The sequence below is a fragment of the Microbacterium sp. gxy059 genome, from assembly GCF_050958665.1.
Classification (GTDB): Bacteria; Actinomycetota; Actinomycetes; order Actinomycetales; family Microbacteriaceae; genus Microbacterium.
Map to the genome: position 1 here is coordinate 1 of NZ_JAMXWT010000001.1, position 57,671 is coordinate 57,671.

The window sequence follows — 57,671 nt, forward strand, 5'->3', positions numbered from 1 at the left end:
GCTCCTCCGGGCCGTCGGCGGCCATGATCGTGATGTCCGTCACACCGGCGGCGCGCGCTTCTCCCGCTCGTGGGCGCGCAGCGCCGAGAGCACCGCGGTGCGGATCACGAACCAGGCCGCGGCGAAGAGCACGACCCAGGTCCCGACGGTGATGAGCGTTCCGAGGAGATGCGGCATGCCCCGACCCTACCGACGGGTCCGATCCGGCGTCAGCCCAGCACCCCCTCGAGGCGGGCGTAGCTCTGCTCCATGCCGTCGGCCATGCCGGTGGCGAGGATCGCCTCCCTGGTGTCGGCGTCGGGATAGGTGACGACGAGCGCCAGCAGCGTGCCGCCGTCGACGGGGGTGAGCGTCATCTCGTTGCGCACGGACGATCCCTCCGCTCCGATCATCGCCTCGGTCGCGACCTCGCGCCGCGGGGCGTCGATCTCGAGCACCGAGCCGGTGAAGCCGAACCGCTCGGTCCCGGCTTCCTTCTCCCACTCGTACCGATAGCTGTCGCCGACGGCCTCGGCGACCTCGCAGACGGGCATCGTCCAGCCGTCGGGCCCGAGCTGCCAGCGGCGCAGCAGGTCGGGGTCGTGGTGGGCGCGCCACACCTCGTCGACGCTCCCCCGGATCACGCGACTGATGCGCGCGCGGTCCTCGCCGAGGAGCTGCACCTCGGTGCCGCGCCCGGCCGCGAACGAGGCGAGGTCGGCGACGACGGCGTCGATCTGCGTCATGGCGGCGCGCGTCCCCTCCTCCATGCCCATGGAGATCAGCTGCTCGAGCTCGTCTGCGGATCCGAACCAGGTGGTCGTGGTGAGCCGGGATCCGTCGTCGGTCTCGGAGAACGAGAACACCATGCGCATCGTGGGCATGTCGGCCGCGGGCTCGCCGTCGGGCCCCGCGAATCCGTCGCGCACCTCGAAGCTCCTCCCCTCGTCGACCGCCAGAAACTCCCAGAAACCGCCGTGCGAGGATCCGTCGGGCCCGGTCATCGCGAACTGCGATCGGCCCCCGACGCTCATGTCGTGGCGGAAGAAGGTGGCGGGGAACTCGGGCGGGCCCCAGAACCGCTCGATCTGGCGGGGGTCGGCGTAGGCGTCCCACAGCCGGCGGACGGGGACGGGGAAGTCGGCGACGATGGTCATCGTCAGGGCGTCGAGGTCCTTCTCGACGGAGGTGACGGGCATGATGAGCCTTTCGGGGTGGGCGCCGGGAGGCGCGGATCAGTCGTCGGCGAGCAGCGCGTCGAGGCGCTCGATGCGGCCTCGCCAGACGTGCTCGTATCGGGCGAGCAGGCGCTGCACCCGATGGATCGCGTCGAGCTCGCCGCGCACGCGGCGCTCTCGACCGGCGGCGTGCTTGCTGACGAGGCCGGCCTGCTCGAGCACGGCGACGTGCTTCTGCACGGCCGCGAAGGACATGTCGTAGGTCGCCGCGAGCTGCGACACCGTCTCCTCGCCCTCGAGGGTGCGGCGGAGGATGTCGCGGCGCGTGGCGTCGGCGAGGGCGCGGAAGACCCGGTCGACCTCGTCGTCGCTCAGGTCGGATTCCAGATGTACAACCATTGGGTTGCGCGTTATGCCGGTCGACGCGTCCCGTCAACCCCTCGCGGCGATCCGCCTCACGCTGCCAGCGGATCCCCAGACACGCGGATTTGGGATCGCCGCGGCGGATCCGTAAACTTGACCCCGGTGACGTGTCCGAGCGGCCGAAGGTGCAACACTCGAAATGTTGTGTAGGTAACCCCTACCGTGGGTTCAAATCCCACCGTCACCGCCAGATGAGCGCATGATCTCAACGAGAAGTCAAATCCGTTGAGATCATGCGCTTCTTCCTTCGCGTGAGACGGTTCGCTGGGTTGACACGGTAGGTTGACTTCCGATCAACTCCGGTCATATGTTCGATCCGTGTATGAGTTTCAGCCGGAGGACATCGAGCGTCTCGAAGCCATCCTGCGCAAGAAGCACGCGCCCAAGCGTCCTCTGAAGCCCCGGAAGCGCGCAGACGGAGAGGGCACCGTCGTCTCCATCACGCGGAAGCTCAAGAACGGCACGGAGGCCACCTACTACTGGGCAAAGAAGACCGTGGTGCTGGGAGACAGCCGCAAGCAGTTTGTCGCTCAGGCTCGGACCGAGCTGGAGGCCATCGAGAAGCGGGATCGCAAGATCCTTAAGGCCAAGGTTGCCTACGGCATGGAGCCGCAATCGGCTCTGCCGCCCGACCCCAAGCTCCAAGATCTCACGGTGGGCGACTGCCTGGAAGACTGGCTCCGGGAGCGCAAGCGGGATGACTTGGCGCCCGCGACTCTCCATATGTATGACGCGAGGATCAGGAACCATCTGCTTCCTGCGTTTGGCTCCGAGTCGGTGCGGCTCATCACCTACCGTCAGCTCAAAGTGTTCTTCGAGGAGACGCTGCCTGCGAAGGACCTGGGGCCTGACTCGATCCGCCAGACCTTCATCTGTCTCAAGAGCGCCCTGGACTACTACGTTCGAGACGGCATCCTCGTGGCGCATCCCATGGTCGGCCTCAAGGCTCCCGCCCGGAAGAAGAAGACCCTCGAGGACACCCGAGCCATCCGGCGGGCCTCGAAGTTCCTGGGCGAATACCTCATGGTGGAAGCGCTCAAGGCCGGACAGGAAGCCCGTTGGTTCCTTGGGCTCCTGGGACTGCGACAGAGCGAAGTGCTGGGTATGACCGATGATTCTCTCGACGGTGCGCGTCCAGCGAAGCGAGGTCGACGGGTAGTGGTGAAGCAACAGCTCAAGAGGATCAGCGCAGAGCATGGCTGCGAACTCAGCAAGGCCACAGGCAAGTGGAGCTGCGGGAGGTCCAGCACCAACTGCCCTCAGCGGATCGGCGAGAACCGCTGGGAACTCACCAAGACGAAGACAGAGAACGGCTACCGGGAGATCGTCATCACCGAGGACGCCTGGCAGATGCTCGTCGCCCACCGGAAGAAGCAGCAGGCCAAGCGCAAACTTCCCGGCTTCCATCCCGAGCCCGGCGAGGGTCTGGACAAGCTGCTCTTCACCCGCGAGGACGGCAAGCCCATCTATGCCCAGCGAGACCGTCAGGCGCTGGGAGAGCTCGTCGGCTCCATCAAGAACATCCCCGAGGACATGACCGTCCACACCCTGCGCCACGTCGCGACCACAGCCCTCATCGAAGGTGGGGCAGAGCGGGATGACCTCATAGCCATGATGGGCTGGAGTCCCAAGAACGCCGACGCCCAGATCTCCACCTACTCGTCCGCTGACATGGCCGCGAAAGCCGCCGACACCACCAAGGGCTACGTGGACAGCTTCTTCGGAGGAGCCGCCGTCAAAAAGTAGAGGCCGGCGCCCGCGAAGGGGAACCGGCCTCTAATCAGCTGAACTGCTTTGGCTGGAGTCATATCAGGATCGGCAGGTCGGAGTCCGTGTCCTGGTCATACTCCTCGGTGAGCGGCACCTCATCGTGGTGTCGCACCACAGCTACGGAAACCAGGTCATCGAGCATCCGTTGGGAGGCGCGGAGTCCGAATCTACGATCAGCCCAGGCCAGCGCGTCGCTGGCCTCAGCGCAGAGGGAGCCTCCGATCTCTCCCAGCGTCAAGCGCTGCTGGAGTTCGTCCCGCACCGTGGCGTAGGGCAGAGCCCAATAGTCCGCCAACGCATCTACCGGGAACCAGTAGGGAACATCAGTTACTGCGGCCGTGGTCATGCTGCGGCCTTCACAGCGTCGGAGGTGGCTGCGCTGGCCTTCGCGGCCCGCTCCTCGGCTCGCTTCACATACTTGTGGTTGTCCTTGGGCACATAGGGCTTCGCGCCCTTGATCTGGCCGAGCACCCTCGCCACAGTGATCTTGCTGACTTCGACGTTCCGCTCGATGGGGAGCGCCTTGGCGATGCGCTGTGCTCCCCAGCCGTAGACCTCGTGCCGTTCCTTGATCCACTCCACGTCCCTGCTCGTGAGCTTCGGGGGTGGACCCAGGGGAACTCCACGCTTACGGAGCGCTTCCAGGGAATCGCGGGTGCGCTCTGCGATCCGCTCTCGCTCCATGGCAGCTACCGCCAGGAGGATTCGGATGAGGAGCATGCCCGCCGCGTTGTCCGGGGTTGCCCTCAGCACACTTTCGGCGAGGGAGGTGAGGCAGCCGTCGATCTTGTGGAGTTCCTTGATCTTCTCGATGGTGTCCTCGGGGTCGCGGCCCCAGCGATCGAGCTTCGAGACCACGACCTCGACTTGAGCGGGGTGCTCCGAGACGAAGGCCATGAGCTTCGCCATGACCTCCGAATGGCTGTTGACCGTGCCGCTGATTCCCCTGTCTACGAAGATGTCAGCCTCCGCCACTCCGTAGTCGATGAGCTGCTGCGTCTGTGCTTCGAGCCCCAGCTCTTGCTCCTTGGTGCTGACCCTGATGTAGCCAATCCTCTTCATGATTTATCTCCTCTGACCTGGGATTTTGACGTGGTTCTTCATTACCACGTTTAGTTATATCAATGGCGCTCCCGAATAGCACTTCCTGCCCGGTGGCACATAAACGCTCGATAAAGTGCCGCCTCCGCGGACGTGCCACGACTCGAAAGACCCCAGGCGCTCCAGACGCCTCCATGGCGAAGATGGTGGCTCCAGAGCAGATTCCAACGATTGGGAACCAACCAAGTGAAAAATCCCGCGTCTGGAGCAGTGCAGGCAGCGCCAGCGTAGATGGGGTTTCGGACGAATCTGGCGACTTGCGCATCATCATTCACGAAGCGCGCTATTGCGAGATTGTTGATCTGGGAGGCGTCCGGAGCGATCTACAGCAGCGCAGACAGCGCCCGTGTGGACACGGCGCTCAGAAGGTCGCAGATGGCTCTTCGAGCAGACACGGAAAAGGCCCCGGAAGTGGTAGGACTCCGGAGCCTTGAGGAAGAAGTAGCCAGCTGAGTGAGGCTCGGATTCAAGGCCACGAAAAAGGGGGTGCCGACCGAAGCCGACACCCCCAGGACCTTCGACTAGCGGAGGTTGAAAGACCGCCCACAGCGTGAGCAGGAGCGGGCTCCCAGCATCAGTCGCTTGAATGGACCATACTGTGCCCGGCAGTAAGGGCAGGACACATAGATAGGGCCGTTGACCCTCCGAGTAGCCATCAGCGCTTTCCGTGCTTGGTGGCGTCCACGAGCTTGTAGCTCATGTTCGGGCGAGGCGTCGGCGGCAAGGGTTCTCCCTTGACTACCGTCCGCTCGGAATCCGTGCGGCCTCCACGAGGGCCGACCAGGGCATACTGCCCCGACGTGTCGGCGATCTGACCGGGACGCAGCCCGCTGTTCTTGCTAGCCATGCTTCCTCCAAAGGAGCTGTTGACGACACGCCCACCATTTGGTGAACGCGACCGGTTGGCGTACCTTGGAGGAAGCATCCCCTCAACAAGGAGCTTCCGCCCCTTGAGTCAGTTGCAGCTGACTTGAGGGGCTTTTTCGTCGGTTGCCCGCCGGTATCTCCCATTCTACCGGCTGAGCGTGACATTCCACGGGGTCAGAGGCTCTGTAGTTACACCGGTGTAGTTCAAGGCCTTGGACCTCAGTGCCGTATCCACACGCTCTCCACTGATTCCTCCACAGCGAACGGGAGAGTCTGGATCGGCGCGATGCCATGAAACGACTGGGCACTCAAGCCCTTCAAGGCGAGTTATCCACAGGTTCCGGCGCCGACACTCTCACAAAGGTTAGCTGCCTCGAAGTTCCGAAACTGGGACATCTACCGGCGTGTCGCAGGAGGTCTCAGTGCACCGGGGCCCTCTCGGAGCGTTGCCAGGGGTGTGCGCATACCTCGGAGCGGCCGAGCTTAGAAACGGCACTCTGTAGATCACTCGCAGTTGAGACAGTTGTATCTATGACCTCCACCGAATGATTCAGTCGAGGCGAGTGAGCAACCGGGCCGACCACCACCTGTCGGACTCCTTGCCGAAGCAAGGCCCCATCTCCCTCGAATGAGTTCTCAGTGCCTCGGGCACCACTCGGTGTGGCATAGCCGCGAGCCTCGCAAGGCCGGGCATTATTCGCCACTATCTCCCTGGTTGCGTCTGTGGGGAGCGTGAAGAACTCAAAGTCCAGGCAGGAGGGCCCTCCTAGAACCTCACCGAGTGAGGCTAGCTTGCCCGTTTCGGACTTCCCCGCCGCATCTTCTTTCAGTCGCCCTGACCTACTTGAGCGGACACCGCGCGGGATTCTGGGGAAGAAGGATCACTAACTAGCGCCTTCCGTGAAGCGGCCCTCGAAGAACTCCCCGACAACGGTGAAGCAGCGACCGGGCCCGCAGTCGCCTGGAAGATCAGCGCATAAAAATCGCCCCCTGGGAGAAGAGAGGACCACCGCCAAGCGATCCGTGGATAGATGCGAACTCATATCGAAGCGAGAAAACGTAACTTCGCCCCCGCGATCAGCGAGGGCGAAGTTGGGGGCAGTGGGGCAAGTTTGGCGGTCAACCCACTGTCGAAGCTCTTCTCCGGGAGCAACGCCGTTATATCAACGGGGTGGCTGGAAGGCGCTGCGTGGTTGTCGGAGGTAGCTGGCATCCTCGAAGGCACCACGGACAGTTTGACGTCGGACGCGCCCGAGCCGGCACAATATGACGTCCAGACGTCAAAGGAGTAGAATCGTGCCCATGACACTGGAGATGCCCAAGGCGAGGCCTGGAGAGATCAGGGACGCTGTCATGCGGGCTCTCGTGGATGCCGAGGAGAACACGCTTTCCTTGCGTGAGATCATCAGTTCAGTTGATGACGCGCTGGGGAGGCGAGTCTCGGAGTCATCAATCCGTTCCTGCCTCAATCTTCACACGCCAGAGGTCTTCGAGCGCGTGGAGCGCGGCCGCTACCAACTTGTCCTGACCCCGCCGATAGACCCCGCAGGTTCGCAGCCCTCGACTGAGAAGCCCCTGGCTACGGTGGGCAAAGCGCGGCTCTTCTACGCAGATAGCCTCGAATGGCTCGATCAGCGTGCCGAGTCAAGCATTCATGGAATCATCACGGATCCACCATACGGTCTGGTTGAATACACCTCCCGCGAGCAGACCAAGCTCCGGAGCGGCAAGGGTGGGGTCTGGAGAATCCCTCCGTCCTTCGATGGGCATCAGCGCTCCCCGCTCCCGAGGTTCACTACGCTCACGACCGCGGAGATCGACAACCTGGAGCGCTTCTTCCGTTCGTTCGGAGAAAAGGCACTTCGTGTCCTGACACCAGGGGGGCATATTATGCTCGCCTGCAATCCGCTGCTCTCCCATTATGTTTCTCGAGCGCTCGACTTAGCGGGCTTCGAACGCCGCGGCGAGGTTATTCGACTTGTCCAGACCATGCGAGGAGGAGACCGCCCCAAGAACGCCCATGAGGAGTTCGCGGACGTCTCAGTTATGCCGCGAAGCATGTGGGAGCCCTGGCTGCTCTTCCGGAAGCCCCTCGAGGGCACTGTGGCGCAGAATCTGCGCACTTGGAAGACTGGAGGTCTCCGGAGAATCTCTGAGGATCAGCCCTTTGGTGATGTAATCCGGTCAGGCCCCACACGCTCCACGGAACGCAAGATCGCCCCCCACCCCTCGCTGAAGCCCCAGGCGTTCCTGCGGCAAGTTGTTCGAGCTATCCTTCCGCTCGGTGAGGGGATTGTTCTTGACCCATTCGCAGGGTCCGGCTCAACTCTTGCAGCCGCTCAGGCGGTCGGCTACGAGAGCATTGGAGTGGAGCGAGACGCGGAATACGCGGCGCTTGCTGCGGACTCGATCAAGCCCCTGAGCGAGATTCAACTGAGCGGAGAGTCATCCAAGTAGATCCAGTTGCTGCGGATCTTCTGGATCCCGTCCTTGTCCAGGGTTGAAGTCCGGGTCCCCAGCTCACTGCGTTCGTTGCGGCGGAAATCGTCGGGCTCCACTTGTCCCAGATAGACCTCTCGGAAACGGAGCGGCGCTCGGTCGATGGCGGGCTCGCCCTCGGAGTCGACCTCGTAGACGAAGACGCACATCCACTGCTTGCGACCGCCGTGCGTATCGACTGCACCGCCCTTCTTTCGAGTGGACTTGATCTCGACGCCCTTCTCGCCAGCTTTCACCGAGTCGCCGGGGTAAGCGCCCTTGACGATGAGGTCGGGGTGTCCGTTGAAGTAAGCGTTCACGGTCAAGGAGCGGCTGTGCTTTGCCAACGACTCTGTGAGCATGTCTGAGATGACTCCGGAACAGATGGCAGGCCGGAGGAGCTCGTCGAGCCGTGAGAGATCTCGATCAGCCAGGTGGGAGTTGACATCGTAGAAGAAGTCATAGACGTCCTGCATGGCGCCCTCGAAGTCGAGCAAGCGGAGGTTGTAGGGCAGCACCGCTCCCTGGTTGAAGTTTGCCTTGTCGATCTCGCGCCGCTGCTGTGCCATCTTGTCTCTCCAGCCTCCTTGATGCCCTCGGACCGCCAGTTTATCCGGGGAGCACGGCCTGACCGAGCGCCACGCTAGTGCCCCCGGCCCCAGGTGCCCGCCAAAAAAGAAGAACCACCGCCGACATTGCCGCCTCCTGGAGACGCTCGCCGTCTCCCACTGACCATCTGAGTAGATCGGGTTGAGAGCCAGCATCCATCTCTGGTGCTGAGTAGAGCCGTTGAGTAAAGGTGCCGGTTCTTGATGGCAGCTTTCAGCACTCATCGTGCTGTGGCAGATGTGGCCGACTCGATGGACACGGTCGAGAACTGCCCTCGTCAGTTGGGAATGCGACGAGCGCTCAGTGGAGTGTGCGCACACTCCTGTCTGCTTCTAGGCGCGATGGTAGAAGCAGCCCAGGGGCCAGGAGCGCTGCCGCGCCCCTGGCAGCACCAGCGCCTGACAGCGCTGCTGCGGAGCGTGCCGGAAGGGCGCAGACGGTCCTTCCTCCAGGGAGGCTGAGCCTCCTGGCGGCAGCTGTTGGAACTCCCTCCCGGCAGCGGAAGCTGCTGGGAGCCCCGAGACCCCGGGAGGGGTCTGCGGGACGGATTCAGGTGTTCGCACGTCCGTGAGATCGCAGCTATCGACAGACGAGGGTCGCTTTTCGCAATGGATTGTGAAATCCGTCAACTCTAAGTCGAAAAATAAGTCGAAATCGACGCTCTGGGAAGCGAGGGGACATTAGGCGGCGATCTAACGACCTCGAATCCTTCAGATGAACAATGACGCATCCGAGACGAGGGAGCGTCTTAGATCGTCTCCTGCGACGAGCTGGGACATGCTCTGCGCTTCGCGACACGCCGATGAGCGCAAATCCATATTTTTTTATTTTTCCGAATCTGGGAATCATCCCTCGGATTCTCGGGCCGAAACAGGCCATTTTCCCGAGCGCCTTGGACCCCGCGGCGAAGTGGTCTCGAAGCCTCCATAACCGTCCGTAAGTTAGTTCTTGCCAGGCCGGGAACGGAGAGGCGCTCGGGGAGGAAACACGGATCCGAGCAGATACGAACCTTGAAAACCGAAAAAAATCAGCACCACAAGAACGGCGAATCTGGACAGCTCTCGCGTCCGGACAAGCCACTCCAAAGACCTCGGAAGGGAACAGCCGCGAGTTCCCGACCGACCCACAGAAATCGAGGAGAGCAGATCTCCCCAACAAAAAACAGCCGAGAAATCTCGGCACAACAAACCCGGAGCGACCGCTCCAGAAAGAAGATCACCATGATCAAGCCCACTACTATCCCCAACGACATTCGGGAACTCAAGCCGAAGAAGGGGAAGACCTACATTACGGATGAGGCCGTCAAGTCGGCCAAGAAATACCCCAACCAGCCCATCCCGATCGGTGCTCCCGGAGAAGATGGATACATCGACAAGAGCTACGCTGCTACCGTCGCATGGCAAGCGGTGAACGCGGACCCGGAGCTGCGGGTCTACTGGAGCTTCCTGGAGGAAGGCAACAGCGACAGCGGCAGCTACGTCTACAAGGGTCCTGCGTTCCTCAGCTACGGCGAAGTCCCCGATGCTCCGAAGCCTCCCGTGGCACCAGTGGCGCCGCGGCCTTCCAGCAGCCAGCTCGTGTCGGTGCTCACCGCAGATGAGCGTGCGAACCTCCTCGCAAAGGTGGAAAAAGCCAGTGGCGAGCGGGAGGACGGCAAGGCTCCAAGTGCCAAGGAACTCATGGAATATCTCTCCCCGAGGGGCAAGGACAAACTGGCGGAGCGCTACTGGGAGCGCCGGGGCATGTCCGTTGGAGTTGCGAAGCGGAAGACCGCTGGTCGCTCGGAGAAGGCCAAGCGGAAGTCGGCCAAAGCTGACGGAGGCTTCGAGGCCGCAGTCAGCAAGACCAAGTGGGCGTCGCGGCCAGCAGAGAACGCCGACACGTTCACGGCCACTGTCAAGAGTGCTCCGAAGCAGGACTGGAAGACGGTCTGCCTGACTCTCAAGGCCTCGCCGGAGGCGGAATTGGCGCGCATGGAAGCCGAGAGCTACTACCAGCGGCTCATGGACGCCCGCGACGGATACCCAGTTGAGCAGGGAGACAACGACGCCCTCGACCGCAAGGTTGAGTCCTACTTCATTCCTTTCTACGACACCGCTCCGAATGAGCAAGATCCCAGCTATCGGGATTGGGCGGCATGGATGAAGAAGGAACGCGCAGGTTTCTACGCGGCTCGGCAAGCTCACGCCGAACCAGCCGTCGCAGCCCACACTTGAAGAGCCGCTTGCCAGCGGGCCAAGGGGACGCCCGAGGCCCGCTGGGAGCGGGACGGCATCGAGGAATACGTCCAGGAACTCGTGGACGCCTGGAAAGGCGACGCCCCTCGCCAGGGCGATGACGCTGAACTCGACCGGAGAGTTGACGTCTACCTCAGTAGATTCTTCGACTTCGCGCCCGAATACTACGACGAAGCGGAGGACTACTCAGATTGGCTGGAGTGGGTAGATCGCCAGCGCGAGAAGTTCTACACCGATCGCGGCCACAGACGACTCACCAGCTCGGAGCGCCGGGAGCGCGGCTACGACCGGGTGCGACGAGCCAGCTAACCAACGAGAGCAGGAAGCCCTCGGACTGAAAAGTCCGAGGGCTTTTTGCGTTTTCAAGACACCTCGGAGAGCGGCGAGGTTTCGGGAAGGAAGCGCCGCCGTCGCATCATGTATTGAAACTGCCTGTTCAGCAGATTGTTCGTCTGGAAGACGCTGGAGTCGGTCCACAGCGGCGAAGACTGCGTCTGTGTAGACGTGGCGTTCAGAACGCTCCATCCAACAGCCGCAAGAACGCGAGTTGACAGAGGTCTAGGAGTTCGTATTGTTGCCACACCCAAACTAAATCCCCGGTCAACAGGAGAAAAACTATGGCAAGCAATGCCCCCACTGCGGAGACCCCGTCCGACGACTTCAGCCGCAAGGACCTCGTGCGCGTATTCGCTCGGCTCAAGCATGAAGTCGGCGGCCTCGTGGACGACAGCCACCGCAAGAGCCCGTTCTACGCCAGGAGCCGCGACGAAGCCATTGCCAAGCGCAAGGCGGCCGTGAAAGTTCTGGAGGAGTTCGCCGACAGGATCGACATGCTCAAGAAGGAAAACGCCTGAACGCTTCGAGCGTCCTGAGCCCGGCAATCCACCATGGGGTTGCCGGGCTTTCTTTGTGCCCTCAGCGCACGCAGGAGACCTTCTGCGATGCCTGGGGGACTGGGACGATGCGCAACGTGCCCTGAAATCGTTTGGTCGTCTGATCGCGATCCGCGGCGACTGAGTTGACATGGCAGGTTGACTTTTGGATAACGCCATCTCAGTAAAGTGCGCTATTTCAACGTTCTGACGTGGCTCCATCAATGACCCACCGTCACCGCTCAGGGCGAAGGCCCCGAGATCCGCGAGAAATCAAGGATCTCGGGGCCTTCGTCGTTCCCGAGGCAGGCGCCGGCGATCACACCGTGCGGCTCATCCCGATCGATGCCGGGGCGGTGGGGGCGAAGCCGAACCTCTCGTAGAGGAAGCGCGCGTCGCCGTCTGCAATGAGCGACACGTGCGCGCTCTTCGGGGCACGGCTCTCGACCTCCGCCATCAGCGCCGCCATGATCCGCCTGCCGAGCCCCGCCCCCTGATGCTCCGGGAGCACGCAGAATGTCGACGATCTGGAAGAAGCACCCGCCGTCGCCGATCACGCGCCCCATCCCGACCGCCCCCTCGCCGCGGCGCACGACGACGGCGTGCCAGGTGTCCCGCAGACCGGCCTCCGCCGCCTCCGCCGACCTGGCGCCCAGCCCCGCCCTCCGGCGCAGATCGAGGTAGACCTCGACCGTCGGCGTCTCGGCGCGGACGCGGTACGGCGACGACTCGCTGCTCATCGACACAGGGTATCGATCGCCCTCCCGCGCGTCTGATCCAGGACGACGCCATTCCTCGCCCCTCCGACCCCGACACGCCGCCTTCCGGCGTCCCGCACACAGAAATGGCGTCGTCGTGCATCGCTCCGCCCCGCCTGTCGCCGCCCCACCTGGCGGAGCGATCCGCACGCACGCCATAATGCGAGTCACCCACATAACGGATCCGCAACACTCGTGGACGGGTGCCGCGACGGGTGCCACGATGGGCCCATGTCCGAGCCCCGCGAACTCACCGCCCGCGAGCGCGACGTGCTCGTCGCGCTCATCGAGAACGGCGCGCGGGACGACTCGGTCTCACCCGCCCAGGACGCCGCGGAGCGCCGCTTCTGGCGCAGCCAGGTCGACGAGGTGCGCGTCTGGGAGCGCTGCGGATGCGACGAGTGCCCGTCCATCGAGCTCGGCGACGCCGACGGTCCCACGCACGCCGACGGGCCGCGGGTCGTGCTCGACGCCGCGACCGACGGCGCGCTCCTCCTGCTGTTCGTCGACGACAACCAGCTGAGCTACCTCGAGCTCGCCGCGATCGACGACGACGCGCGCTCGGCCGAGTTCCCGCCCGTCGACAGCGTGCTGTTCTCCGGACGGCGCTGACCGGCCCGGATCCGCCCCACCCGGGCGAGGACACCTCGCTCAGACGAGGACATGCCCCGCGCGACGGCGCCCCACCCAGGCCCCGGATGGCGCCCCACCCGAGCGCAGACACCCCACTCGGACGCGGACGGACATGCCCCGGACGAGCGCAACCGCACAACGGCACCTCCCCGGCCGAGGCGCCCGCACCCCAGCCGTCCGCGTCCCCCGCGCCTCAGCGCGCCGAGCCGTGCGGCGGAGGCCCGCACCCGAACCGTCCACGTCTCTCGCCCGCTCCCCGTCTCGGCGCGCGACCTGCGCGGAGGAGCGCCCGCCGATCAGAGCGCGACGAGATGCCCGTCGCCCACGTCGCGCAGCGCGGGGCGCTCGGCCGTCTCGGCCCACTCGCGCGAGGCTCGCACGTGACGGCGCCGGCGACGCGGATCCGGGATCGGCACCGCGTCCAGCAGCTCCCGCGTGTACGGGTGCAGCGGCGCGTCGAAGATCTGCTCGCGCGTGCCCTGCTCGACCACGCGCCCCCGGTACATGATCGCGACGCGCGAGCACAGGTGCTCGACGATGCCGAGATCGTGCGAGATGAACAGGAACGCCGTGCGGCGCTCGTCGCGCAGGTCGCTGAACAGGTTGATGATCTGCGCCTGGATCGACACGTCGAGCGCCGAGACCGGCTCATCGGCCACGACGAAGTCGGGCTCGAGTGCCATCGCGCGCGCGATGACGATGCGCTGCCGCTGTCCGCCCGAGAACTCGTGCGGGAACCGGTCGAGCGCGTCGGCGCCGAGCCCGCACGCCTCCAGCACGGCGGTCACCCGCTCGCGCTCGTCCTCCTTCGTCGCGAGGCCGTGCGTGCGCATCGGCTCGCCCACCGCGTCGACGATCGTGAGGCGCGGGTTCAGGGCCCCGAACGGATCCTGGAACACGTACTGCCCGCGCGGACGCAGACCCCGCAGATCCTTCCGCGGCACGTCGAGGATCTCCTCGCCGCGGAACCGCACGGATCCGCTCGTCGCGTCGTGCATGCGCAGCACCGTCTGCCCGAAGGTCGTCTTGCCGGAGCCCGATTCGCCGACGAGCCCGAACAGCTCCCCCTCGCGGATCGACAGGCTCACGCCGTCGACCGCGCGCACGACGTCGCGCGACCGACGGCCGCCCCGCACGGGGAAGTGCTTGACGAGATCCGTCACCTCGACGAGAGGCGCGCTCACGCGGCCGCCCCCACGGGTCCGGCGAGCGCGAGGCGCCGCACCTCCTCCGAGATCACGGGCAGACGCTCGGCGCGCTGGCCGAGCACGGGCTTGGTGCGCAGGAGGGCCTCCGTGTAGGGGTGCTGGGGGCGGTCGAAGATGTCGAGCACGTCGCCGCGCTCGATGATGCGCCCGCCGTACATCACGAGAACCGCGTCGGCGATCTGCGCGACGACCCCGAGGTCGTGGGTGATGAACAGGATCGCCATGCCGGTCTCGTCGCACAGGTCGAGGAGCAGGTCGAGGATCTGCGCCTGGATCGTCACGTCGAGCGCCGTCGTGGGCTCGTCGGCGATGAGGAGGCGGGGCTCGCAGCACAGCGCCATCGCGATCATCGCGCGCTGCATCATGCCGCCCGACAGCTCGTGCGGATAGGCGCGCATGACGCGCTCCGGGTTCGGCAGGCCCACGCGCTCCAGCCACGAGATCGCGCGGTCGTAGGCGGCGCGCTTCGACAGCGAGGTGTGCGCCCGCAGCGTCTCGATGATCTGCCGCCCGATCGTGAACACGGGGTTCATCGACCGAATCGGCTCCTGGAAGATCATCCCGACCTCGTCGCCGCGCAGCCGCTGCAGCGCCGTGCGGCGCATCGCGAGCACGTCGTCGCCGTCGAACAGCACCCGCCCGCCCGTGATCCGCCCCGGATCGTCCACGAGGCGCAGCAGCGACAGCGCCGTGACGCTCTTGCCGGATCCCGATTCGCCGACGATGCTCACGACCTCGCCCTCGGCGACGTCGAACGTGACGCCTGCGACAGCGACCCGCGGCCCGCTCTCGGTCGGGAACTCGGTCGCGAGATCCTCGACCGACAGCAGCGTCCTCCGCTCCGTCTCGCCGGTCATGCGCCCCTCCTCGGGTCGAAGACGTCGCGCAGGCGGTCGCCGAGCACGTTGATCGCGGCGACCGTGATGAGCAGGGCGACGCCAGGCGGCACCCACAGCCACCAGTGGTGCTGGAAGTCGATGAGGTTGTTCGCAGCGCTGATCATGTTGCCCCACGACGCGTTCGGCGGCACGACGCCGAGGCCGAGGAAGCTGAGCGCCGACTCGCTGAGGATGCCCGAGGCGGTGCTGAGCGTCGCCACGACGATGAGCAGCGGCATCACGTTGGGCAGCAGGTGGTGGAACTGCCGCGACCAGGTGCTGAGGCCCAGCACGTCCGTCGCGCGCATGAACAGCTCCTCGCGCAGCGACAGCACCTGCCCGCGGATGAGGCGCGCGAGCGACGGCCAGCCGATGGCGCTCAGCATGATCATCACGATGTAGATGCGCGACTCCGGCGCGACCCGCAGCTCGGAGAGGATCGCGGCGAGCACGATGAGCAGCGGCAGGCCAGGGATCGACATGAGCAGGTCGGCGACGCGCATGATGACCGTGTCGACCCAGCCGCGGAAGTAGCCGGCCGCGATGCCGAGCGCGGCGCCCAGCACGAGCGACAGCAGCATCGAGGCGATGCCGATCGTCAGCGAGATCCGCCCCGCCATCATGAGGCGGGTCATGACGTCGCGCCCGTACTCGTCGGTGCCGAGCGGATGATCCATCGTCGGCACGTGCGTCGCGATGCGCAGGTTGATCTCGTCGCCCGTGTAGGGCGAGAGCACCGGGCCGAGGAAGCTGAACAGCAGCATCAGCACGAGCACGCCGATGCTGATCGACGCCGCCGGGATGCGGACGAGCCGCGCGAACGACTGCGCCCAGAGGCCGCCCCGACGCCCGCGCGCGCTGCGCGGCACGCGCGGCGCCCGCCCCGTGTCGGGCGTCGCCGCGATGAGGTTCCCGTCGCCCGTCATGCGCCGCGCACCTGGTCGACTAGCCGCACCCGCGGATCCGCGACGGCGTAGAGGATGTCGGCGAGGAAGCTGCCCACGATCGTGAGCGCCGCCAGCAGCAGCGTGATGGTCATCAGCACCTCGTAGTCGCGGGTCTGCACCGACTCGAGCTGGATGCGGCCGACGCCCGGCCAGTTGAAGATCTGCTCGGTGATGATCGCGCCGGAGAACAGGCCGGGCAACTCGAACGCGAGCAGCGTGATCGCCGGCAGCAGCGCGTTGCGGAGGGCGTGCGAGAACACGACGGCCCGCTCGCTGAGGCCCTTCGCGCGGGCGGTGCGGACGAAGTCGGATCGCAGCTGCTCGAGCATGCCCGACCGGAAGTAGCGGGTGAGGGATCCGGCCCCGAGGAAGGTGAGGATCGCGACGGGCATCACCATGTGCCTCGCGATCTCCCCCATCCGCTCGATGCCCGTCGACGAGCTCGCCGTGTCGAGCATGCCGCCCGTAGGCAGCCACTGCAGATCGACGGCGAACACCTTGATCATGAGCAGGCCGAGGAAGAACGACGGGATCGACAGCGACGCGAACAGGAGGATCGTGACGATCCGGTCGAACAGCGAGTACTGCCGGGTCGCGGCGAGCACGCCCGTGACGACCGCGATGACCCACGTGAGCGCGAAGGCCGCGAACGCGACGAGGAACGAGTTCTTGATGAGGGGCGCGATCACTTCGGTGACCGGGCGGTTGTAGACCAGCGAGTAGCCGAAGTCGCCCTGCAGCGCGTGGCCGAGCCAGATGACGTAGCGCACGATCACGGGCTGGTCGAGTCCGTAGAGGGCGCGCAGCTCGGCGAGGCGCTGCGGCGTGAGCTGCCGGTTCGACGAGAAGTAGTCGCCCGGCATGAGCGCGAACAGGAAGAACACGAGCACGGAGACGCCGAACAGCAGCAGGAGCATGAGCCCGAGGCGTCGGAGGAGGAAGCGTGTCATAGGAAGGAGGTGCGAGGCGGCGAACGGCTCTGCGCCCCGGCGGCGGCCGGGGCGCAGAGCGCGGTCGTCAGTCCTGCGGGATCGTGAGCTTCGCGAGGGCGAGGGACGAGTCGGCGGACCCCGTGGAGAAGTCCTCCGCCCCCTCGATCCGCGCGTTCCAGGCGGAGAGCGACTTGCGGTAGTCGAGCAGGATCGACGGCGGATCCTCGCTGAGCACCTGGTACAGCTCGGCGTAGATCTCCTGGCGCTCGGCCTCGTCGAACGTCGACGTGCCCTTCTCGACGAGCTCCGTCACCTTCTCGTTCTCGTACCCGCTGATGTTGATCGAGGGGTCGTCGGTGCCGAACTCGGCGACGGCGTCGTTCGGGTCGCTCAGGCCGTCCGTACGGAAGCCGGCGAGGTCGTAGCCTCCGCTGTAGAGGCGGTCGAAGGCTGTGTTCGCGTCGAGCACCTCGGGCACGAAGTCGATGCCGATGTCCTTGTACGTCTGCGACGCGATCGGGATGACGGGGTCGTCGTCCGAGGTCGTGATGTACGAGATGGTGAGCTTCTCGCCGTCCTTCTCGCGGATCCCGTCGGATCCCTCCTCCCAGCCGAGGTCGTCGAGGATCTCCTCGGCCTTCTCGGGGTCGTACGGGTACTGCGTGACGCCCTCGTTCGTGTACGACCACTGGGTGGGCGCGGCGTACACGTCGGCGACCTGGCCGAGGCCCTTGTACTTCGCGTCGACGATCTGCTGGCGGTCGAGGCCGTAGTAGAGCGCCTGCCGCACGCCGGTCTCGGCGAGGATCGGGTTGTCGTTGTTCACCCAGATCTGCCCGATGTCGGGGATCACGCGGGCCTTCACGTTGGCGAAGCCGAGATCCTGCAGCGCCTGGAGCGTCTGCGGGTCGCTGCCGAAGCCGCCGTGGTCGATGTCGCCGTTCTGGAAGTTCTGCAGCGTCGAGTCGGACGAGATGACCTTGAAGATCAGCCGCTCGATCTCGGGCTTCCCGCCGTAGTAGTTCTCGTTGGCGACGTAGCGCACCTCCTGGCCCTCGACGTACTCGTCGAGCGCGTAGGGGCCGGCGCCGAGCGGATCGCCGTACAGGTCGCGCAGGTAGTCGAGCTCGCCCTTCTCGTAGCCCTCGCCGTAGTGGGCCTTCGAGATGACCTGGCCGCCGAGCACGCCGAGCGCGAGCGGGTTGGCGCGCTCCGTCTCGATGCGGATCGTCGTGTCGTCGACCACCTCGATGCCCGACAGCTCGTCGGCGTCGCCCTCGCGGTACTCGTCCGTGCCGGCGATGACGATGTCGGAGAAGTCCACGCCGCCCGCGTACGCCGGGTCGTTGAGCAGCGTCAGCGTGAACGCGACGTCCTCGGCTGTGAGCGGCGATCCGTCGCTGAACGTCAGCCCGTCGCCCAGGTGGAACGTGTGCGTGAGGTTGTCGTCCGAGATCTCCCAGCTCTCCGCGAGATCGGGCAGCGGCTCGCCCGAGTCGTCGAACACGACGAGCGACGCGAAGATCGGCGCGACGGCGTTGCCGTCTCACCCGTTGTCGAAGAAGCCGGGGAGGAAGACCCCGCCGGGCTTGTTGATCGTGGAGACGAACGAGTCGGTGCGGCTGTTGGCGCCCGCGGGGCTCGCGCTCGGGTCGGACGCGGGGTAGAAGTCGTCCTCCATCGTCGCGAGATCGACGTCGGCCGCTTCGTCGACGCTCTCCTCGGCCGTGGCGGCGCAGCCGCCCAGCGTGAGCGCGCCGACGAGCGCGAGGGCGGTGAGGGCGGATCCTCGTCTGACTGCCTTCATGGGCGGGGTCTCCTCGATCTCGTGGATCTTCGACAAGAGTGGAATACCTCTCGGCGGTACCCACGGCCGGACACCCGGGGCCCGCGTATGTCGAGGTGTTACATGACGCGAACAGGGGCGGAGCGGTCACGATGCGTCGGGGCGGGGCGGGTGCGGCGAGCGCGGGCGGCATGGGCCGGCGCGGCGTCGCTCGGCGCGGGCCGGCGCGGGCAGCGGGGCGGCGAGCGCGGGTCCGAGTCGTCGCGGGTGCGGCGTCACTCGGGGCGGGCAGCGCGGGCCGCGGCCCGCTCGGTACGGCGAGCGGGGTCGACGCGGGTGCGGCGGACGAGGTTCCGCGGGTTGCGGAGCTCCAGATGACGCGAATACACCATCAGGGGCGCCCGGAAGGCGCATTCGCGTCATCTGAACGGATCCGGAGCACCGGATGCGCCGGAGATCTCGCGAACGCCGGAGATCTCGCGGATCCTCGCCCGGCGTCCGAGGGATCCCCGGGCGAAGCGTCACCCGATTTCCAGGAACATGCGCGGGGTGGCTGGCCTGGGCGCGGGGTGGCGTTTCGCGGGCGGGATTCCAGGCGTCGAGGATCCCTGGAGCGCCCGGTGCCCGGTGCCCGGTGCCCGCCTGCGGCCGCTCCGAGCACGCCCCGAGGAACGCGGATCCGCCGGCCCCGAGGAGGGAGCCGGCGGATCGGGCGCTGCGGAGGGCGGGCTACTCGCAGCCGACGCCGTCTCCGTCGCGGTCGAGGTGCGGCCCGTATCCCGGGTCGCCGGCGTAGACCGGCGCCGCACCCGCGTTCCGCACCTCGGTGCAGTTCTGGAAGGAGACCGGGGGAGCGGGATCCGCCGCCTGCGGCGCCTCGTAGGTCTGGGGAGCGGGCGCGGCGGCGAGCTGCGCCTCGAGCTCCTGGATCCGGGTGTCGCGCTCGGCGACGAGCGCGACGGCCTCCTCGGCCTTCGCCTGCTGCGCGGACGCCTTCTCCTTCTCGTCCTCGACCTTCAACTTCTCCGCGCTGAGCTTCTTCTCGAGGTCGGAGACGCGCGTGCGCAGCTCGTCGGCATCCTCGACCGCCGACGCCGCCTCCTCCTGCGCCTCCGCAGCCGCGGTCTCGGCCTTCTTCTCGGCGCTCTCCGCGGACGCGGCCCGCTCCGCCGCCTGCGTGCTGGCCGCTTCGAGCTGGCGCACCTCCGCGGCCTGCCCGGCCGAGCCGCCGGCGACGCCGAACGCGAGCCCCGCGATGAGCGCCCCGCCGCCGATCACGGCGCCCACGATGCGCGACATGGGCCGCTGAAAGAATCCCGGCTGCTCCGACACTCTGTCCTCCTATATATCGGTATCTCCCCGAAGAGGATCGTACGGGCTGCGCCCCTCGGAGAACGCCGAACACCCCTGATCAGAGGGTATATATGCCTGCGCTGCGCTCGCGGCGCTCGAGGAGGCCGTCTCCACTCAGGTCCGACGCGGCGGAAGGCTCGCCCCGGCGTCCCTTCCCCGCATCGCTCCGCACTGTCAGGATGAGGGACATGGCCGTCATCGAGAACGCGAAAGTGACCGTCGTCGGGGCGGGGTCGGTCGGATCCGCGACCGCCTACGCCATGCTCATCCGGGGCACCGCTCGCGAGGTGGTGCTGTACGACATCAACGCCGCGCGCGTCGAGGCGGAGGCGCTGGATCTCGCGCACGGGGCGATGTTCACGGGGTCGAGCGCGGTGACGGGCACGAGCGACATCGCGCGCACGGCGGGATCCCACGTGATCGTCGTGACCGCGGGGGCGGCTCAGAAGCCGGGGCAGACGCGACTCGAGCTCATCGAGACGAACGCGCGGATCTTCCGTTCGATGATCCCTCAGCTCGTCGAGGCGTCGCCGCGCGCGATCGTCGTCATCGTCACGAACCCCTGCGACGTGCTGACGATGCTCGCCGTCGAGCAGACGGGGGCGGATCCGGCCCGCATGTTCGCGTCGGGCTGCGTGCTCGACACCTCGCGGCTGCGCTGGGCGCTCGCCCAGCGCGCCGGGGTCGACGCGCGATCGGTGCACGCGCATATCGCGGGCGAGCACGGCGACTCGGAGTTCCCGCTCTGGTCGACCGCGACGATCGGCCCGGTGCCGCTGCGGGAGTGGCAGAGCGACGGCGCGATGCTCTTCCCCGAGGCGGAGCTCGATCGCATCGCCGAGCAGGTGCGCACGGCCGCCTACGCGATCATCGAGGGCAAGGGGTCCACGAACTACGCGATCGGCCTGTCGGCCACGCGCATCGCGGAGGCGGTGCTGCGCGACGAGCGGGCGATCCTGCCCGTGTCGACCGTGCTCGACGGCGTGCACGGCATCGACGGGATCGCCCTGTCCGTGCCGTCGGTGGTCGGCTCGGCCGGGGCGACGCCGCTGCGGCAGACGCGGTTCTCCGATCGGGAGCGAGAGCAGCTGGAGGCCTCCGCGCGCACGCTCGCCGACACGGCCGACGCCGTGCGCGGCGCGCTGTAGCCCGGCGGCGGGGGAGGCGTTTTGCAGGCTCGGGGCGGACGTCCACCGGCCGAGTCGCGGAAACGCACGCTTGACCGGGCCGAATCGGTGCATTTCGCAGACTCGGGGCGGCAGGCCCCGCACCGAGTATCGGAAACGTACGCTTGGCCGGGCCTGATCGGTGCGTTTCCCAGACGCGAAACGGCAAACCTCGCACCGAGTCGCAGAAGCACACGCCCGGCCGGACCGAATCGGTGCATTTCGCAGACCCGGGACGGCAAGCCCCGCGCCGAGTCTCGGAAGCGCAGGCTTGGCCGGGCCTGATTGGTGCGTTTCCCAGGCGCGAAACGGCAAACCTCGCACCGAGTCGCAGAAACGCACCCTCACCGGGCCCAGGTCGGTGCATCTCGCAGACCCGGGCCGCGCCGCCGATCACCGATGCTCTGGTGCGGCCCCAACCCGGATCGTCGAACACGCCCTTGCCCCGGCCCGGATCCATGCGTTCCACCGACGCGAACCACGGGCCACGGATCCGGGTCGGGGAAACGCACCCGCCACAGCACCTGAGCGATGCGTTTCGCATACTCGGGGCGGCAGACCACCGGCCGAGTCGAAGAAGCGCACCCTCACCGGGCCTGGATCGATGCGTTCCGCAGACTCGGGACGGCAGACCCCGATACGACGCGGACGTCCCCTGCGCGAGCGCCGAACATCCCCGAGTCCGGGCGGCGGGAGGCCGCCGTCAACGCTGCTTCCGCTGCCTCCGGGCCTTGATCCGCTGGACGGCGAACGCCCAGAGCATGAGCGCGGCGGTGCCCCAGGTGAGGATCGCGAGGAACCACATCGGCGCCTTCCGGCCGCCGCCTCCGACTGCCGCGCTCCAGCCCGCGTCGCTCGCCTGGCCGACGATCGGGGCGGCGCACCAGAGCGCGATGCCGGCGAGGAAGAAGAACCAGGACAGCCCGTTGGGCCCACGCACGGACGACGGCCGCCTGCGCACCGCCGGCAGCAGTCCGAGCCCCGCGATCGCGAACCCTCCCGCGAGGAGCATGAACACGCCCGTCTCCGACACGAGGGGAATCGCTCCGAGGAGAATCGGCGCCAGCAGCGCGAGGAACACGACGCCGAAGGCGCAGAAGGCGACCACCTCCTGCCAACCGCCGGTTCTCCGCATCACCCTCCCCCTTCGCGCGTCGTCCTCACCCTATGCGGGGACCGCCACGCAGTCAGAACTCAGGGATGTCCGGCAGATCGGCAATCCGGTGCGCGCGGATGTCCTCGAGAGCGGCGCGGAGCTTGCCGGATCGATCGTCAATGACGCGGCTGTAGCCGAGGCGCGCGGCCTCGGATCGGCGCTGCGTCGCCTGCGTGACGGGGCGCACCTCGCCCGCCAGCGACAGCTCGCCCGTGGCGGCGATCTCGCGCGGCACGGCCCAGTGGCGCAGGGATCCGGCGACCGCGACGGCGATCGCGAGGTCGGCGGCGGGCTCGGTGAACCGCACGCCGCCGACGGTCGAGACGTAGACGTCCTGGTCGCTCGTCTTGATGCCCGCGCGGCGCTCGAGCACGGCGAGCACCATCGCGACGCGCGACTGATCCACGCCGCTCACGATGCGCCGCGGGTTCGGAGCGCCCGTGGGGATCGTGAGCGCCTGCACCTCGACGGGGAGCGCGCGGCGCCCCTCGAGCGCGATGCCGACGCAGGTGCCGGGTTCGGGGGATCCGTGCGACAGGAACAGGCCCGACGGATCCGGCACCTCCTGGATGCCGTCGCCCGCCATCTCGAAGCAGCCGACCTCGTCGGTCGCGCCGAAGCGGTTCTTGAGCGCGCGGATGAAGCGCAGCGCGGTCTGACGGTCTCCCTCGAACTGGCAGACGACATCGACGAGGTGCTCGAGCACGCGCGGACCCGCGACCTGGCCGTCTTTCGTGACGTGACCGACGAGGATGATCGGCAGGTCGCGCTCCTTCGCGACGCGGATGAGCGTGGAGGCGACCTCGCGCACCTGCCCCGGCATTCCCGCCGCCCCGTCCTGCAGAGACGACGCGACCGTCTGCACGGAGTCGACGATGACGAGCTCGGGTTCCACCGAGTCGATGTGGCCGAGCACGGTGGCGAGATCGGTCTCGCTCGCGAGGAAGAGGTCGTCGTAGAGCGCCCCCGTGCGCTCGGCGCGCAGACGCACCTGCGCGACGGATTCCTCCGCGCTGACGTAGAGCACGCGCCGCCCGTCGCTCGCCGCCCGCGCTGCCACCTCGAGCAGCAGCGTCGACTTGCCGACGCCCGGCTCGCCCGAGAGCAGGATCGCGGCGCCCGGCACGATGCCCCCGCCGAGCACGCGGTCGAACTCGCCGAGGCCGCTGGGACGCCGGGGCACCTCCCCCGCCGAGACCGCCGTGATGGGACGTGCCGATGCCGAGGGCGCGAGCGACTGCACCCGCTTGGCCGCGGGCTTCTGCCCCTGCTCGACGACCGTGCCCCACTGCTGGCACTCCCCGCACCGGCCCACCCACTTCGCGGTGGTCCAGCCGCACTCCGAGCAGACGTACGCGGGAGATGCCTGACGCTTCGATGCCATGCGACCACCCTACGAAGGGGGTCTGACAAACGAAGGCGGGACGATGTCGAGCGGGACGCTCGTTCGTTTGTCGGACGCCCCGCATAGAGTGACCGCGTGCCTCACCCCTCGCCCTCCCGCGTCCTGTGGATCGCCATCCTCGGGTCGTTCGTCGCGTTCCTCGACGGCACGGTGGCGAACGTGGCGCTCCCGGCCATCGACCGCGAGCTGGGCGGCGGGCTCGCGACCCAGCAGTGGGTCGTCGACGGCTACCTCATCACGCTCGGCGCGCTCATGCTCGTCGCGGGGTCGGCGAGCGATGCGCTCGGGCGCGCGCTCGTGCTGCGCATCGGCCTCGTGGGCTTCGGCGTCGCGTCGGTCGCGATCGCCGTCGCCCCGACGCCAGAGGCGCTCGTCGCCGCCCGGCTCGTTCAGGGAGCCGCGGGGGCGTTCCTCGTGCCGAGCTCGCTCGCCCTCATCACCTCGACCTTCTCCGGGCCGGCGCAGGCGAAGGCGATCGGCACGTGGACCTCGATCACGACCGGTGCCATGATCGTCGGCCCGCTGCTCGGCGGGGCGCTCGTCGACCTCGCGAGCTGGCGGCTCGCGTTCCTCATCAACGTGCTGCCGATCGGCGCGACGCTCTGGCTCGCGCGCGGGCTCGCGGATCCGCCGCGCCGCGCCGACGCGCGCATCGACCTGCTCGGGGCCGTGCTGTGCAGCGCAGGGCTCGGCGGCATCGTGTTCGCGCTCATCGAGCAGCCGCGCCTCGGGTGGGCCCACCCCGCGATCCCCGTCGCCCTCGTCGCCGGCGCGGCGATGTTCACGCTGTTCCTCCTGCGCCAGCGCACGGCGCCCCGCCCGATCCTGCCGCTCGATCTGTTCCGCGTGCGCAACTTCTGGACCGGGAACGTCGCGACGGCGCTCGTGTACGGCGCGCTGTCTCTCAACGGCTTCGTGCTCGCGGTGTACCTGCAGGAGGGCGCGGGGCTCAGCGCCACCCTCGCGGGGCTCGCGAGCCTGCCGACGACGATCCTCATGATCCTGCTCAGCTCCCGCATCGGCGCGCTCGCGGGGCGCTGGGGCGCCCGGCTGTTCATGACGGCGGGGCCGATCATCATGGGCGCGGGCTCCGCGCTGCTGCTCGCCGTCGCCCCCGACTTCGACTACTGGTGGCAGGTGCTGCCCGGCATGGTCGTGTTCGGGCTCGGCCTGTCGCTGACCGTGTCGCCGCTCACCTCGACGATCCTCGGATCCATCGACCCCGCGCGCAGCGGCATCGCGAGCGCCGCGAACAACGCGATCTCGCGCGTCGCGGGGCTCGTCGCGATCGCGGCGATCGGCACGATCGTCGGCGGAGAGCTCGACCTCGCGGGCTTCCACCGCACGTGCCTGGTCGTCGCGGGGCTGCTGGCCGCGGGCGGGGTCGTGTCGTGGCTCGGGATCCGCACCCCGCGGCAGGACGCCGAACGCCCCTGAGCGGATCCGGTCGCCGGCTTCGGGGAACGGAACCCGCGCGGTGTCAGGACGCCGCGTCTCCTCCGGCGCGCGGGGCGACGCCGTCGACGGTCTCGACGAGGATCCGCGCGGTGTCCTCCGGCCGGGTGAGCTGCGGCCAGTGACTCGTCGGCAGGTCGATGATGGTCCGGTCGCGAACGGCGGCGAGCTCAGAGGCGATCGGGTGGCCGGCCTCGATGAGCTGATCGATCTGCGCCGGGGAGATCGTCGTCGCGATCACCGTGATGGGGATGTCCCGCCGGCGCTCGTCGCGCAGCACGATCGGGTCGGAGGCGACGCGCGCCGGCACCGGGATCGCGTCGGCGACGAACCTCTCGAGGTCGGCTTCCGTGAAGCCGATGAGCTCCTGCTCGTCGAAGAAGGCCGCCCGGTCCTCCGGGAAGGGCACGCGTCCGTCGATGACGGGCAGCTCGTCGTTGATCGCGGAGCCGGCGGGCGGCGGGACCGCATCCGCGAAGACCACGTGCGCCACGCGATCCGGTCGCGCATCCGCCGCGCCCCACGCGACGTTGCCGCCGCCCGAGTGCCCGACCAGGACGACCGGGCCTTCGGCCGCGTCGATCAGCGCGACGACCGCATCGATCTGCTCCTGCAGGCCGATGTCGGCGCCGTCGCCATCCGCGAGCCCCGGCAGCGTCGGAGCGTGGACGCGATGTCCGGCCCGCTCGAGCGCAGACGCCTGCGCCGCCCACGATGATCCGTCGAGCCAGAATCCGGCGAGGAGGATGACGTCCATGCGCGAACGCTACTCGCTCCCGTCGCGACGCGCACCGGGTCGGGCGCGCACTCTCCTGCCCCCCCGCACGAGGATCACCGGAGGCACGCCGCCCCCGCGACCTCCCGCGGAGCTGCGGCTGCTCCGCCCCTCACGAGAGCGAGCCGTGCGGGGTCGCCGGGGAACGCCGCCCCGGCCGTCGAACGGGCGACCTCCCGCGGCGCGCACGGGGGACGGACGATCCGCACCTGTCCCGCCTCGTCATCGTGGAGGTCAGGGCACGAGCGCTCCACGGGGTGCGCTTGAGCCCTTCACGGGGTCGAGCGCGGCACGGATCGCCGGCCTGCGTCCCTCACGAGATCACATCGAGCCGTGCAGGGGCCGCCCCGGCCATCGAACAGGAACCTCCCGCGGCGTGCGATTCGCATCCGCCACCCCTCGTCATCGCGGAGGTCTGGGCTCGAGCGCCACGAGCGTCGCCCCGGCCGTCGAACGGGCGACCTCCCGCAACGACTCCGGCGGGCGGTCCGGCAGAGACCCGCTAGGCCTCCAGAGCCGCGAGCAGATCGCCGGGGGACGCCTGCATCGGGTGGGGGCCCGCGATGTCGAGGAACACGGTCGTGATCGTGTCGCGGTATCGCGTGAGGAACGACACGAGCCAGGCCGGCGAGTACACGCCGACGCCGGGCGGGAGGTTCTTCGGCTTGTTGCGGGCGTCGCTGAACAGCAGCAGCGCCACGTCGCCGGTCGTCGCGTCGCGGTAGGTCCACACCTCGCCGCCGTCGAGAGGGTTGTCTCGCGGGCCGGGCTTGACGAGCGGCACGACCGTGTTGCCGTTGCGCAGCGCGAGCGCCACCGCCGCCATGTCCTGCTTCTCGAGCGCCTGGGCGAGCGCCTCCGAGCGGAACTCGTCCGGATCCGCGACCTGCTTCCTGCGCTTCTTGACCATGGATCCCAGCCTACGTTTCCCGGGGCGGACGGCGGCGCGCGGCGAACATCGGAGAGGAGCGCCATGCGCTCCGTCCGTCTCCGGCGGCGCGCTCCCGCCGGGCCCGCGCTCCGACCACTCCCGCGGATGCGCGTGCAGAGGCACGGCGTTCCGGCGCCCGAGCGGATCCCCGCACCGCCGGTCTCGCTCGGCGCGACGCCGAGCTGGCGTGCTTCTGTGCGTCCGGCCGCCGCCGGACGGTGCGCCGCCTCAGTTGAGGACGAAGGTCGCGGCCTCCGAGGTGGCGTCGCCGATCGAGACGGTGAGCGTGTAGGTGGCGCCCCCGCCGACGGCGGGCGGACGGCCGTCGCTCTCGCACGTGTCAACGGAAGATCGAGTGCGGTTCCAGACGACGGGCTGCTCGGTCGTCACGTTCTGCCCGGCCTCGAGTGTGACCCAGTGGTCGCTCGGCTCCACCTGGCAGTCGGTCGACCGCCACCACTCGTCGGCGCCGCTCGCGATCACGAAGCGCTGCTGCGACGTGCCGACGTTGATGATGCAGTCGGATCCGCTGTCGTTGGTCAGCTCGACCGTCAGCTGCGGCTCCTCGCCAGGCTCGTAGGTCTTCTTGTCGGTGTGCGCGACGACGTGCAGTGCTCCCTCCGCGCACTCCTCCGGCTCCTCCTCGGTGGGCGTGGGGCTCGGTTCGGGGTCACCGTCGCCGGGCGACTCGCCGGGCAGCAGCGTGGGCACGGGATCCTCCGGCTCCGCGGCGACGGGCTCGTCGCTGCTGAGGAACGGCAGGTTCTGCCACGGCTGGGCGATGACGAGCCAGCGGATCCCGAAGAACAGTCCCGTCGCGATCCCGGCGATGAGGATCAGCGCGATGATCCCGAGCACGAGGCGCCGGCGCCGGTACACGGCGCGGGACTGGCGGCGGGGCTTGCTCGAGGGACCCATGAGGGAAGGTTAGGCGAGCTGCTTCAGCATGCGCGTGTTGCCGAGGGTGTTGGGCTTCACGTGTGCGAGGTCGAGGAACTCGGCGACGCCCTCGTCGGGGCTGCGGATGAGCTGGGCGTACACGTCGGGTGAGACGACCTGCTCGCCGATCTCGCGGAAGCCGCGGCGCTCGAAGAACGTCGTCTCGAACGTGAGGCAGAACAGCCGCGTGAGGCCGAGCGCGCGGGCGTTGTCTTCGAGCACGTCGACGAGGGCGCGGCCGACGCCGTGGTGCAGCCAGTCGTCGTCGACGAGGAGCGTGCGGATCTCGCCGAGGTCGTCCCACATGACGTGGAGGGCGCCGCAGCCGATGACCCGGTCGCTCTCGTCGACCGCGACGACGAACTCCTGCGTCGCCCCGTACAGCACCACGAGATCCTTGCCGAGCAGGATGCGCCGCATGACGTAGGGCTGGAGCATGCGGTGCACGCTCTCCATGTCTGCGGCTCGCGCGGGGCGCACGGTGAAGTCGGTCATCGCCCCGAGGCTAGCGATCTTCCCTGACCGGTCGCCAGACGTCCGCGGCGTGGGGCGGGATGCGGGGCCGGGTTCGGGGCGGCTCCGCGAAGCGGGCATCGGGATCCGGCACGCGGCGGGATCCCCGGGTCACCGCGAGACGTCATTCCCCGTGCCCGGAGGCGGCGGATCTCGGCGACCCCGTGCGTCGCTCCCCGATGGGTCGCCAGGAAACGCGGCCTCGCGCGTCCCGGAAACTGCATACCCTGGCGACCCGTCCACCGCTCCCCGGACAGGTCGTCAGAGAATGCCGCCCGCGTTCCAGAAGCGACGGCTCTCGGCGACCCCGCGCCGCTCCTCCACCGGTCGCCATGAAACGCGACCTCGAGCGCCCCGGAAGCCGCATGCCCTGGCGACCCGCACCACCGCGGGCCGGACGGGTCGCCACGAGTTGCCGACCCGCGCGCTCGGAGGCGACGGATCTCTACGCCCCGCCCGCCGTCCCCGACGAACGCACCCCCGAACACGCGGAACGGCCCCGCACCTCGTGGTGCGGGGCCGTTCGCGGCGGGTCACTCGCCGAGGGCGGTGATCTCGGGGGTGGCGGTGATGTCGCCGCCGGTGTTCACGCCGACCGAGACGCGCTCGCCGCGCGGCTCGTTGTGGAACGTGAACGTGCCGTCCTCGACGTCGACCTTGATGTGGTCGCCCGATTCGAGCTGGCCCGAGAGCATCGACTCGGAGAGGCGATCCTCGATCTCGCGCTGCATCGCACGGCGCAGCGGGCGGGCGCCGAGCGTCGGGTCGAAGCCGATCTCGATGAGGCGCTCCTTGGCGGTCTGCGACAGCTCGATCGTCATGTCGCGGTCGAGCAGCCGCTCGCCGAGGCGCTTCGTGAACAGATCCACGATCTGCAGCAGCTCGGTCTTCGTGAGCTGCGGGAACACGATGACGTCGTCGACGCGGTTGAGGAACTCGGGCTTGAACTGGCGCTTCAGTTCCTCGTCGACCTTGCCCTTCATGCGCTCGTAGGTGGTCTGCTGGTTGCCCTCGACCTGGAAGCCGACGGGGCCGCCCGCGATCGCCGACGAACCGAGGTTCGTCGTCATGATGATCACCGTGTTCTTGAAGTCGACGACGCGACCCTGACCGTCGGTGAGGCGTCCTTCTTCGAGGATCTGCAGCAGCGAGTTGAAGATGTCGACGTGCGCCTTCTCGATCTCGTCGAAGAGCACGACCGAGAACGGCTTGCGGCGCACCTTCTCGGTGAGCTGGCCGCCCTCCTCGAACCCGACGAACCCGGGAGGGGCTCCGAACAGGCGCGAGACGGTGTGCTTCTCGCTGAACTCCGACATGTCGAGGCTGATCAGCGCGTCCTCGTCGTCGAAGAGGAACTCGGCGAGGGCCTTCGCGAGCTCGGTCTTTCCGACGCCGGTGGGGCCGGCGAAGATGAACGAGCCCGACGGACGCTTCGGGTCCTTGAGGCCGGCGCGCTGGCGGCGGATGGTCTTCGAGAGGGCCGAGATAGCCTCCTCCTGACCGATGACGCGCTCGTGCAGGGCCTTCTCCATGAAGACGAGACGGCTCGTCTCCTCCTCGGTGAGCTTGAACACGGGGATGCCCGTGGCCTGGGCCAGCACTTCGGCGATAAGCCCCTCGTCGACGACGGCCTTCGTCTCGACCTCGCCGGCGCGCCACTGCTTCTCGAGGCGCAGGCGCTCGCCGAGCAGCTGCTTCTCCTCGTCGCGCAGGGCGGCGGCCTTCTCGAAGTCCTGCTCCTCGGAGGCGACTTCCTTCTGCTCGCGCACCTTCTGGATCCGCTCGTCGAACTCGCGCAGCTCGGGCGGGCTCGACAGGATCGACAGGCGCAGGCGGGCGCCGGCCTCGTCGAGGAGGTCGATGGCCTTGTCGGGCAGGAAGCGGTCCTGCACGTAGCGGTCGGCGAGGTTCGCCGCGGCGACGAGGGCGCCATCGGTGATCTGCACCTTGTGGAACGCCTCGTAGTGGTCGCGCAGGCCCTTGAGGATGTTGATGGCGTGCGGCAGCGACGGCTCGTTCACCTGGATGGGCTGGAACCGGCGCTCGAGCGCGGCGTCCTTCTCGAAGTGCTTGCGGTACTCGTCGAGGGTCGTGGCGCCGATGGTCTGCAGCTCGCCGCGGGCGAGCAGCGGCTTGAGGATGCTGGCGGCGTCGATCGCGCCCTCCGCGGCGCCCGCGCCGACGAGGGTGTGGATCTCGTCGATGAAGACGATGATGTCGCCGCGCGTGCGGATCTCCTTGGTGACCTTCTTGAGGCGCTCCTCGAAGTCTCCGCGGTAGCGGGATCCGGCGATGAGCGATCCGAGGTCGAGGGAGTACAGCTGCTTGTCCTTGAGCGTCTCGGGCACGTCGCCCTTGACGATCGCCTGGGCGAGGCCCTCGACGACGGCGGTCTTGCCGACGCCGGGCTCGCCGATGAGGACGGGGTTGTTCTTGGAGCGGCGCGACAGGATCTGCATGACGCGCTCGATCTCCTTCTCGCGCCCGATGACGGGGTCGAGCTTGTTGTCGCGCGCGGCCTGCGTGAGGTTGCGGCCGAACTGGTCGAGCACCTGCGAGCCCTTGCCCGTGGGCTCCTGCGACTCCTGGCCGGCGGGCGTGACGCCCACGGGCTCCTTGCCCTGGTAGCCGGAGAGCAGCTGGATGACCTGCTGGCGCACCTTGTTGAGGTCGGCGCCGAGCTTGACGAGCACCTGGGCGGCGACGCCCTCGCCCTCGCGGATGAGGCCGAGGAGGATGTGCTCGGTGCCGATGTAGTTGTGGCCGAGCTGCAGCGCCTCGCGCAGGGACAGCTCGAGCACCTTCTTCGCGCGGGGCGTGAAGGGGATGTGGCCGGTGGGCTGCTGCTGGCCCTGGCCGATGATGTCCTGCACCTGCTCGCGCACGGCGTCGAGCGAGATGTCGAGCGACTCGAGGGCCTTGGCGGCGACTCCCTCGCCCTCGTGGATGAGGCCGAGCAGGATGTGCTCGGTCCCGATGTAGTTGTGGTTGAGCATCTTCGCCTCTTCCTGGGCGAGCACAACCACGCGACGGGCACGGTCGGTGAACCTCTCGAACATGTCACTCCTCCGGGCACTGGGCCGATCCGACGTCGCCATCCGGCGCGTCGTGGATTCCACGGTAGTCAGCGATCAGCGGCCCCGGAGCCGTGTTCGCCGTGGGCATATCCGTCATTCCCTCCTCCCGCGGGTGTGCGGGATCCGCGTGAGAACAGTCTGGCGAGGGGGTCTGACAGACGAAGGAGCCGGATCCCCTTCCGCCCGCCAGAAGCACATGCGATAATTACATGCATGGTTGCCATGCAGATTCGCGATGTGCCCGATGAGGACAGAGACGCCCTCGCGGCACAGGCGCGCGAGCGCGGCGTCTCCCTGCAGACGCTCCTTCGTGAACTCGTCTCGCGCGAAGCCAAAGCGCAGCGGCAGCGGCAGTGGTTGGCCGAAGTGACGTCCCGCGCCGTTCCGCGCCCCGAGGGCGTCCCGAGTCTGGCGGAAACGATCCGCGACGATCGCGAGCGAGACGCGACTCTGTGACCATCGTCATCGACGCGTCGGCCTTCGCGCACCTCTACGAACCCTCCTCGCTGATGCCCGTGGTCGTCGGTGCGCTGCGCGATGACCCCGACTGGGCGGCGCCCGAGCATCTGCGTCTCGAAGTGGCGAGTGCGCTGCGCGGGCGCTTCCTCGGCGGACATCTGACACAGGCCCAGTTCGAGACCGCGCTGAGGGATCTGGCGCGAGCGCAGATCGAGAGCATGCCCACCGCCCCGCTGCTGCCCCGGATCGCCGAACTCGCTCCGAACGCGACGACCTACGACGCAGCGTACGTCGCGCTTGCGGAGGCCCTGGACGCGCCGCTCCTCACCGTCGATGCGAAGCTCGCACGAATTCCCGGGATCCGATGCGAGGTCCGTCTGCTCGCCACGGGATGATCAAGCGGCCCCGCGCCCAGCCCACTTGCCTCCCGCGCAGTCCAGGCCGGATGCCACACACCGCAACACGGGGCCGCGCGTCGGAGGCCGGCGCTAGCGTGGCGCCATGAGCGACCACTACCTCGACCCCACGGACAAGAAGTACACGCGCGTCTACAAGAGCGAGACGCCCGACATCCTGCAGGCGTTCGGCGGCTTCAACGACGCCGTGTTCGCGGCGGAGGGTCGCGAGATCCCCCTCAAGTACCGCGAGCTCATCGCCGTGGCCGTCGCCCTGTCGACGCAGTGCGTCTACTGCATCGAGAGCCACTCGACGAAGGCGGTCGAGGCGGGCGCGACCGAGGCCGAGCTCGCGGAGGCCGCATGGGTCGCCTCCGCGCTCAAGGCCGGCGGCGCCTTCGCCCACGGACGCCTCGCGTTCAAGCTGTCGGGCGAGCACACGCACTGAGGGCGCGGCTCCGCCCGACTCACTTCCCGACGACGATGCGCGCCGTTCCGGCGAGCACATCCCGCAGGCGCTCCCGAAGCGCCTCATCGTGCACGAAGATGTACGTTCCGCGCATCCCGCGGGAGAGCAGCACGACGTAGATGTTGACGACGAGCGCCAGCAGCCGATCGTCGTCGGTGCGCACGCCGTACTTGGGGCTGTTCTCTTTGCCCTTCGCGTCGTGATAGCTGCGGCGATCCACGACGATCCGCTGGGCATCCGGATCCCACCGCAGCTCGGGTCCGATGATGACGCCGGCGTAGTTGAGGTCGTATCCCTGCACGGTGTGGATGGAACCGACTTCGTCGGCCGACCCCGCAGAGCTGATCCAGTCTGTCGTCGCGCGGTTCCACCGCATGCGCAGCTCGTCGATCTCGATGTCGTAGGCAGCGGGATCCTTCCGAGACCGCCAGCGATAGCCGTAGCCGGCGAGCATGCGCGCGAGACCGAACTCGTCTTCTCGACGCCGGATCTCCGAGCGCATCTCGGATGCGGACTCGAAGAACCGCAGGTCGTACTCGCCGACGTCGACGGGGGCTGGGCGACCGCCTTCGAGTGCGGCGCGCACGTATCCGATGTAGTCGGTCCCCGCCTTCACGCGCATCTGCGTCATCAGCTTGTGCAGGCGGTGCGCACGCTCCGCTTCGGCGACGAGAGAGGCCTGCGTCTCGGGTGAGAGGTCGGCAGGGCGGACGGACTGTCCGCTGTCGACGAGGAAGATCTGGTGCTCGCTCTTCCTCCGGATCCAGTCGAGCTGCGTGAGCTCGGGGCGGTCCTCGCCGAACAGCTTCTCGTTGATCTCGCGATACGACCTGTTCAGCGCCGCGGCGGGCTGGTTGGCGCGCCTCGTGAGTCGATGCGCCTCGTCGACGACGACCAGATCGAAGTGCTCATCCGATTTCCCGAGCTGGAACGGGCTCATGACCATCGCCTTGCGGAGCCCGGGCGTGCGCGCGAAGACCTTGCCCACTGATTCCCGCAGCGACTGCTGGGGAATGACGAGGCCGATGCGCAGCCCCTGCGCGAGCTCGCGGTATCCCGGCCGGAAGAAGTCGGAGTACACCGAGTCGCTCTCGAGCAGGTCGGCGTCGTCGACCTCGCCGATGTCTCGCAGGAGTTTGATGAGGAAGATCGCGACGATGGTCTTGCCGGTTCCCGCCGCGCCCTGCACGACCGACATGCTCGGTCTCTTCGCGTCGAGGTCGTCGAACAGCCCTTCCAGGATCTGCTCGACCGCCGCTCGCTGCTGCGGGGCAAGGGACTTGAACGGCGACAGCTTGAAGAGGTCGCTGTTCTCGATCTCCTGTCGCGTCTTCGCGAACAGCCCCTGCTCGCGGAGCGCGTCGAAGACCTCCGCGAACGTCTGCTGGTAGGCGTGGCGGTCGTAGTAGTCGGCGTCGGTGACTCCGTCGTTGCGGTTGCGCACCTGCCGCTGTCCGTCGCCGCTGAGGTATCGGATGAGCTGGGATTCGAGGTCGAGGCAGGCCGACTTGTTGAAGCGGTCGTCGAGGATGATGCGCATCCGCCTCATCCCGCGGTTGCGCGAGGCGGGATCGCGGTGCTGGCGCATCCTCTTCGCCGCGTTGAGCGTCTCTCCGACGTACACCGAGGACGCGTCGTTCAGCAGGTAGACGACGGGCCAGTTGCTGTAGCGATCTCGGGAATCCGAGAGCGCGGCGACCGCGTCAGCGGTGAACGGACGCTCCTCGATCTCAAAGCTCGTCATACTTCGCGCTCCGACCTCGGGCCTTCTCGACCGGGTACTTCGCGCGCGTCACGGCGAGCTTGGAACGCACGATCTCGAGCGGATCCTCCCCCAGCGCGTCGGCGAGGAGCAGGCAGTACGTGAGCACGTCGGCGAGCTCGTCGCGCACGTTCGCGGTGTCGTCGGGCGCACCCCACTGGAACTCCTCGAGCAGTTCCGCGGCCTCGATGGAGATCGACTTCGCGAGGTTCTCGGGGGTGTGGAACTGCGCCCAGTCGCGCTCCGAGACGAACTCCCTCAGCTCGCGCTGCACGTCCTCGATCGACACGGGGTCAGTGTAGCGGGGGGCGGGGGGCGCCGAGCTCCTCCGAGAGCTGCAGCCCGGAGGGGCCCTCACGCAGAACGCCCTGATGCAGCAGCCACGCGATCTCTGCCTCGATGCGTGAGCGGATGTCACTACCCGTCCGACGCCATCCGAAGATGTCGACGATGCCGGCGACAAGGTCCACCCGCGTGATCGAGATCGCATCGGCCACGAGGTTCGTCACCGCCCGACGCAGCTCCTCTGGCGGGATCTGGGCGATCGTGCGTCTGATGTCCGGCCCGCCGCGCCGCACGTCCTGTCGGGCCTCCGGCCGCCGGATGAACTCCCCATCGAAATCCACATCCAGCTTCTCCACTGCGGCGACCACCGTCTGTCTGATGCGTCTCCCCATCCGCCCGTAGTCCGAGTGCTCGCGCACCCGCTCCAGAAGGACATCGATGTGCATGGGCGCTTCGACGCGTGTGATGACGTCAACGGGATAGGCCAGGTCCGACGCGCTGAGCGGATCGCTCAGATCCAGACCTCTGATGCCCACACCCTCCTCTGCGACTTCGTAGTCGACCACCCAGTCGGGATCATGGGAAAGCGTTCGCGTGGTGGTCTCCACCGGAGGGACCCCGGACGCATGGCTGTTCGGCGCAGACAGGCGTCCCACCACCGGCTGCCGAGCGAGATCCTCCAGGAGAAGACGCAGGCGCTCCTTCTCGCGATTCGGCTGCCGGTACCAGGAGGTCCCCCAGATGTGGTGGAGCTTCCACCCCAGCCCCTCGAGGATCTCGTGCCGGAGCCGATCTCGATCGCGAGCAGCGCGACTCGAGTGGTACATCGCGCCGTCGCATTCCACTCCGACGAGAAAGACGCCGGGCTGCTCCGGATGCTTCACGCCGATGTCGATGCGATAGCCCGCCACTCCCACCTGCGGCTGGACCTCGAAGCCGAGACTGCGAACGTAGTCGACCACGGCGTCTTCGAACGGCGACTCGGTGTCGAGGCCCTCCGGCCCGAGTTCGAGCGCCAGCGCGCCGTCTCCGCGCTCGGCGAAGTCGAGATAGCGCTTCAGATGGCGAGCACCGGTGCTGGGGACCTCGCCGATGTCTCCTGCAGTCATCGAGGCCACCACCTCGACGAGTTCCTTGGCGCGCGTCACCGCGACGTTGAGACGTCGTTCCCCGCCGTTCCGGTTCACCGGACCGAAATTGCGATGCACCTTCCCATGCTCGTCCGGGCCGTATCCGATCGAGAAGATGATGACATCGCGTTCGTCTCCCTGAACCTCCTCGAGACTCTTGACGAAGAAAGCATCCGCGCGATCGTGACCGAAGTATCCATCCAGATGGGGACGTTCGCGCCGTGCGAGCTCCACAGCCGCTTCGATCGCATCCCGCTGCGTCGTCGAGAAGGCGACAACGCCGAGCGACTTTTCCGAACGCGTCTCATAGTGATGCACGACTCGCTTCGCGACTTCCCTCGCCTCGATCGGGTTGTCCCTGGGACCGGACCGCCGATAGGTGCCGTCCACCTTGATGAAGGTGACCCCGAGGTCGTCGCTCTCGCGGATGGCTCCCGGGAAGGTGATCAGCCGGTTCTCGTAGAACGACGTGTTCGAGTACGAGATGAGGTGCTCATGCCTGCTCCGGTAGTGCCACCGCAAGCTCTGCGTCGAGAACGAACCGCTGCCCTTCATGAGATCGAGGATCGACTCGAAGTCCTTCGCGTAGTCCTCCTCGGCATCATCGTCCTCCGCGTCGGACGAGACATCGAAGAAGGACGTCGGAGGCAGCTGCTTCTGATCCCCCGCAGCGATCAGCGACGCTCCGCGGTACACGCTGTTGATGGCGTCGCCCGGAAGCACTTGACTGGCCTCGTCGAAGATCACGACGTCGAACAGCTCGTCGGATGGCAGAAACTGGCTCACCGCCAGCGGACTCATCATGAAACACGGATGCATCGCCAGGATGACCTCGCGCGCATCGGAGATGAGCTGACGCACAGGCATGTGCTTGCGCTTCTTCTCCGCCTCTCTTCGGATGATGGCGGCCTGGCCCTGAGACGACTTCGGCCGGCGTTCGACCCCTTCGCGGATGATCGTCGCCACCGCTTCGCCAGCGAGGTCCCGGTCGAGTTCGCGGAACCGCGAGACCATGCCATCCCGATCGAGACCGTCCACGCCGGTCAGACGGTCGTCAGCGCGGAGCTGCGCATCGAGCCACGCACCGAAGACGGTGTGCAGCAGCAGCTTGCGCGCGTCGTCGCGACCCATGCTCGTCTCGCGTGCGTGTTCCCGCACGCGGCCCAATCCTGCGCTATCGAGCCGCGCGGCCGCGCTGCGGAGCGCGAACCAGTCCGTCGTCTCCTCTGCTCTCGAAAGCATCCGAGAGGTCAGGTCGCGTGCGCGGTCCAGGCGCGCGAAGGTCCCGCGCAAGACGCTTCGGCGGTCTTCGTCGAACCACCCGATGACCTCGTCGACGATCTTTCCGTGCTCCTGGACGACAGAAGACGCATCCGTCGTGAACGAGCTGCTGCGCAGTGCGGCCAGCTGCGCGGCGGTGAACGCCCGAGGTTTCTTCCCGCCACCGGCTGCTGCGAGCACCGAGTCCGCCCACTGGGTACCGTCGTGAAGTCGTCGCGCGCTCTGCACAGACGGAACGACGTCGTACCGACCGTCCAGCGCGTCACCCATCTCGCGCTGGGCCCGCATCACCTCGCCGAGGGCGCGATCGTAGTCAGCACGCACCCGAGCCGCGGTCTGGTGCTGAGCGAGCGTCGCGCCTGCCCCGAGACCGTCTCTCTGCGCTGAGACGAGCGACCGCCAGCACCGCAGCGTCTCCGTGGACGCATCGATGCTCTCGCCTGTCTGGACGAAGCTCTCGTCGAGCGACTGAGCCACCGTCTCCCTGGACGCGACCGTTTCCTGCCAGGAGGCCAGCGCGGACGCGGCCTCCGCGAGGAGCTCGCGCGCGTCAGCCTGCGTCGCGGAATCGGCCAGCAGCAGCGCTGTCGCCTCACGATCCACCAGTCGCGCCCGCGCCGTGTCCTCCGCGTGAGAAAGACGACGATCCAACCTCGCCGCAGCGGCTCCGGAGACCTCGTCAAGATGTTCTCCGAGCACCGCCGCGGCAGCGCGCATCCGCGTCGCATACTCCGTGTGCGCAGCGGACCAACGACGCGCTGACGGCAGATTCTCGAGAGCGGTCTTCCACGACGCCAGCGAGATCTCCGCCAATCGTCGCCGAAGCTCGCGGTGGTCGGCGCTCAGCCGACGAGAGATACCGCGCGCGGTGGAGGCGAGCCTCTCGATCGCGTCGAGATCGACGGACAGAGCCTGGGCGGTGAACGTCTCGCCGGCTGAAACGGCAGCCGCATCGAGTTCCGCCCGTGCCCCGCGCGCCTGCGTCACGGCAGCGCGAGCACGCCGGAGCGCACCCGGCTCGTAGCACCATTCCAGCTGCGGTTCGGCATCCGAGAGGAGCGCTCGCGCTGCGGCGATCACCTGCTCCACCTCGATCACCGTACGCGGAGCACGAGCGCCGATGAGCTTCGCGAGATCGGATGACCGGCCTTGGAGTCCGCGGAGCAGGTCGATGGCTCGCTGTGCCTTCTCCAGAGCCCGTTCGACGGCCTCTCCTGTTCCCTCCGCAGACAGGCCCGAGATCCGTGTGAGCGACTCCTCCATCTCGGGCAGACTCACGGGGGCCTCATCGCCGCGACGCTCCCACCCCCCGAGCCACGCCTCCTCCGCTCGCCGCTCGACGCTCTCCAGCGCGATGGCGGCGCTCAGACAGCGATCGGCGGAGGACGCCAGCGTCGAGAGCTCGTCCGCGCTCAACCAGGCCGCGTCATGATGCGCGGGTTCCGCATGCCACCTTTCGAGGAGAAGGAGAAGGCGTGAGAGGTCGCGCTCGGGGTGGAGGCCGAAAGCATGAGCGATGCTCTCGACGTCCGCCCGGATCTGCTCCATCGCCGCGATGCTCGTGTCGAGCTTCGTGAGGAGATAACGCACGTCTCCGTGATGCGTCAGGCCGTACCACGGAGCGCTCTCTCCCTGCTGGTGCAGGTCCCACAGGCGGGTCACCGCCTCGATGCTGCGCTGGATCTCCTGAAGTCCATCGGCAGTCAGAGTCGAGACGTCTCCGTCGAGCTCGGGCCCGACATGCGCGGTTCGCGTCTGCTCATACCAGCCGAGGACCTCATGGAACGTCACGCCAAGCGGGAGGCGCTTCTCGTTCGCCGCGACGACATAGGCGGTCAAAGCCTCCCTGTCGGCACGGAGCTGGGCGAGCTGTGCGAGGGACAGCCCGTGAGGCGGCACTGGGTCGCTCGCAAGCGCGGCGCCAAGCTGCGCGGCGACCTCCTTACGAGAGGACTTCGCGCTGTGCAGGTGGAAGACGAAAGCCCCCAGCCCCGATTGCTTCAGACGGCTGTGCACCACATCCAGTGCAACGGCCTTCTCCGAGACGAACAGCACGCGCTTCCCGGCGGCGATCAGCGCACCGATGATGTTCGCGATGGTCTGGCTCTTGCCCGTGCCCGGCGGGCCGTCCAGCGTGAAGCTCTTCCCTTCTACTGCGGCCTGGACCGCGGCGCGCTGGCTCGAGTCGGCATCGAGCACGAGGGGCGTGGTCTCAGGTGGCGCGACGACATCGATCTCCGCGTCGTCGTACGGCTCGAACAGGAAGGGGGACTCCGTCGGGCTGATCTCTCCGGAGAGGCTCTTCACGATCGGCGACTCGACGATCCGCTCCTCGTTGTCCAGGAGGTCGCGGTACATCGCTTCCTTGGCAAACATGAAGGTACGAAGCGCTGCGAGCTCGCGCACTTCCCACCCATCGGGGTAGCGCAGCGAGCGGAACAGATCGACGGCCGCCTCGATCCCCTCCTGTTCGATGGTCTCGAGGGCGTCCTCGCCGGTCGGTAGGTCGAGTCCGATCTCATCGGACAGACGGATCGCGAGGGCGGGGTTCACGACGACCTCCCCTTCGGCGAATGTCAGGAACCGACGCTCACGCGGTCCGGGCGACACGAGTTCCGCGGGTACGAGGAGCAGAGGGCTCCGTCGCCGGTTCCCGTTCGCTTCCTCCCAGACGAGTTCGCCGAAGGCGACGTAGAGCGTGCGGATCCCCTTGTCGACGAACGCTCGTCGCTCGTCCGCTGCGATGGATCGCAGTGCACGGTCGACATCGTGCTGGGTCTTGTCGACGAAGAGATGATCGGGGTGCGCACTGAGGTCGGTCTCCTGAACCTCGTCGAGCATCGCATCGGCGAGCTCGTCGAGGGTCTCCGCCTCCTCGCTGAGCTCTCGCCTCGGCCCTGTCTCGGGTCGGGTACCCATGATGTACGTCTCGGTAGGCGAGGAGATCGTCGCAGAGACCTCGGCCATCGTCTGTCGCGCGAACTCCAGCGTCTTGGCCGTGGCACGGTAGTTCAGAAGCGGGTTCACACCGTTGAGAGCGACGAGTGAATCTCGCCACTGTCGCAGGGCCGTGCGCGCTCTCCCGCTCTCTTCCCGCTCCTCCGATCTCTGCGCGTCATCGAGCATCCGTGCATTCCTTCCCCAGCATGCGGCACCCTCTTCGGCGTGCGTGGCATGGCCTCTCCACACAGCCTTGCGCTCCGGTGATCATGTCGCGGCCGTCTCGTCCTCGACCGCGACGACGGTGTCATACAGGCCGTAGTGACGCAGACCCTCGTGGGAGTCGATGCCGGTGTAGTTCAGGGAGGCGTCCTCGTAGCGGCGGAAGGCGAAGATGGCCTGGTTCATGTGCCCGGCATTGAACACGCCGAGGGAGACGAGGAGATCGAAGTCGTCGATCGTGAGGCCGGTCACGGTGCGGAACAGCTCCGGTTCGAGCTTGCGGATCACGTCGTTCAGCGTGTGCTCGCGGTAGTCGGTCAGGTACATGAACGCAGGGATGCGCGTCGCGAACTTGATCAGCTTCTCCTGGATCTGCTTCCGCTTCGACTTGTATTCCTTCTCCTCGGCGCTGAGTTCCTTCTTCTCCGCCTTGTCGAGGTCGTCGCCCTTCTCCTTCTTGACCTTCTGCACCGCCTCGCTCTTGTTGACCACCGTCTCGAGGACGTTGTCGCCGAGCGCGCGGAATCCCTCGATGTTCATCACGGCCGCCATGGCGTCGGGGTTGTCCATGATCCTCTTGAGGGTGAGGTTGTCGACGTTCACGAGGGTCGCCGATTCCCAGCGGCGCGCGAGCAGCGTCGCCGACGTGCCGGCCATCGCGATGTCGAGGATCTGCCCGGCGTCGACGGGGGTCATGTGCGAACCGTCGTAGGCGAGGACCGGGAGGAAGCTCACGAGCTCGGCAACGGCGGTCTCCGGATTGGGCGTCTCCGGCGAGAGGCCCTGCCCGTACGAGCTGATCTGCCGCAGGGCGCGGGTCGGCGCGAAGTCGAACACGAAGCAGGCCGGCTTGAGGATCTCCTCGCGGTTCGGGTCGTCGCCCTCGGGGTTGCGGATCGTCCAGGGAGACTGCACGCGGAACGCCGCCTGGAAGTACGTCTCGGGCGCCTGCAGGTTGCGGAGCATGAGGATCGACGACCACTGCGGAACGGTGACGCCGGTGGTGAGCTTGGCGACCGTGAGGGTGATGCTCTTCGTGTCGAACCCGCTGCCGATGGCTGTGCGCACGGGCGGGAGCGCCTTGAGCCCGACGCCCGTTCCCGGGGCGGAGACGTTGACGACCGCATAGTCATGCCAGAACGTGTTCTGCTTCTCGGCGAGCAGGTTCTCCATCGCGGCGCATGCGGCTTTCCGCGGCAGCATCCAGATCGAGTGCTGGAGGTAGGGCAGAAGACGGGTGTCCGAGTACGGCAGCGGGGGCTTCGTGCCGGCCTTCATGGCGTCCACCTGCGTCGGCAGGTGCGCTCCCCTCAGGAGGTTCAGCCATTTCTGCACCTCGTCCTTGTGGACGAACTCGGCTTCTGCGCCCTCGCCCGTCGCCTCGAAGAACGTGTTCAGGTCGAACTCGTCGAACTCCCCGCCGCTCGCGACGGCGAGCAGCTCCTCCGGCATCTGATAGGTGAGGAGACGCATCTCGGGGAGCGCCGCGTACGGGTTCTTCTCACCGGGGTGGTTCCGTGCGAACTCGGCCTTGGCGCGCTGCTCGTCGGTGTAGGTCCAGTTGAAGATCTGCTCTTCGATGAACCGCCCCTCCCGCAGCACCTTGAAGGGCGTGCCGGAGAGATAGAGGTACGCGTTCGCGCGAATGGGCACGAACGCATCGGGGTCATCCCCGAGCTCCTCCGCGTGCTCGGCGAAGGCGTCCTGGTCTTTGTCGGTCTTCGCCTCCGCCTTGACCGCCTGCTCGTCCTCCCCCTGGAAGAGCTCCTTGGCCGCGTCGCGCCATGCGCCGAAGTGATACTCGTCGAACACCACGAGGTCCCAGGCCAGCTCGGTGAGCCACTGATGCTTCGCCTTGAAGTTCCCCGCGGCGTCCCGGCCCATCAGGTCCTGGAAGGAGCCGAAGAAGACGAGCGGCCTCGCCGGATCCGTCTCCGACGGGTCTCCTCCCCTGGCGCTGGACAGGTACTGCCAGCCCCCGAAGTCGACGTGCGACTGCAGGTCCGTGTGCCATGCGTCTTCCACGGCGGGCTTGAACGTGATGACCAGCACGCGCTTCGCCTGGAGCCTCTTGGCGAGCTGGTAGGTGGCGAACGTCTTCCCGAAGCGCATCTTCGCGTTCCAGAGGAACTCCGGAACCGCATCCTCGTCGTCGGCCCAGATCGACTGAAAGTATCCGTACGCCTTCTCGACGGCGGCTCTCTGCTCGTCACGCATGCCGAAGGTCGCGTGCTGCGTCCCGCCGGCGGGCTTCCCCTGGCGCAGCTCGGTCAGCGCAGCGCGCACATCGTCGACACCGCACCGCATCCACTCGAGCTGAGTATTCTCGAAGCCCTTCTCCTTGAGGCGGGCCCGCACCTCGTGGTCGGTGATGACCGACCCGTCTTCGCGATCCGCCGACTCGTCGAGGACGATCGCGTAGTTCTCGATCGCCGCCGTCTTCAGCTGCTGCGCGACCCGGGTCTTCGCCTCCTGTGTCGTCTGACCGACCTTGAGGAGCCCCTCATGCGCCTCGTCGTGGATCTCGTAGGCATAGATGCGCGGGCGCGCGGTGGGCTTGGGCGGGAGGAGGTTTTCGACGGGTTCAGGCATCGGGGAGCTCCATCGGGCGCACCATACTCTCGATGAACGAGATCTCCGATTCCGTCAGACCGTACCGCTCATATAGCTCCGCGTCATTCCACGAGCGACTGAAATCCTGCATGGGGACAAAACCGTAAACAGGCCTCGTCGCGTGCTGGGTCGGCTTTCTCAGCAGCACGAGCAGACGAACAAGTCGTGTCGACAGGTAGCTGCATACATTCCTCGCTTCGAACTCTGATTCGAACGGCCCGATGTAGAGATATGTCTCCGACGAGACATCCCCTGGACCACCCACGAACGGCTTCGGGAGGATCTGATGCGGAAAAGTGTCCCCGGCGCCATATGCGTAGGACAGGAACACCTTCCAGGAATCAACAATCTGTCCACCACGTGGCAGACGGCTGCGATCGAGGTAGCCGATCCCGCCGTTCTGGAAGACCCGAAGATCCCCGTCGCTTCTCTGCACCCCTCCGCGAAAAGATGTTCCCAGCCCGAACGGCTGCCGCGAGCTCACGAGGTCCATGAAGCGAGCTTCCCCCGCCGCACCGGCCTCTCGGTCCCTCACCTTCTTGAGGATTCCCACAGCTTCGTTGTAGCGGATGAAGATATCCGCTCCAGATTCAAGCAAAGGACGAACAGCCGAGGACTCGGATCCATCCGCTCGATGCGTAATCACGTGGGCTGGGCCTCGATTATCCCTCTCCCAGAGGAAATAGCAGATTCCACCCTTCACTTCGGTGCCAGGGAAGACCTCCGCCGACGAAGGGAAGTCGTGCAGAGTCCTCAAACGATCATCGGCGAGCATGTCCCGGCGAAAATCATCGAGACCTTTTCCGCCCGAGTACCACCGCGCGGGCATAACCATCGACAGCATTCGCGGATCCAGTGCTTTCGCCTGCTCGACGAAAAAGTGATATATGGGTGCCGCGCTCGCCGAATGTCCACCATCACTGAGCTGATACGGAGGGTTCCCAATGATCACGTCGAACTGCATGCTCTTCCCAAACAGCTCGTCGATCCGAGCCTTGATGTCGTCGGTATGGATGAAGGCGTAGGCGTGCGTCTCGAGATCGTCGTCGCGCCCATACGCCATCTCGGGCGCCCCGCAGAACCGACAGCGCCGCCCCACGATGACGGGATTCCCATCCGCATCGAGCAGATCGTGCTTCGGCTTCCCACCTGCCCACTCGTGCTCCGTGCGCTCGAACCAGATGTTCCCCCAGCCGCGGTCGAAGCTCTTCGCGACGGAGTGTTTGCCCATCGCATCCTTCGAGCAGTAGAGGCTGCGGCGGGCGAGCAGAGCCGTGAGGTTCGTGATCCCGATCCCGTAGATCTGCTGGGTGAGGATGTGGTCGACGCGCTCCTCGAGATCGGGGATGACGTCGGCCAGACCCTCTGTGAGACGCCGCGTGATCTCCCGCAGGAACACACCGGACTTCGTGAACGGATCGAGGAACGTGACGCTCGGATCCGCCCAGATGTCGGCGCCGTCGTTCGCGTCCGCCCAGGTCTCGGCGAGGTCGTCGAGCATCTGGTTGGCAAGATCAGGCGGCGTGAAGACCTCATCGTTGGAGAGGTTCGCGATGCAGGTGAGCACATCGGGGTTGTGGGTGCGGAGCGACGAGACGACTCCGGCGCCGTCGACCACGGCGCTCATGCCGCGAGCCCCTTCACGGTGACCGTGGGGTAGGTGCGCGTCGGCGTGAAGATCTCGTGCTCTTCGAACTCGGCGAAGAGGGTGCCCTGGAACGAGGAGCGCTGCGTGAGGCTGTCATAGGAGAAGTCGCGCCGCTGGTACCGGCCGCGCCCGAGGTATCCCCACTCGGGGAAGACGAGCGGTCCTCCGCCTGCGGCCGTCATCTGCAGCGCGTCACCCTGCACGATGTTCGCGGCGAGCACCGCATCGGCCGCGCGGATCCATTCATCCGGGGCGCCCGATCCCAGGAACCGGGCGAAAGTACCCGACAGGTTCGCGCGGCACTCTTCCGCGTTGTCCTCGAGCAGTTCGATGCCGTAGACGCACATGAGGGCGAAGAGCCCGTAATGACGTCGCTCGAAGTCGCTGCGGCCGTGCCGAGCCTGCACCGCCGCGAGCTTGCGCTCGAGAACGGGCACGAGGAAGTTCCCAGACCCGCAGGCGGGCTCGAGAAAGCGCGAGTCGATCCGCTCTGTCTCGCCCTTGACGAGGTCGAGCATGTCGTCGACGAGCCAGCGAGGCGTGAATACCTCGCCGTGATCCGCCACCCGCTGACGCGACTTGACGAGGCGCTCCTCGCTCACCGCGCAACACCTTCGCTACACATGCGCTTCAGTGTACTTGTACCCGGCGGTTCGAACCCTGGCGCCTCACCCCGGTGGCCATGACGCTGGGGGAATGCCTCGCGTCCCCTCCGCCGCTGCCGCACATGTCGGCGAGCGCATCGCCGCGCTTCGGCGTCGGCAGGCGATGACGCAGGATCAGCTCGCGGTGGCGAGCGACATCGACTCGTCCAACATCCGCAGCTACGAGAGCGGCCGATCGATGATGAACGTCCACTCGCTCGTGCGGATCGCCGCGGCGCTCGACGTGCCGCCCGGCGACCTCCTCGACGGCCTGACGCCCGAGATGTTCCCCGCGAGCGCGTCGCGGCGCCTCGGGTGAGGGGTCGCGAGACGTAGCGCTTCCCCGCACGCACCCCGTGAGCCGCGAGGACGGCTCGGCTTCGCCCCCGGCGGACGACAGCAGGACGCGGCCGCGACGCGAACAGCCGGCCGCATCGCCGCGCGAGGGAACGCAACCGATTCCCCGCGCGCCGGGCCGGCGCCTCGGCAGACCCGCGCCCTCGCGTCTTCGACAGAACGACGGCAGCCCCGCCCCGACGGAGATCCCGCGCACAGCGGACGCACGCCCGCGGATCCGTCCGCTATGGCAGCGGACTCCGCCGCGTCGGCGAGGCAAGACCGAAGCGCACCCGATCCGCCCCCACCCCATTGACTTATCGATATTCGTTGTTATCGTTTTTCGTGAATACGGGGCGATGCGCTCCGAACAACGAAGGAGTCACCATGACCACCACCGCACGCTCCCCGCTGTCGCGGGGCGACGGCGCCGCGCTGGGCGTCATCGCCACCGGATCCATCACGGTCGCCATCGCGGCGCTCGTCGCGATCGTCCTCGGCGCCTTCGACGCGTTCGCGTCGCGGCTCTCCGTGCACCTGCCGATGCACGGGCAGTCCACGACGCTGTTCGATCAGGTCGACGGCGTCGACGGGGCGACCCTCACGGGCGCGGATCTCGTGCTCGCGGACCCGCCCGCCCTCGCCCGCTGGCTGCTGCTCGCCGAGGGCGCGCTGCCGGCTCTCGCGACGATCGGCGTCGGCATCGTCGCGTTCCTCCTCGCCCTCGCCCTCATGCGCGCCCGGCCGTTCCGACGCCGCATGCCCGTCGCGATCGCGACGATCGCCTGCCTCGTCATCGCGGGCGGCATCGGCGGACAGGTCGCCGGCGCCTTCGGGCGCGCCGAGATCGTGCGCGACCTCTCCGCCTCCTCCCCCGACATCACCGAGACGCTGTGGCCGTTCCTCATGGAGATCGACCTCGCGCCGCTCGGGTGGGGCCTCGTCCTCGCCCTCATCGCGGGCGCGTTCTCGATCGGACAGCGCCTGCAGCGCGACACGGAAGGACTGGTATGACCATGAGCACTCCCGCCCAGAACAAGAACGACCGCAGCGACATCGGGACCGTCGTCACCGTCGGGATCCTCGTCGTCGCCTACATCCTCTACGTCGCCGTCACGCGCCTGTCCGAGATGTTCAGTGTGCCCGGCTCCGTCACCGCGCCCGTGCCGATGCCCGCATCCGACAGCACCGTCAGCACGGGGCTCGACGCCGCGGCGAGCGCCGACACGGTTCTGCTCAGCGTCGCGGGCGTCAACGCGATCAGCACCGGCAGCTTCGTCGTATCGATCGCCCTGCCCGCCCTCGCCTACGCGTCTGCCGCGCTGCTGGGGATCCGCATCTGCCGCAACCTCCTGCGCGGCGACGTCTTCTCGCCCGCCAACGCGCGGATCACGACCGTCGCCTCGCTGCTGCTGGCCGGCGGCGCCCTCGTCGGCGCGTTCTTCCGCGTGCTCGGCCTCAACGGCATGCTCGCCGCCGCCGGAGGCGACTTCGGCGAGCACACCCGCGTGATGCTCGACGTCGCGCCCGTGTTCCTCGCCGCGATCGCCATCGGCGTGCTGCCGGTCATCTTCCGTCGCGGCCTCGCCCTGCAGAAGGAGACGGAGGGGCTCGTATGAGCGTCGGGGGCAGCGACCTCGGCGCCCTCCTCCTCTGGCTCGCCGCCGGCCTCATCGCGATCGGCGCGATCGGCGTCATCGCGTTCGTGCTCGCGAAGCGTAGCGGATCCCCGAGCCCCGCGCTCTCGATCACGCGCTCACTGGCGTTCGCGTGGCTCGCCATCTCGGCGCTCATCGTCCCCCTCGCCATCTACGTCACGCTCATCGCGCCGACGGTCATGATCCCGGACGCAGAGATCCCCGTGACCGGCACGCCCTCGCCGTGCGACATTGATGACCCGAGCGTCGCGTGCGCCTGGTCGGCGGGCGCGGGCGGGGAGTTCCCCGGCCTCGCCGTCGGGATCCGCGTCCTTCTCCTCCTCGGGAGGCTCCTGCAGATCGCGGTGTTCGCGGCGCCCGCCGCGGCGCTGTTCGTCCTCGCCCGCGACGCGCTCGCGGGAACGCCGTTCACCCGCGCCGTCGTACGCACCGTGACCGCCGTCGCGATCGCCGTCGCCGCGGGAGGGATCCTCTCGCACCTCCTGCTCGACATCTCCGGCGCGCTCGCCGTCCGCGACGCGGCGGCGGACCTCGGGCTCGACGCCCCGCCGACCTTCGCGCTCTCCCTGCCCCTCTGGCCCCTCGCCGCGGGCGTCGGCATCGCCGGCCTCGCCGCCGTCTTCCGCCACGGCGAGCGCCTCCAGCGCGACACGGAGGGACTCGTATGAGCACCCCGGACGAGAGCGTCGCCGGCATCCACTGCCGCCTCGACGAGCTCCTCGCCGAGCGGGGCATGACCCTCACGCGCCTCAGCGAGATCGTGGGCGTGAGCATCGTGAACCTCTCCGTCCTGAAGAACGACCGCGCCAAGGCGATCCGCTTCTCGACCCTCATCGCCATCTGCGACGCGCTCGGCTGCGAGGTCGGAGACCTGCTCGTGCGACGGTGAGGGGCGGGGCGTCTTTCCACGGGAGGCACCGAATCCTGTAATCCGCGCGGCCGTTCTGTCGGAGATCCGTCGAACAGCAGCCCGGATCGACCCCTCTCATCTCTCCTGACGACATTCCTCCGACGGAACGGCCAGAGCGCCGGTTCGAGCGCCCGGCCGGGTCCGGGCTCGTCTGGCCGGGTCTCGCCGCGCCGCGGAAGACCCTGCATCCGGAATCCGCGGCCGTTCCGTCGGAGATCCGTCGAACGGCGGCGCGAATCGACCCCTCTCATGACATTCCTCCGGCGGTACGGCATGTAAGCCGCCGCGGGTGCCGTTCTGTCGGATCCGCCGCGCCAGCGAGCGCTTTCGCACCCTCGACAGCTCCGCCCCACCCCGGCCGTCGGGGATCCGCCGAGCGACGCACCCCATCCAGCGGAGGATCCGAGAACCAGCGGACACGGCACGGTGGATCCGTCCGCGACTCAAGAGGTGTCCGCGGTTCGTGTAAGAGCCCGGTTCCGCCGGAGGCCCCGCGGTACACCCCAGGACGGGCGCCGAAGCGTGGATCCCCGCCCCGACGACGTCGCCCGCCGCTGGCCGGACGTTCGCGCGCGCGACACGTCGGATTCACGGAGGGTTCCCCCGCCGCCGATGGGGTGGAGGAGGCCCGCAGCGATCGGCTGCGCCGCGCTTCCCCGATCCGAAAGGCCCTCCATGACGTCGTCCCTCGTTCGCCGCCGATCCGCCATCGCGATCGCCGCCCTCCTCGCGGGGGTGGTCCTCGCTCCCGTGGGGGCGACCGCCGCCCACGCCGTGCACGCCCTCCCGCCGGAGGGCGACGACGCGCCCGCGTTCGACCTGTCCGCGCACCGCGGCGGCATCGGCCTCAACGTCGAGAGCACGCCACAGGCCTTCGCATACGCGCTCGAGCTGGGCGTGTCGTCGCTCGAGCTCGACGTGCAGATCACGAAGGACGGTCACGCCGTCATCACCCACGACCGCAAGACGAACACGAGCGTGTGCGCCGAGGGCGAGCCCGCGTTCGAGGGCGACCCCGACTACCCCTACATGGGCGCGTACATCAAGGACCTCACGCTCGAGCAGGTGCGCACGTTCGACTGCGGATCCACGACGAAGGATCAGCACCCGGGCCAGGTCGCGCATCCCGGCGAGCCGATGATGCTGCTCGGCGAGGTGTTCGATCTCGTGAAGCGCTACGAGGCGTACGACGTCGACCTCAACATCGAGACGAAGGTGGAGGCCGGCGCGCCGGAGGAGACCGCGCCGCGCGAGCAGTTCGTGCAGGTCGTCGCCGACGAGGTGCGCCGATCGGGCCTCGAAGAGCAGGTGATGATCCAGAGCTTCGACTGGGGCGCGATCATGCGGATGCGCGAGGTGTATCCCGAGCTGCCGATCAGCGCGCTGACGAACGGCCAGGACTTCCTGCAGGAGGGCGAGCCGGGCGCCTCGCCGTGGCTCGGCGGCATCGACATCGACGACTTCGACGGCGACGTCGTAGCGGCCGTCGCGTCGTTCGGCGCCGACGTGCTCTCGCCCGTGCACGGGGATCCGCAGGACGGCGGCATCGACGACGCCGACTACGTGCCGTTCACGACCGCGGAGATGGTCGAGAGCGCGCACGCCGCGGGGATCCGCGTGATCCCGTGGACCATCAACGACACCCCGACGATGTCGCACCTCATCGACATCGGCGTCGACGGCATCATCACCGACTACCCGAACCTGCTGCACGACGAGCTCGCCCGCCGCGGCTACGCCATGCCGCCGCGGTACGCGCAGCGGGAGGTGTCGGCCGGTTCGGTGGCGGTCGCAGGGGACCCGCGCGTCGGATCCGTGCTCACGGCCAACCTCACCGGATGGAGCACCGCGGGCGTCGAGCCGACGTTCCAGTGGCTGCGCGACGGCGAGCCGATCGACGGATCCACGGGTGCGGAGCACACGGTCGTCGATGCGGATCTCGGATCCCTGCTGAGCGTGCGCGTGCGCCTCGAGGTTCCCGGGTTCGCGCCTCTCGAGGCGACGAGCGACGAGGTCGGGCCCGTGGAGGAGGAGGCGGGTCCCGCGCCGGAGCCGGAGCCTGGGCCGTCGCCCGAGCCGTCGCCCGAGCCTTCGCCGGAGCCGTCGCCCGAGCCGGATCCCCTCCCGTCGCCGGTGCCGAGCCCGGCGCCCGTTCCCGGCGGGGAGAGCCCCGACGACGGGCGGGGCGGATCCGGGGACGCACCCGACGACGACGCCCCGCTCGCGCCCACGGCGGGCGACGCCCCGCACGGACTCCTCACGGGCGGCCTCGCCGCGCTCATCGCGCTCGCCGGTGCGGCACTCGTGCGCGCCGCACGGCGCCGGGAGGCGTAGCGCGGCACCGGTCCGGGAGGCGCCGCGCGGGGCAGAGCGGCCCGGGAGGCGTAGCGCGGCACCGCCGGCGCAGCGCGGGAACCAGGCGCATAACGCAGGTACCGCGCGCGGCCCGGGCGCCTGCCCGGGATCCGCGAGGGCGCGCTCGTTCGACGAGAACGGGGGCACCCTTGCGGCGGGTGCCGTTCGGGCGGATTCGCCGACCCAGGGAGCGCTTCCGCCCGCCGGCCCCGACGCCTCACCCGCACGCCGTTCCGTCGGAGATCCTCGGCCACGAACACGATCCGCCCGCCAGGAGGCCGCGCACCGCACGGATCTCCGGCAGAACGAGCCCCGGTCCCCGGCCGCCCGAACTCCGTCCGAGGCCCACACTCGCTTCCGTCAGAACGGAGTCGTCCTCGGTCGAAGACGCGCCTCGGGTGCCGATCCCCCGGATCCCGCTGCCCGTGGCGCAGGTTCGCCCCCCCCTGGACCAACGGCACCTCGGCCCGAGATCCCCGCCCGAGGCGCTGATACGCCGGGCGCCCGCGTCGCGGCGCGCGGGCGCCCACGGACCACCACGCGACCCCGTCCCCGACACGCGGCGTCATACGCAGGAATACGCCGCGGCCTCCCCCTGTTGGGGCGAGGGGCCGTCACGCCGCGTCACGCACATCGCACGCGCGCCGCGGCGCCCCTAGGTTGAGCAGTCACCGCGCCGGGACCGTCCCGCGCGCCGCCCCGGAGAACCATGAGCACCCCTACGAAGAAGACTCCCGCGAAGAAGCGCCCCTTCTACGCCTCGTTCGGCTTCCAGATCCTCGCCGCGCTCGTCGTCGGCATCGCCCTCGGGCTCCTCGCCCGCCAGATCGGGCCCGGCGCCGACGAGGAGCCGAACGGCCTCACGACGACGCTCGGCACGATCGGATCCTCGTACGTCACCCTGCTGCGCGCCGCCGTCGTACCGCTCGTGTTCACGGCGATCGTCGCGAGCATCTCGAACCTGCGCCGCGTGCAGAACGCCGCACGCCTTGCCGGGCAGACCCTGCTGTGGTTCGCGATCACGGCGTTCATCGCCGTGACGATCGCGATCGTCCTCGGCCTCACGCTGCAGCCCGGCGCGCGCGCCGGCGCCGGCCTCGACGAGCCGGGCGAGCCCAGCTCGCAGGGATCCTGGCTCGGCTTCCTCACGGGGCTCATCCCGCAGAACTTCCTGGGCCTCGGCGTCTCGGGCGGCATCGACGAGGACGGATCGTTCTCGGGCGGCGTCTCGTTCAACATCCTGCAGATCATCGTCGTCTCGGTGGTGGTCGGCATCGCCGCGCTCCGCGCGGGGCGCAAGGCCGAGCCGTTCCTCGCCTTCACGGAGTCGCTGCTGAAGGTCATCCAGCGCGTCGTGTGGTGGATCATCCGCATCGCCCCGATCGGCACGCTGGGCCTCATCGGCAACGCGGTCGTGGAGTACGGCTGGGAGCGCCTCACCTCGCTCGCCTGGTTCGCGCTCGCGATCTACATCGGCCTCGCGATCGTGCTGTTCGTCGTCTACCCGGTGCTCGCGAAGACCCACGGCCTCTCGGTCCGCCAGTTCTTCTCGGGCGTGTGGCCCGCCGTGCAGCTCGGGTTCGTCAGCCGCTCGTCGCTCGGCACCCTGCCCCTCACGCAGCGGGTGACGGAGCGCAACTTCGGCGTGCCGCGGGAGTACGCGGCGTTTGCCGTGCCGTTCGGATCCACGACGAAGATGGACGGCTGCGCCGCGATCTACCCCGCGATCGCCGCGATCTTCGTCGCCCAGTTCTTCGGCGTCGAGCTGTCGGTGATCCAGTACGCGCTCATCGTGCTCGTGTCGGTCGTCGGATCCGCCGCCACCGCGGGCACGACCGGCGCGACCGTCATGCTCACCCTCACGCTCTCGACCGTGGGGCTGCCGCTCGAGGGCGTCGGCCTGCTGCTCGCGATCGACCCGATCCTCGACATGGGCCGCACCGCGGTGAACGTCGCGGGTCAGGCGCTCGTGCCGGCGATCGTCGCGAAGCGCGAGGGCATCCTCGACCTCGACCTCTACAACGCGCCCCGCGAGGGCCTGCCGTTCCAGGACGAGGACGAAGAGGACGAGCCGCGCGACGAGGCCGCGACCGGCAGCACGCCGACGACGTCGAAGGCCTAGCCACCGCACCCGCGCAGGGGCGTCGTCCGACCGGACGGCGCCCCTGACGCGTGTCCGGGGGCTGCGCTGCCGGAGATCCGGGGGGATCGCGGCGAGGCGCCGGCGCGGCGCGGATCTCGGCACGGATTCCCGAGGGAACGACGGGATCCGCTGCATCTCTCGAACGAACACGATGACCCGCCTCAGGTGAACGTCGTGATGATCAGAGAGCCGAGAAAGAGCAGCCCCCAACGTCACGATGATCCCGACGCACCCCACCGTCAGACAGGTGAGGACCGCGCTGTAGACCTCCCCGACCCAGAAGACCGGCCCCAGTCGCTGCCGCTCACGATCCCGCCTTCGCTCCCATTCCTCCCGGTCGCGCGCCCCTGCTCTCCGCCGCCGAGCACGTTCCCTCACGCGCTCCCTTTCCGCCTGCTCACGCGCGTTCGTCTGCTGCCATCGCTCGAATCGCGCGGCGGCGTCACGCTGCGCCTCCGCGAAGTCATCGCGCTGATCCATGCCACCTCCCGGTTCGGTTCTCGCCGTCGTGAAAGAGACCGTACGGAGGAGGTCGGACATTCGAAACGCGCACCGGGCATCGCCACCGGGGAGCCGCCGTTCCGTCGGAGATCCGCTCGCGTTCCTCTCCGGGCACGTCGATACCGCCGTTCTCGACGAGGATCCCCGACAGAACGACCGGGCCGCTTCGAATGTCGGAGGCCCCCTCTAGCGTTCCCTCATGGACAGCGCGCACTCCCCCGTGACCGCCGATCGGCTCGTGCTCGCGCGCCCGACGGGCGACGGCCTCGACGAGGTCTGCGCCCGGTCCGCGGATCCGCGGGCGCACCCGCCGGGCAGCCGGCGCACCCGCCGTGCGAAGGGCAAGGTGCTGCTCGCTCACCGGGAGGTGTGCGAGGAAGGCCCTCCGCTACTCGCCCCCGAAGGCCCCGAACGCGCCGCGGGTGTCGAGCGCGAGCTCCTCGGCGTCCATCGCGGCGAACAGCTCGCGCATGACCTCCTCGCTGAGGTTCCCGGCGCGGCACTGCTCGATCAGCACCCGGCGACGCACCGCGAGCCACCCCTTCGACAGCTCCACGAGCTGGTCGTACGTCGCCCGGTGGATGCGGCCCGTCGCGGCGTCGTCCTGCACCTGCTCCAGATCGCGGTCGGGCTTGTCGGCCTCGTGCGCGATCCGCAGAAGCGCCCGCGAGAAGCGCTTGAACGTCTCACCGTCGTCCCCGCCGCGCTCGGCGCTCCACTTCAACTGCTGCTCGCGCAGATACGCGATGCCCGCCTCGCTGCTGAGCGACCGCATCCGCGAGACCTCCTCGGCATCCGACGCGCGCTCCTCCTCGCTCGACACCCCGAGCAGCCGGATGAGCACGGGCAGCGTCAGCCCCTGCAGCAGCAGCGTGCCCACCGTCACCGTGTAGGCGATCGCGATCAGCGCCTCCACCTGGCCGTGCGGCATCGCGTGCCCGGTCAGATCCGGCAGCGCGACCGCGAGCGCCAGCGTCACGACGCCCCGCATGCCCGCCCACGACACGACGATCCGCTCCTGCCACGACAGCGGCGGCTCGAGCAGCCGCCTCTTCAGCGCCTCCGGCGTCAGCTCGACCGGCTCCTGCGCCAGCCGCTCCTTCGCGTGCCGCATGCCGCGCGCCTCGCGGCTCGACGGATCCTCGCGGTACGCGTCGCGCGATCGGCGCCACCTCCGCAGCCGCAGGCTCTGCAGCGCCTGCCCCCACGCATACGAGGCGAAGACGAACACGGGCCGGATGAGGATCACCGTGAGCAGCACCGCGATCGACGCGACCAGCACGTGGGATCCGGTGCCCTCCGCCTCGCGGATCGTCGCCAGCACGTCGGGCAGCTGCAGGCCGATGTAGGCGAAGACGAAGCTCTCGAGCAGGAAGTCGACCGAGTGCCACAGCGGCTTGTCGTGCTGGCGCTGCGTGTAGGTCGTGCGCGGCGCGTTGTAGCCGACGAACAGCCCCATCGCGACGACGGCCAGCACCCCGGATCCCTGCAGATGCTCGGCGATCGTGTACGCGCCGAACGGCATGAGGAGGCCGAACGTGCCCGTCACGACCGTGTCGGAGAACCGCATGCGCAGCGCGTGCAGCACCCCGCCGAAGACGAGGCCGATCGCGACGCCGACCACCACGGCGAGCGCGAACTCCCACAGCCCCTGCCACACCGTGACGGTCGCCCCCGCGACGATCGCGGCGAACACGCGCACGAGCGTCAGCGAGGTGGCGTCGTTGATGAGGCTCTCGCCGCTCAGCACGTTCATGACCCGCCGCGGCAGACCGAGCTTGCGGCCGATCGCGGCCGCCGAGACCGCGTCGGGCGGGCCGACGATCGCGCCGAGCAGCAGCGCGCCCGCGAACCCGATCTCCGGCAGCGCCAGCCAGGCGACGAGGCCGACGACGACGGCCGTCAGGGCGACGAGCCCCACGCCGAGACGCCGCACGTGCGGCAGCGACTGGCGGAAGCTCGTGAACGACGCGTCGAGCGCGGCCGAATAGAGCAGCGGCGGCAGCGTCACGTTGAGCAGCACGTGCCCGTCGATGTGCACTTCGGGCACGAACGGCAGGAGCGACGCGGCGAGCGCCACGCCGGTCACGAGCAGCGGAGCCGGCCAGCCCCGCCACCGGGCGAAGGCGGCGACGGCCACAGCTCCGACCAGCACGTAGAACAGCTCGGCATCCATGCAGACACGCTAATCCCGCGCGACGCCGACACGCGCTCTCGGCACGCAGATCCGCACCCCGCTCGTCGCCCGCACCCAGGGCCGTCACGGAACGATAACTATTCTGGAGGGGATGAGTTCGACGACGCAGATCACCCCGGCGCCCGGATCCCCCGCGCCGGGAACGACCGCGCCCGCGAAGCGCCCCGCCTCCTGGCGGCCGGACATCCAGGGCATGCGGGCTCTGGCGGTCGGGCTCGTCATCCTCGCCCACGTCGAGCTGCCGGGGTTCCTCGGCGGCTTCGTCGGCGTCGACGTGTTCTTCGTCATCTCGGGGTTCCTCATCACCCAGCTGCTGCTGCGCGAGGTGGAGCGCTCGGGCACGGTGAGCATCGCCGAGTTCTACGTGCGCCGCGCGCGACGGATCCTCCCCGCCGCGACGCTCGTCGCCGTCGCGATCGTCGTCTACGCGACGTTCTTCCTGCCCTTCGGCCGCCTGCAGCAGACCGCGTCCGATGCCGGGTGGACGAGCGTGTTTCTCGCCAACTGGCACTTCGCGAACGAACGCGTCGACTACTTCAACATGACCGACCCGAGCCTGTTCCAGCACTTCTGGTCACTCGCGGTCGAAGAGCAGTTCTACGTCGTCTGGCCGCTCATCGTGCTCGCGATCGTGCCGCGCGTCTCGCGGCACGTGTTCGCGGGCGTCACCGCCGCCCTGCTCGCGATCTCCCTCGGCTGGTCGATGTGGTTCACCGCGTCCGACGCCACGGCCGCCTACTTCAACACCCCCGCGCGCGCCTACGAGCTCGCGGTGGGCGCGCTGCTCGCCTGCCTCATCTCCGGGCCGCTCCGCTCCGCCTGGCGGCACGCGGCCGCCTGGGCGGGCATCGCCCTCGTCGCGTTCTCGACCTTCGCGTTCTCCGAGCTCACGCCCTTTCCCGGCGCGCTCGCCCTCGTGCCCGTGCTCGGCACGGCGCTCCTGCTCGCCGCCGGGCCGGACACGATCGTCGGCCGCGCGCTGGCCTGGCGGCCGCTGCGCTACATCGGCGACATCTCGTTCTCGCTGTACCTGTGGCACTGGCCGGTCACGCTCGCCGTTCAAGCCGCGCTTCCCTACGAATCCCCCTACATCCTGCGCTTCGTGCTGACGATCGGGATCTCCGTCGCGCTCTCGGTTCTCACGTTCCACTTCGTCGAGCAGCCGTTCCAGCACAAGCGCGTGCCGGTGTTCTCCCGCGATCGGCGCACGCTGTGGCTGTGGCCGATCAGCGTGATCGTGATCCTGGCGACCGTGTTCGGCGGCAGCGCCTACGCCGACGCCAGGCAGACCGCCCAGCAGGAGGCCGCGCAGGAGTACTTCGACGAGCACGGATACCAGGATCTCGAGGCCGAGGACATCGACGGCGTGCAGCAGGAGCTCGAGGAGGCCGTGCAGGTCGCCGAGTCCGGCGCGCCGATCCCGCCCGACTACGACGCCGAGGCGCTGCGCGACGCGCAGTGGTCGGATCTCGCGACGGGCGACTGCTACGCGAGCACGGGCCAGCGCGACGTCGACGACGTGTGCTGGTTCGGGGATCCCGAGGGTTCACAGACCATCGCCCTCGTCGGCGACTCGCACGCCGGCATGTGGCTGCCCGCGCTCGACATCCTCGGCAAGGACCACGACTTCCGCGTGGCGCTCTTCGTCAAGCTCTCCTGCGGCGCCTACCCCGTCGTGCAGGATGCCGCGGGGCACTCGCAGGACGACTGCGACGCGTTCCGCGAGTTCACCGACGACCGGATCGAGGAGATCTCCCCCGACGCGGTGGTCCTCGGCGCCCGCGGACTGCTGAACATGGAGGAGCGCGACGGACAGAGCGTCGAAGACCAGTGGAGCGACGCGGTCCGCCAGGCCGTCGAGGACTTCAGCGCGGTCGCGGACGAGGTCGTCGCGCTCGGCGACGTGCCCGCCCGCCCGGAGGCCGAGCCCAAGGACTGCGTCGACGCTCCCGGCGCGACCCAGGAAGACTGCGTCGTGACGGGCGAGAGCGACGAGCTGCGCAGCAACGAGCTCACCCAGGCCGCCGCCGAGGACGCGGGAGCCGCGTACGTCGACACGACCCCACTCGTCTGCCCTGAGGAGGGCGACTGCCCGCTGTTCGTCGGCGACACCCCGATCTACGGCGACGACTCGCACCTCAACCGCCTCTGGGTCGAGTACGTTGCGCCCGCCCTCGGCCAGGAGCTCGACCCCGTCCTGCCCTGACGGGCGGCCGCCGCGGTCGGATCCCCGCCCCTCCGGGTACGGAAAACGCACGCACCGGGGCGCGGGATCCGTGCGCTTCTGCGACGCGGAC

The 57,671-nt window shown here is 68.3% G+C and carries 45 protein-coding genes, 1 tRNA gene and 1 pseudogene; 19 read left to right on the forward strand and 28 right to left on the reverse strand.

Annotated elements, in window-relative coordinates:
* Positions 1 to 39: 39 nt before the first annotated feature.
* From NHL53_RS00005 to NHL53_RS00015, 3 genes are read right to left on the reverse strand one after another with little or no spacing between them, the layout of a single operon-like run.
* On the reverse strand, positions 40 to 177 hold the full coding sequence (locus tag NHL53_RS00005; RefSeq protein ID WP_433773873.1) for a hypothetical protein: 138 nt from the start codon (positions 175 to 177) through the stop codon (positions 40 to 42).
* A gap of 32 nt (positions 178 to 209) precedes the next feature.
* Positions 210 to 1,178: an SRPBCC family protein gene (locus NHL53_RS00010; protein WP_433773875.1), complete on the reverse strand. Its 969-nt coding sequence runs from the start codon at positions 1,176 to 1,178 to the stop codon at positions 210 to 212.
* A 36-nt stretch (positions 1,179 to 1,214) separates the two neighbouring features.
* Positions 1,215 to 1,556, reverse strand: coding sequence for an ArsR/SmtB family transcription factor (locus NHL53_RS00015; protein ID WP_433773877.1), 342 nt, complete (start codon positions 1,554 to 1,556; stop codon positions 1,215 to 1,217).
* Between the two features lie 125 nt (positions 1,557 to 1,681).
* Here NHL53_RS00015 and NHL53_RS00020 point away from each other — a divergent pair.
* Both NHL53_RS00020 and NHL53_RS00025 read left to right on the forward strand, forming a co-directional pair.
* Positions 1,682 to 1,770, forward strand: a tRNA-Ser gene (locus tag NHL53_RS00020).
* A 128-nt stretch (positions 1,771 to 1,898) separates the two neighbouring features.
* Positions 1,899 to 3,326 (forward strand): tyrosine-type recombinase/integrase, encoded by a 1,428-nt coding sequence (locus NHL53_RS00025; protein ID WP_433773879.1) that lies wholly within the window; start codon positions 1,899 to 1,901, stop codon positions 3,324 to 3,326.
* Between the two features lie 58 nt (positions 3,327 to 3,384).
* Here NHL53_RS00025 and NHL53_RS00030 read toward each other — a convergent pair whose 3' ends face one another.
* On the reverse strand, positions 3,385 to 3,696 hold the full coding sequence (locus tag NHL53_RS00030; protein ID WP_433773881.1) for a hypothetical protein: 312 nt from the start codon (positions 3,694 to 3,696) through the stop codon (positions 3,385 to 3,387).
* A complete protein-coding gene (locus tag NHL53_RS00035; RefSeq protein WP_433773883.1) occupies positions 3,693 to 4,412 on the reverse strand; it encodes a recombinase family protein in 720 nt (239 codons plus the stop codon). Before NHL53_RS00035 ends, NHL53_RS00030 begins: the two co-directional genes overlap by 4 nt.
* A gap of 2,208 nt (positions 4,413 to 6,620) precedes the next feature.
* Here NHL53_RS00035 and NHL53_RS00040 point away from each other — a divergent pair.
* Entirely contained in the window at positions 6,621 to 7,775 is a 1,155-nt protein-coding gene (locus NHL53_RS00040) for a DNA-methyltransferase (protein WP_433773885.1), read from the forward strand.
* On the opposite strand, the gene NHL53_RS00045 is transcribed toward NHL53_RS00040, so the two are convergent.
* A complete protein-coding gene (locus tag NHL53_RS00045; protein ID WP_433773887.1) occupies positions 7,748 to 8,365 on the reverse strand; it encodes a hypothetical protein in 618 nt (205 codons plus the stop codon). The two genes, NHL53_RS00040 and NHL53_RS00045, sit on opposite strands and share 28 nt — an antisense overlap.
* A gap of 1,260 nt (positions 8,366 to 9,625) precedes the next feature.
* Here NHL53_RS00045 and NHL53_RS00050 point away from each other — a divergent pair.
* On the forward strand, positions 9,626 to 10,621 hold the full coding sequence (locus NHL53_RS00050; protein ID WP_433773889.1) for a hypothetical protein: 996 nt from the start codon (positions 9,626 to 9,628) through the stop codon (positions 10,619 to 10,621).
* 638 nt (positions 10,622 to 11,259) lie between these two features.
* A complete protein-coding gene (locus tag NHL53_RS00055) occupies positions 11,260 to 11,496 on the forward strand; it encodes a hypothetical protein (protein WP_433773890.1) in 237 nt (78 codons plus the stop codon).
* Between the two features lie 337 nt (positions 11,497 to 11,833).
* On the opposite strand, the pseudogene NHL53_RS00060 reads toward NHL53_RS00055, so the two are convergent.
* Positions 11,834 to 12,034: pseudogene (locus NHL53_RS00060) on the reverse strand (GNAT family N-acetyltransferase); the annotation flags it as partial.
* A 469-nt stretch (positions 12,035 to 12,503) separates the two neighbouring features.
* Between NHL53_RS00060 and NHL53_RS00065 the strand changes: the two are divergent.
* Positions 12,504 to 12,884 (forward strand): hypothetical protein, encoded by a 381-nt coding sequence (locus tag NHL53_RS00065; protein WP_433773892.1) that lies wholly within the window; start codon positions 12,504 to 12,506, stop codon positions 12,882 to 12,884.
* A gap of 317 nt (positions 12,885 to 13,201) precedes the next feature.
* On the opposite strand, the gene NHL53_RS00070 is transcribed toward NHL53_RS00065, so the two are convergent.
* The 7 genes from NHL53_RS00070 to NHL53_RS00100 all read right to left on the reverse strand — a co-directional run bounded on the left by NHL53_RS00070 (position 13,202) and on the right by NHL53_RS00100 (position 19,955).
* Positions 13,202 to 14,089, reverse strand: coding sequence for an ABC transporter ATP-binding protein (locus tag NHL53_RS00070; protein ID WP_433773894.1), 888 nt, complete (start codon positions 14,087 to 14,089; stop codon positions 13,202 to 13,204).
* Positions 14,086 to 14,970 (reverse strand): ABC transporter ATP-binding protein, encoded by an 885-nt coding sequence (locus NHL53_RS00075; RefSeq protein WP_433773896.1) that lies wholly within the window; start codon positions 14,968 to 14,970, stop codon positions 14,086 to 14,088. The genes NHL53_RS00070 and NHL53_RS00075 overlap by 4 nt, the downstream gene beginning before the upstream one ends.
* Positions 14,967 to 15,917: an ABC transporter permease gene (locus NHL53_RS00080; protein ID WP_433773898.1), complete on the reverse strand. Its 951-nt coding sequence runs from the start codon at positions 15,915 to 15,917 to the stop codon at positions 14,967 to 14,969. Before NHL53_RS00080 ends, NHL53_RS00075 begins: the two co-directional genes overlap by 4 nt.
* Positions 15,914 to 16,888, reverse strand: a complete 975-nt coding sequence (locus NHL53_RS00085) for an ABC transporter permease (RefSeq protein ID WP_433773900.1) — start codon at positions 16,886 to 16,888, stop codon at positions 15,914 to 15,916. Before NHL53_RS00085 ends, NHL53_RS00080 begins: the two co-directional genes overlap by 4 nt.
* A 67-nt stretch (positions 16,889 to 16,955) precedes the next feature.
* A complete protein-coding gene (locus NHL53_RS00090; RefSeq protein ID WP_433773902.1) occupies positions 16,956 to 18,377 on the reverse strand; it encodes an ABC transporter substrate-binding protein in 1,422 nt (473 codons plus the stop codon).
* A 39-nt stretch (positions 18,378 to 18,416) separates the two neighbouring features.
* Complete coding sequence (locus tag NHL53_RS00095; RefSeq protein WP_433773904.1) at positions 18,417 to 18,713, reverse strand: hypothetical protein; 297 nt, start codon at positions 18,711 to 18,713, stop codon at positions 18,417 to 18,419.
* A gap of 672 nt (positions 18,714 to 19,385) precedes the next feature.
* Complete coding sequence (locus NHL53_RS00100; RefSeq protein ID WP_433773906.1) at positions 19,386 to 19,955, reverse strand: excalibur calcium-binding domain-containing protein; 570 nt, start codon at positions 19,953 to 19,955, stop codon at positions 19,386 to 19,388.
* 242 nt (positions 19,956 to 20,197) lie between these two features.
* Between NHL53_RS00100 and NHL53_RS00105 the strand changes: the two genes are divergently transcribed.
* Positions 20,198 to 21,157, forward strand: coding sequence for an L-lactate dehydrogenase (locus NHL53_RS00105; protein WP_433773908.1), 960 nt, complete (start codon positions 20,198 to 20,200; stop codon positions 21,155 to 21,157).
* A 721-nt stretch (positions 21,158 to 21,878) separates the two neighbouring features.
* On the opposite strand, the gene NHL53_RS00110 is transcribed toward NHL53_RS00105, so the two are convergent.
* Both NHL53_RS00110 and radA read right to left on the reverse strand, forming a co-directional pair.
* The gene (locus NHL53_RS00110; protein WP_433773910.1) at positions 21,879 to 22,310 is read right to left on the reverse strand and encodes a hypothetical protein; all 432 of its coding nucleotides are present in this window, start codon (positions 22,308 to 22,310) and stop codon (positions 21,879 to 21,881) included.
* Between the two features lie 52 nt (positions 22,311 to 22,362).
* Positions 22,363 to 23,715: a DNA repair protein RadA gene (radA, locus tag NHL53_RS00115; protein ID WP_433773912.1), complete on the reverse strand. Its 1,353-nt coding sequence runs from the start codon at positions 23,713 to 23,715 to the stop codon at positions 22,363 to 22,365.
* A gap of 96 nt (positions 23,716 to 23,811) precedes the next feature.
* Here radA and NHL53_RS00120 point away from each other — a divergent pair, with 96 nt between their 5' ends.
* Complete coding sequence (locus NHL53_RS00120) at positions 23,812 to 25,173, forward strand: MFS transporter (protein WP_433773913.1); 1,362 nt, start codon at positions 23,812 to 23,814, stop codon at positions 25,171 to 25,173.
* Positions 25,174 to 25,216: 43 nt separating this feature from the next.
* Here the strand turns inward: NHL53_RS00120 and NHL53_RS00125 are convergent, their stop codons facing one another.
* The 5 genes from NHL53_RS00125 to NHL53_RS00145 form a co-directional block, all read right to left on the reverse strand.
* The gene (locus tag NHL53_RS00125) at positions 25,217 to 25,948 is read right to left on the reverse strand and encodes an alpha/beta fold hydrolase (RefSeq protein ID WP_433773915.1); all 732 of its coding nucleotides are present in this window, start codon (positions 25,946 to 25,948) and stop codon (positions 25,217 to 25,219) included.
* A 520-nt stretch (positions 25,949 to 26,468) separates the two neighbouring features.
* Positions 26,469 to 26,876 (reverse strand): dehydrogenase, encoded by a 408-nt coding sequence (locus NHL53_RS00130; RefSeq protein WP_433773917.1) that lies wholly within the window; start codon positions 26,874 to 26,876, stop codon positions 26,469 to 26,471.
* Positions 26,877 to 27,125: 249 nt separating this feature from the next.
* Entirely contained in the window at positions 27,126 to 27,815 is a 690-nt protein-coding gene (locus tag NHL53_RS00135) for a hypothetical protein (RefSeq protein ID WP_433773918.1), read from the reverse strand.
* 9 nt (positions 27,816 to 27,824) lie between these two features.
* Entirely contained in the window at positions 27,825 to 28,331 is a 507-nt protein-coding gene (locus NHL53_RS00140) for an amino-acid N-acetyltransferase (protein ID WP_433773920.1), read from the reverse strand.
* Positions 28,332 to 28,882: 551 nt separating this feature from the next.
* A complete protein-coding gene (locus NHL53_RS00145) occupies positions 28,883 to 31,408 on the reverse strand; it encodes an ATP-dependent Clp protease ATP-binding subunit (RefSeq protein ID WP_433773922.1) in 2,526 nt (841 codons plus the stop codon).
* A gap of 231 nt (positions 31,409 to 31,639) precedes the next feature.
* On the opposite strand from NHL53_RS00145, the gene NHL53_RS00150 reads away from it, so the two are divergent.
* From NHL53_RS00150 to NHL53_RS00160, 3 genes are all read left to right on the forward strand, one after another.
* Entirely contained in the window at positions 31,640 to 31,882 is a 243-nt protein-coding gene (locus NHL53_RS00150; RefSeq protein WP_433773924.1) for a hypothetical protein, read from the forward strand.
* Positions 31,879 to 32,280, forward strand: a complete 402-nt coding sequence (locus NHL53_RS00155; protein ID WP_433773926.1) for a type II toxin-antitoxin system VapC family toxin — start codon at positions 31,879 to 31,881, stop codon at positions 32,278 to 32,280. Before NHL53_RS00150 ends, NHL53_RS00155 begins: the two co-directional genes overlap by 4 nt.
* A 106-nt stretch (positions 32,281 to 32,386) precedes the next feature.
* Positions 32,387 to 32,728 carry a carboxymuconolactone decarboxylase family protein gene (locus NHL53_RS00160; protein WP_433773928.1) on the forward strand — a complete coding sequence of 114 codons (342 nt, stop codon included), beginning with the start codon at positions 32,387 to 32,389 and terminating at the stop codon, positions 32,726 to 32,728.
* A gap of 19 nt (positions 32,729 to 32,747) precedes the next feature.
* On the opposite strand, the gene NHL53_RS00165 is transcribed toward NHL53_RS00160, so the two are convergent.
* From NHL53_RS00165 to NHL53_RS00190, 6 genes are all read right to left on the reverse strand, one after another.
* Entirely contained in the window at positions 32,748 to 34,493 is a 1,746-nt protein-coding gene (locus NHL53_RS00165) for a DNA/RNA helicase domain-containing protein (RefSeq protein ID WP_433773929.1), read from the reverse strand.
* Entirely contained in the window at positions 34,480 to 34,800 is a 321-nt protein-coding gene (locus tag NHL53_RS00170) for a nucleotide pyrophosphohydrolase (RefSeq protein WP_433773931.1), read from the reverse strand. Before NHL53_RS00170 ends, NHL53_RS00165 begins: the two co-directional genes overlap by 14 nt.
* A gap of 4 nt (positions 34,801 to 34,804) precedes the next feature.
* Complete coding sequence (locus NHL53_RS00175; protein WP_433773933.1) at positions 34,805 to 40,333, reverse strand: DUF3320 domain-containing protein; 5,529 nt, start codon at positions 40,331 to 40,333, stop codon at positions 34,805 to 34,807.
* 81 nt (positions 40,334 to 40,414) lie between these two features.
* On the reverse strand, positions 40,415 to 42,961 hold the full coding sequence (locus NHL53_RS00180; protein WP_433773935.1) for a restriction endonuclease: 2,547 nt from the start codon (positions 42,959 to 42,961) through the stop codon (positions 40,415 to 40,417).
* The gene (locus NHL53_RS00185; RefSeq protein WP_433773937.1) at positions 42,954 to 44,609 is read right to left on the reverse strand and encodes an Eco57I restriction-modification methylase domain-containing protein; all 1,656 of its coding nucleotides are present in this window, start codon (positions 44,607 to 44,609) and stop codon (positions 42,954 to 42,956) included. Before NHL53_RS00185 ends, NHL53_RS00180 begins: the two co-directional genes overlap by 8 nt.
* Positions 44,606 to 45,232: an N-6 DNA methylase gene (locus tag NHL53_RS00190; RefSeq protein WP_433773939.1), complete on the reverse strand. Its 627-nt coding sequence runs from the start codon at positions 45,230 to 45,232 to the stop codon at positions 44,606 to 44,608. The genes NHL53_RS00185 and NHL53_RS00190 overlap by 4 nt, the downstream gene beginning before the upstream one ends.
* Positions 45,233 to 45,326: 94 nt before the next feature.
* On the opposite strand from NHL53_RS00190, the gene NHL53_RS00195 reads away from it, so the two are divergent.
* From NHL53_RS00195 to NHL53_RS00225, 7 genes are all read left to right on the forward strand, one after another.
* Positions 45,327 to 45,593 carry a helix-turn-helix domain-containing protein gene (locus NHL53_RS00195; RefSeq protein WP_433773941.1) on the forward strand — a complete coding sequence of 89 codons (267 nt, stop codon included), beginning with the start codon at positions 45,327 to 45,329 and terminating at the stop codon, positions 45,591 to 45,593.
* Positions 45,594 to 45,997: 404 nt separating this feature from the next.
* Entirely contained in the window at positions 45,998 to 46,624 is a 627-nt protein-coding gene (locus NHL53_RS00200; protein WP_433773943.1) for a hypothetical protein, read from the forward strand.
* A 2-nt stretch (positions 46,625 to 46,626) separates the two neighbouring features.
* The gene (locus NHL53_RS00205) at positions 46,627 to 47,229 is read left to right on the forward strand and encodes a hypothetical protein (RefSeq protein ID WP_433773945.1); all 603 of its coding nucleotides are present in this window, start codon (positions 46,627 to 46,629) and stop codon (positions 47,227 to 47,229) included.
* Complete coding sequence (locus tag NHL53_RS00210; RefSeq protein WP_433773947.1) at positions 47,226 to 47,936, forward strand: hypothetical protein; 711 nt, start codon at positions 47,226 to 47,228, stop codon at positions 47,934 to 47,936. The genes NHL53_RS00205 and NHL53_RS00210 overlap by 4 nt, the downstream gene beginning before the upstream one ends.
* Entirely contained in the window at positions 47,933 to 48,157 is a 225-nt protein-coding gene (locus NHL53_RS00215) for a helix-turn-helix domain-containing protein (RefSeq protein ID WP_433773949.1), read from the forward strand. The genes NHL53_RS00210 and NHL53_RS00215 overlap by 4 nt, the downstream gene beginning before the upstream one ends.
* Before the next feature lie 696 nt (positions 48,158 to 48,853).
* Entirely contained in the window at positions 48,854 to 50,512 is a 1,659-nt protein-coding gene (locus tag NHL53_RS00220; protein ID WP_433773951.1) for a glycerophosphodiester phosphodiesterase family protein, read from the forward strand.
* Between the two features lie 730 nt (positions 50,513 to 51,242).
* A complete protein-coding gene (locus tag NHL53_RS00225) occupies positions 51,243 to 52,655 on the forward strand; it encodes a dicarboxylate/amino acid:cation symporter (protein WP_433773953.1) in 1,413 nt (470 codons plus the stop codon).
* 910 nt (positions 52,656 to 53,565) lie between these two features.
* Here NHL53_RS00225 and NHL53_RS00230 read toward each other — a convergent pair.
* Complete coding sequence (locus tag NHL53_RS00230; protein ID WP_433773955.1) at positions 53,566 to 55,353, reverse strand: cation:proton antiporter; 1,788 nt, start codon at positions 55,351 to 55,353, stop codon at positions 53,566 to 53,568.
* Between the two features lie 112 nt (positions 55,354 to 55,465).
* Between NHL53_RS00230 and NHL53_RS00235 the strand changes: the two genes are divergently transcribed.
* Positions 55,466 to 57,580 (forward strand): acyltransferase family protein, encoded by a 2,115-nt coding sequence (locus NHL53_RS00235; protein WP_433773957.1) that lies wholly within the window; start codon positions 55,466 to 55,468, stop codon positions 57,578 to 57,580.
* Positions 57,581 to 57,671: the final 91 nt, after the last annotated feature.

Coding starts and splice junctions, on each gene's coding strand:
- NHL53_RS00005 (WP_433773873.1), bottom strand. CDS start 177: ATGCCGCATCTCCTCGGAACGCTCATCACCGTCGGGACCTGGGTCGTG.
- NHL53_RS00010 (WP_433773875.1), bottom strand. CDS start 1,178: ATGCCCGTCACCTCCGTCGAGAAGGACCTCGACGCCCTGACGATGACC.
- NHL53_RS00015 (WP_433773877.1), bottom strand. CDS start 1,556: ATGGTTGTACATCTGGAATCCGACCTGAGCGACGACGAGGTCGACCGG.
- NHL53_RS00030 (WP_433773881.1), bottom strand. CDS start 3,696: ATGACCACGGCCGCAGTAACTGATGTTCCCTACTGGTTCCCGGTAGAT.
- NHL53_RS00035 (WP_433773883.1), bottom strand. CDS start 4,412: ATGAAGAGGATTGGCTACATCAGGGTCAGCACCAAGGAGCAAGAGCTG.
- NHL53_RS00040 (WP_433773885.1), top strand. CDS start 6,621: ATGACACTGGAGATGCCCAAGGCGAGGCCTGGAGAGATCAGGGACGCT.
- NHL53_RS00045 (WP_433773887.1), bottom strand. CDS start 8,365: ATGGCACAGCAGCGGCGCGAGATCGACAAGGCAAACTTCAACCAGGGA.
- NHL53_RS00050 (WP_433773889.1), top strand. CDS start 9,626: ATGATCAAGCCCACTACTATCCCCAACGACATTCGGGAACTCAAGCCG.
- NHL53_RS00055 (WP_433773890.1), top strand. CDS start 11,260: ATGGCAAGCAATGCCCCCACTGCGGAGACCCCGTCCGACGACTTCAGC.
- NHL53_RS00065 (WP_433773892.1), top strand. CDS start 12,504: ATGTCCGAGCCCCGCGAACTCACCGCCCGCGAGCGCGACGTGCTCGTC.
- NHL53_RS00075 (WP_433773896.1), bottom strand. CDS start 14,970: ATGACCGGCGAGACGGAGCGGAGGACGCTGCTGTCGGTCGAGGATCTC.
- NHL53_RS00080 (WP_433773898.1), bottom strand. CDS start 15,917: ATGACGGGCGACGGGAACCTCATCGCGGCGACGCCCGACACGGGGCGG.
- NHL53_RS00085 (WP_433773900.1), bottom strand. CDS start 16,888: ATGACACGCTTCCTCCTCCGACGCCTCGGGCTCATGCTCCTGCTGCTG.
- NHL53_RS00100 (WP_433773906.1), bottom strand. CDS start 19,955: ATGTCGCGCATCGTGGGCGCCGTGATCGGCGGCGGGGCGCTCATCGCG.
- NHL53_RS00105 (WP_433773908.1), top strand. CDS start 20,198: ATGGCCGTCATCGAGAACGCGAAAGTGACCGTCGTCGGGGCGGGGTCG.
- NHL53_RS00110 (WP_433773910.1), bottom strand. CDS start 22,310: ATGCGGAGAACCGGCGGTTGGCAGGAGGTGGTCGCCTTCTGCGCCTTC.
- radA (WP_433773912.1), bottom strand. CDS start 23,715: ATGGCATCGAAGCGTCAGGCATCTCCCGCGTACGTCTGCTCGGAGTGC.
- NHL53_RS00125 (WP_433773915.1), bottom strand. CDS start 25,948: ATGGACGTCATCCTCCTCGCCGGATTCTGGCTCGACGGATCATCGTGG.
- NHL53_RS00130 (WP_433773917.1), bottom strand. CDS start 26,876: ATGGTCAAGAAGCGCAGGAAGCAGGTCGCGGATCCGGACGAGTTCCGC.
- NHL53_RS00135 (WP_433773918.1), bottom strand. CDS start 27,815: ATGGGTCCCTCGAGCAAGCCCCGCCGCCAGTCCCGCGCCGTGTACCGG.
- NHL53_RS00140 (WP_433773920.1), bottom strand. CDS start 28,331: ATGACCGACTTCACCGTGCGCCCCGCGCGAGCCGCAGACATGGAGAGC.
- NHL53_RS00145 (WP_433773922.1), bottom strand. CDS start 31,408: ATGTTCGAGAGGTTCACCGACCGTGCCCGTCGCGTGGTTGTGCTCGCC.
- NHL53_RS00150 (WP_433773924.1), top strand. CDS start 31,640: ATGGTTGCCATGCAGATTCGCGATGTGCCCGATGAGGACAGAGACGCC.
- NHL53_RS00160 (WP_433773928.1), top strand. CDS start 32,387: ATGAGCGACCACTACCTCGACCCCACGGACAAGAAGTACACGCGCGTC.
- NHL53_RS00165 (WP_433773929.1), bottom strand. CDS start 34,493: ATGACGAGCTTTGAGATCGAGGAGCGTCCGTTCACCGCTGACGCGGTC.
- NHL53_RS00175 (WP_433773933.1), bottom strand. CDS start 40,333: ATGCTCGATGACGCGCAGAGATCGGAGGAGCGGGAAGAGAGCGGGAGA.
- NHL53_RS00180 (WP_433773935.1), bottom strand. CDS start 42,961: ATGCCTGAACCCGTCGAAAACCTCCTCCCGCCCAAGCCCACCGCGCGC.
- NHL53_RS00185 (WP_433773937.1), bottom strand. CDS start 44,609: ATGAGCGCCGTGGTCGACGGCGCCGGAGTCGTCTCGTCGCTCCGCACC.
- NHL53_RS00195 (WP_433773941.1), top strand. CDS start 45,327: ATGCCTCGCGTCCCCTCCGCCGCTGCCGCACATGTCGGCGAGCGCATC.
- NHL53_RS00200 (WP_433773943.1), top strand. CDS start 45,998: ATGACCACCACCGCACGCTCCCCGCTGTCGCGGGGCGACGGCGCCGCG.
- NHL53_RS00205 (WP_433773945.1), top strand. CDS start 46,627: ATGAGCACTCCCGCCCAGAACAAGAACGACCGCAGCGACATCGGGACC.
- NHL53_RS00210 (WP_433773947.1), top strand. CDS start 47,226: ATGAGCGTCGGGGGCAGCGACCTCGGCGCCCTCCTCCTCTGGCTCGCC.
- NHL53_RS00215 (WP_433773949.1), top strand. CDS start 47,933: ATGAGCACCCCGGACGAGAGCGTCGCCGGCATCCACTGCCGCCTCGAC.
- NHL53_RS00220 (WP_433773951.1), top strand. CDS start 48,854: ATGACGTCGTCCCTCGTTCGCCGCCGATCCGCCATCGCGATCGCCGCC.
- NHL53_RS00225 (WP_433773953.1), top strand. CDS start 51,243: ATGAGCACCCCTACGAAGAAGACTCCCGCGAAGAAGCGCCCCTTCTAC.
- NHL53_RS00230 (WP_433773955.1), bottom strand. CDS start 55,353: ATGGATGCCGAGCTGTTCTACGTGCTGGTCGGAGCTGTGGCCGTCGCC.
- NHL53_RS00235 (WP_433773957.1), top strand. CDS start 55,466: ATGAGTTCGACGACGCAGATCACCCCGGCGCCCGGATCCCCCGCGCCG.